Origin of the sequence: Pandoraea sputorum, from assembly GCF_000814845.2 — a bacterium.
Taxonomy (GTDB): Bacteria; Pseudomonadota; Gammaproteobacteria; order Burkholderiales; family Burkholderiaceae; genus Pandoraea; species Pandoraea sputorum.
Window position 1 is genome coordinate 1,842,129 of record NZ_CP010431.2, and the last position, 57,671, is coordinate 1,899,799.

Consider the following 57,671-nt stretch of genomic DNA (forward strand, 5'->3'; position numbering starts at 1 on the left):
CACATGCCGAACCTGCGTCCCGCCTGGATGATCCGCGCGGGGCTGTTTCTTTACGATCATCTGGCGCGTCGTGAAATCCTGCCCGGCTCGCGCGGCATCGACCTGCGCCAGCATCCGGCGGGCGCGCCGTTGCGTGACGATCTGACGCGCGGTTTCGTCTACTCGGACGGCTGGGTGCAAGACGCGCGACTGGTCGTGCTCAACGCGCAGGACGCCGCCGAGCGAGGCGCGACCATTCTTACGCGCACGCGTCTGGTGGGCGCGGAGCGTGGCGAGCACTCATGGACAGCGCAAGTGGAGTCGACCACCGGCGAACGCCAGACCGTGCGTGCGCGAGCGATCGTCAATGCAGCGGGGCCGTGGGTCGGTCATCTGCTGGGCGACGTGCTGCGTCAACCGGCAACGCATCGCATCCGCAACGTCAAGGGCAGTCACATCGTGACGCGCAAACTGTTCGATCACGACCACGCCTACATCTTCCAGAACCCCGACAAGCGCATCATCTTCGCCATTCCGTACGAGCGCGATTTCACGCTGATCGGCACGACCGATCTGGAGTACCTCGGCGATCCGGCGAAGGTCGAGATCAATGACGACGAGATTGCTTACCTCTGCAAGTCCGCCAGCGAGTACTTCACCAAGCCGATCGTGCCCGCCGACGTTGTGTGGACGTATGCGGGCGTGCGTCCGCTGATGGAAGAGGATGTGTCGAATCCGTCGGCCGTCACGCGCGATTACAAGCTCGAACTCGACGCCCCCGGCACGCGCGCGCCGCTGCTTTCCGTGTTTGGCGGCAAGATCACCACATACCGGCGTCTTGCGGAAGAGGCGATGTCGCATCTGCATGGCGCGCTGGGCTTCACGCATGGCGACTGGACGGCAGGCGCACCGCTGCCGGGCGGCGATATGGCCGAGCCCGACGCAGGCGTTTTCGAGACCTCGCTGCGCGCGCAGATGCCCTGGCTCCCGTCGTCGCTGGCTCAGCGCTACGCGCATACGTACGGCACGCGCACGCATGTGCTGGTGGGCGACGCGAACTCGCTCGACGGTCTCGGCGCCCGCATCTGCGGCGATCTCTATGAAGCCGAATTGCGCTATCTGGTGCAATACGAGTGGGCGCGCACCGCGCAGGACGTCCTGTGGCGTCGCACGAAACTCGGTCTGCACGTCGGCAAGGAAGGTGCGGCCAGCGTCGAGCAATGGTTTGCCCGGCATCTGGAAATGGCTGCCTGAGTTCGTCGGGAAGTCGTCGCAACATCGCAACATCGCACCAGCAAGACTAAAAAAGCTGCATCAAGGAGACGAATGCAATGGCAGGAGGCGCCTACATCCTCGCGTTCGATCAGGGCACGACCAGTTCGCGAGCGCTGCTGTTCGATCGCGACGGTCACGTCGTCGCGACCGCGCAGAAAGAGTTCCGTCAGATCTACCCGCATCCGGGCTGGGTCGAGCACGATCCACGTGAGATCTGGGCGACGCAGGCCGGTGTTGCCGCCGAAGCGCTCACGCACGCGGGCGTCGGTGGCAGCGACATCGCGGCCATCGGCATCACGAACCAGCGCGAGACGACCGTCGTATGGGATCGGCGCACGGGTGAGCCGGTGTACAACGCCATCGTCTGGCAGGATCGCCGCACGGCCGATTTCTGCGACACGTTGCGTGCGCAGGGCAATGAGGCGCTCGTCGCGCAACGCACTGGTCTGCGCATCGATTCCTACTTCTCCGGCACCAAGATTCGCTGGATTCTCGAAAACGTCGACGGGGCACGTGAGGCAGCCGAAGCGGGGCATCTCGCGTTCGGTACCGTCGATAGCTGGCTGGTGTGGCACCTGACCGGCGGCAAGCTGCACGTGACCGACGTGTCGAATGCGTCGCGCACGATGCTCTTCAACATCCACACGCTCGAATGGGACGACGAACTGCTGGCGCTGCTCGACGTGCCGCGCAGCATGCTGCCCGAAGTCCGTTCGTCGAGCGAAGTCTATGGGCACACGGCCACACCGTTGTTCTCCGCCCCCGTGCCGATTGCGGGCATCGCGGGCGATCAGCAAGCCGCGCTGTTCGGGCAGATGTGTCTGTCGCCGGGCATGGTGAAAAACACCTACGGCACCGGCTGCTTCATGGTGATGAACACCGGCGACAAGCCGCAGGCGTCGAGTCATAACCTGCTGACGACGGTCGCGTGGAAGATCGGCAACCGGGTGGACTACGCGTTGGAGGGCAGCATCTTCATCGGCGGCGCGGTCGTGCAATGGCTGCGCGACGGGCTGGGCATCATCCGTCATTCGCGCGATGTCGAAGCGCTCGCCACCAGCGTGCCCGATGCCGACGGCGTGGTGCTGGTGCCCGCGTTCGCCGGACTCGGCGCTCCCCACTGGCAGCCGCGCGCACGCGGCACGTTGTTCGGCGCGACGCGAGGCACGACTGCCGCACACGTGGCGCGTGCCGCGCTGGACAGCATCGCGTTCCAGACGCTCGACGTGCTGCGCGCCATGGAAGCCGACGCCGGTCTGCACGTCTCGGAATTGCGCGTGGACGGCGGCGCGGCGGCCAACGATCTGCTGATGCAATGGCAAGCCGATCTGCTCGGCGCGGACGTGGTGCGTCCCAAAGTGATCGAGACGACGGCCGCAGGCGCGGCGTACCTCGCGGGACTGGCGGTGGGGTATTGGCCGGACATCGACACGCTGCAGCGTCAATGGCAATTGCAGCGCCGCTTTTCGCGCAAGCTGTCCGAGGAGGACGTCAACCGCGCGGTCGCTGGCTGGCAGCGAGCAGTGCGCGCGGCGAAGGTCTGGGCGGAAGCGTCTTAGCGCAAGGCCCGCCCGGGCGCGACATGACGGCGGTCTCCGGCGGCGTCGTGCCGACGGTGCCGCCAACTCGCACATCGTTCGCGGGGATGACGTCGGGCCGACTTGGCCGGACTCGCAGGCGCGAGCGACCTGACGCAGGGACTTAGGGCGCAAGGCCCGGTGCGGCGCATTTGCATGATCCTCTCCCCGAATGTTCCCAACGCACGATTCGTCTTTTCACACGACGGTCACTGGTGCAATCCGTCCGCACCCGGGGCGCTCCCGGCGAGGGGATAGGCATCGGGCGTGCCGGGGCCATGTGGCGTGCATGGCTTGATTCCCGAGGCGGTCGGCCTGGCGAAGAGACTTCCCCGAGTGCGGACGGCTTGCATCTTCCTTAATGCGAGAACCGTGCCAAAGCACGCAACCCATTGAATCGACAGGGGAGTTCGACGAATGAAACGGGAGATTCGCCGCTGTGCAGCGGAAAACGTTTCAGGAATGAACGAAGACGAACGAGGGGCCGCGAAAGAAAATTCGTGATGCGTCTGACGGCAATTTAGGCAATGCACTTGACAGCCAATGCCGACGGGCGATTGCGCCGTCGGCATGGCACTTATGCAAAGGGTTATCAACAGTTGTTGTGGATATCCTTGCCGTCAGAGGTAAGGTTCGTTGCGAACTCAGACCGCTGGCTTCTGGCCGACGGTGAACGCGATTTCACCGACACCGGCGACACCGGCGCTCACCTTGTCGCCCGGCTCCAGCGGGCCGACGCCAGCGGGCGTGCCGGTGAAGATCAGATCGCCGGCGGCGAGCTTCACGCTGCGCGAGATCTCGGCGATCAGGTCGGGCACCGACCAGATCAGTTCGTTCAGATCGCCGGTCTGACGGTTTTCACCGTTCACGTCGAGCCACACACGGCCTTCGTTCGGATGGCCGACATCGTCCACGGCGTGCAGCGGGCCGCACGGCGCCGAGGCGTCGAATGCTTTGCCCCAGTCCCACGGACGGCGCGTGTCTTTCGCCTGCTGTTGCAGATCGCGACGCGTCAGATCCACACCCACGCCATAACCCCACACCAGCGACAGCGCGTCGCCGGCATCCACGTTCTCTCCGTCTGCGCCGATGGCGACCACCAGTTCGATCTCGTGATGCAGCTCACTGGTGAGCGGCGGGTAGGGCAGCGTGCCCTCGGCGGCGACCACGGCGTCAGCGGGCTTCATGAAGAAGAACGGCGGCTCGCGGTCCGGATTGCTGCCCATTTCGCGGGCATGGGCGGCGTAGTTACGGCCCACGCAGAACACGCGGCGTACGGGAAAACGGGCATCGCTGCCAGCGACGGCGACCGACGCCTGGGGCGGGGCCGAAATAACGAATTGGCTCATGAGAAGACTCTCGACTGATATGAGACGAATACCGACGACAAACACAAAACAATAAACGCCGTCCGGCAATCGAGTGCCGGACGACGTGGGAAATTCGAATGCTGCGCGCCGTGCGCCGACTACTTGGCGAACACCTGCGACATATCCGCGAACGCCTTGAACTCCAGTGCGTTGCCCGACGGGTCGTAGAAGAACAACGTCGCCTGTTCGCCGACCTGTCCCGCGAAGCGGATATGCGGCTCGATCACGAAGCGGGTGCCGGCGGCGCGCAGGCGCTCGGCCAGTGCGTGCCATGCAGGCATGTCAAGGATAACGCCGAAATGCGGAACGGGAACGTCGTCGCCGTCGACCGGGTTCGTGATGCGCTTGCCCGCCTCGTCCGGCGAAAGGTGCGCGACCAGTTGATGGCCGAAGAAATCGAAGTCGATCCAGTGATCCGAGCTACGGCCTTCGGCACAGCCCATCACGTTGCCGTAGAACTGGCGGGCGGCGTCGAGATTGTGGACGGGGAAGGCGAGGTGGAACAGCGGCGTTGCCATGAGAGTCTCCGGTGCAATGTGGGGTTGAATTCGAGGGGCGGTTTTTCGGTGCGACGCCCCGCGTTATGACGCGTCACCTGCACGCGTCGATTTCCGGTAAATTCTATCCATCGATAAAAATAATAAGAAACGAATAATTCGACCGCTCAGTAACAAAATTTTCGATTCATGATCCGTTACCTCAAAACCTTTGTCACGGCAGCCGAAACGGCGTCGTTCTCGGCAGCGGGCGCACGTCTCGGACTGACCCAGTCGGCGGTCAGCGCGCAGATCCAGCGTCTGGAGGACGACCTCGGCGTGCAGCTCTTCGAGCGCACCGGACGCGCCGTATCGCTCTCCGACGATGGTCGTCGCCTGCTGTCGCAGGCGCAGGGCGTGATCGCGGGCTACCAGTCCATGCGCGGCGAAGCGGGCGCGTTTGGCGGTCAGGCGGCGCTCGCGCCGATCAACGTCGGCGCGATTCTGACCGTGCAATTGGGGCTACTGCCGGGCGCAGTGCAACGCTGGACGGCGCTGGGCGCGATGCCCCATCTGAACATCGTGCCGGGCATGTCGGTGCAACTGCTGGCTCAACTCGATGCACGGGAACTGGATCTGGCCGTCATGATTCGTCCGCGCATCGGCGTGCCCGTCGACATGAAGTGGCTCACGCTGATGCACGAGCCGTATGTCGCCATCGCGCCGAAAGGTGCCAAAGGAGGCACTAAAAGCACGGGCGGGACGGTCGCCGACTGGAGCGCGACGCTGCCGTTCGTGCGCTATAACCGGCGGTCGTACGGCGGCGATCTCGTCGAGCGGTACCTGCGTCGGCATCGGCTCTGGGTGCGCGAGGGCGTGGAGCTCGACGAGCCGGAAGTCATCCTGCGCATGGTGCGCGCGGGGCTGGGCTGGTCCATCGTGCCCGCGACGCTCATCGGTTTGCCGGTCGACGTCGACATGACTCGCACGTCGCCGAAGCAGGGGAAGTCTGGGGGCGCGGGCGTTCAGGTATTGCCGCTGTCGGGTGCGCCGCTTACGCGTGAGCTTGGGGTGCTGGCGCGTCAGTCGGCGCTCAAGCGCGCGCCGGTCAATGCGTTGATGAAATGCCTTAGCGAGGAGGCGGCGTCGCGGGGGTAACCGGTGCGTGGGGCATGTCGCCCGCACCGGCGTCGCCATCGTCATTGGCAGACGGCACGATGGTCGCACCTCCCAGTGCTTGCCAAAGCGCCGCAGTATCGGACAGCCGTGCGCCCTGCGTTTCCAACTGTGCACGGGTGGCGTCAAGCGCCTGACGTTGCGCGTCGAGCAGGGCGAGATGGCTGATACCGCCAGCACGATAGCGAGCCTCGGCGATGCGGTAGGCAGTCTCGGTGCGTTGCGCGGCGTCGGCCTGTGCGACCAGCTTTTCGGCATCGGCGTCGAGCGCACGCATCGCATCGGCGACTTGCGCGAGGCCGAGCAGCACCGTGTCCTGATAGGACGCCAGCGCTGCGTCATACGCGGCCACAGCCGAGCGACGTTGCGCGCGCAACTCACCGCCACGCAAGAGCGGTTGCAGCAGGTTCATCCCGATATTCCAGATGTTGATGCCGTTGCCCAGATCGGCGGTACGCATGCGTTGCGTGCCGAAACTCCCGGTCAAGGTGAATTGCGGATACAGATTCGCGGTTGCGACGCCCACGTCGGCACTGGCCTTGTGCAATAACGCCTGCGCGGCGCGGATGTCGGGGCGTCGGCTGGCCAGCGTCGAGGGCAGCGATACCGGCACCGTTTGCGGCAGTTGCAATGCCGTCAAGTCGATAGTCGGCGATGTGAACGCCCCCGGCGGCTGACCGACCCAGCGTGCCAACTGATGGTCGTACTGTGCGATTTGCTGACGAAGCGGCGGCAATTGCGCCGACGTTTGTGCGACCAGCGCGGCCTGATTCTGGACGTCGAGCGTGGCAACACCGCCAGCACGTTCCCGCGCGCGCGTGATGTCGAGCTGCTGGCGCTGTGCGCTCAGCACGCCCTCCAGCGCGGCGAGTTGGGCGCGGGCGCTGGCCTGTCGCAACGCGGCCGTCACCACATTGCCTGCGAGTGAGAGGCGAGCGGCGTCGCGTTCGAAGCGTTGATAGTCGATCTGCGCGGCAAGCCCTTCGAGCGCACGACGGTTGCCGCCGAAGACGTCGAGCGTGTACGACACATCGACGCTCGCGTTGTACAGCGTAAATGGGCCGGGACTCGGCACGCTGGTGATACCGAACGATGCGAGATCGACCTGCTCGCGCGTGCCGGAGAGCTTCAGATCGGCCGACGGCAGCAGGCGCGCCCCCGCCTGCGCGCGATAGTCCTCCTGCGCTTGCCGCAGTTTCGCCTCGGCCTGCCGCAATGTCGGACTGTCGGCCAGCGCCCGCGCGACCAATGCGTTCAGCGCGGGCGAACCGAAGCGCGTCCACCATTCGGCGGGCACCTCGTCGCCGGAGGTCAGCGTCTGGGGGCCGCTCTGATGAGCGACGTCTCCCGACGTCCCCGCCGTCGTGACCGGTTGCGTGCCACTCGTGTACTGCGCGACGGCCGGGCTATCGGGCGTGCGAAAGTCGGGGCCGACGGCACAGGCCGACAACACAGCGGTCAGCCCAATCAACAGACCGAGCCTGGGCGGTGCGAGGTGAGGGAGCGGAGGGCGCATGGCGCTAGTCGAGCGTGCGTTTATAGAACTTGACGGCCACCGTCATCAGCACGGCGCAGAAGACGAGCAGCGGCCACAGGTCGTGCCAGGCGTCGGCCCAGCCGTTGCCCTTGAGCAAAATGCCACGAATGAGCCGGTTGAAATACGTGAGCGGCAGCACATTGCCGATCGCCTGTGCCCATGCGGGCATGCCGCGAAACGGAAACATGAAACCGGAGAGCAGCATGTTCGGCAGGAAGTAGAAGACCGTGAGTTGCATTGCCTGCAACTGATTCTGCGCGAAGGACGACAGCGCGATGCCGACCGTCAGATTGGCGGCGATGAAGACGAGCGCCGACAGATAGATCGCGATCACGCTGCCTTCGAACGGCACGTGAAACACGAAGCGCGCCGCGATCAGGATGATGCTCGCCTGAATCAGGCCGATGGCGATGTACGGGACGATCTTGCCCGTCATGACCTCGATGGGCAGCACCGGTGTGGCGAGCAGATTCTCCATCGTGCCGCGCTCGCGTTCGCGCACGATGGCCAGCCCGGTCATCATCGCGAGCGTCATCGTGAGGATCACACCCATCAGCCCGGGAATGATGTTGTATTGCGTGATGCCCTCTGCGTTGTACAGCCGGTGGACCTGAACGTCGAAGGGCGCATTACCGGATGAAGCGGATGAAGCGGACGACGAGCCAGACCCGCCCAGCGACGCCAGCGGCCCCGTCAGATCCTTCTGTGCGACGGACTGGGCGATGGCGGGCAGCGCGCCGAGCGCCGAGGCCATGGCCATCGGGTCGGTGGCATCGGCTTCGACGAGTAGCGCCGGGCGCTCGCCGCGCAGCAGGCGGCGTGTGAAGTCGGTCGGAATGTTGAGCACGAACTGCACACGGCCTTGCGCGAGCGCGGCGCGGCCGGCCTCTTCGCTGGTGAGTGTTTCGGTAAAGCGAAAGTAGCCCGAGTGCTGCATGGCGGCGGTGAAGCTGCGTGTGAACTCGCTGTCGTCGTGCATCAGCACTGCGGTGGGCATGTGCTTCGGGTCGGTGTTGATGGCGAAGCCGAAGAGTGTCAGTTGCACGAGCGGCACGGCGACGATCATGGCGAACGTCACCCGGTCGCGGCGTAACTGGAGGAACTCCTTGCACACGATGCTCCACCAGCGCGCGACGGAGAAGCCCAGCGGTGCGCTCATGAGCCGTCTCCGAAGTTGTCTTTCGCGTGACTCATCAGATAGATGAAGACGTCTTCGAGACTTGTCTCGATGGGCGTCGCACGCAGCCCGCGCTCGGTTTCCAGACGGCGCAGGAGCTTCTCCAGTGCGTCGGCGTCGGTGCCGCTCACATGCAAGGTACTGCCGAACGCGACCGTTTGTGCGACGGCCGGTTGTTCGCGCAACGCCCGTGCGAGATCGACGAGGTTGTCGCCGTGCACCGTCCATGTCGACAGATGCTGGCTCTGGATGACCTCGTCCGCCGAGCCTTGCGCGAGCAGTTCGCCGTACGAGATGTAGGCCAGCTTGTGGCAGCGTTCCGCCTCGTCCATGTAGTGTGTGCTGACGAGCACCGAAATACCCTGGGCTGCCAGTTCGTGCAGTTCTTCCCAGAAGTCGCGCCGCGCCGTTGGGTCGACACCGGCGGTCGGTTCGTCGAGCAGCAGCACTTGTGGCTCGTGCAGCATGCACGCCGCCAGCGCGAGCCGTTGCTTCCATCCCCCTGAAAGCGACCCGGTCAGTTGCTTCGCGCGCGCTTTGAGGCCGAGGCGCTCGATGGCGTGTTCGACGGCCTCGCGCCGATTGGGCATGCCGTAGACACGGGCGACGAAATCGAGGTTCTCGCGGATCGTCAGGTCTTCCCAGTACGAGAAGCGCTGCGTCATGTAGCCGACGTGCCGCTTGATCTGTGCGGACTCGCGCACGATGTCGAAGCCGAGGCATGTACCGCTGCCCGAGTCGGGTGTGAGCAGGCCGCACATCATGCGAATGCAGGTCGTCTTGCCGCTGCCGTTCGGTCCGAGAAAGCCGAAGATCTCACCGCGTCGCACTTGCATCGACAGATCCTTCACGACGTGCTTGTCGCCGAAGTGCTTGTTCAGGCCGCGCACGTCGATGGCGAGTGTGTCGTCGTCCTGCCGGACGTTTTGCCGTCCGCGCTCGGACGCCGCCGCGTTTCGCTGCGCGGCGGTGTGATCCGAGCGATCAGCGTGACGAGGGGTGGTCATCGGCGCGTCACCTGCACGGGCTGGCCGGGGTTCAGCTTGATGGCGTCTGCTGCTGCCGGATGCGCCTCGATCATGTACACGAGCTTGTCGCGCGTGTCGTTGCTGTAGATGACGGGCGGCGTGTATTCCGCCTGATTGGCGACGTAGGTCACACGCGCATCCACGCCCGCACCGCAGCCGTCGCAGGCAATGTGTACGGTCTGCCCGGCGCGCAGTTCGCCGAGTGCGGCTTCGGGCACGAAGAACCGCACCTTGATGTTCGCGGGCGGCAGCAGACGCACGACAGGACTGCCCGCCGCCACCCATTCGCCGACCCGGTACATCGTGTCGTAGACGCGACCGGCGGCGCTCGCGACGGCGTGCTTCTGCGAGAGTTGCCAGTCGGCCTGCGCGAGCGACGCGCGTGCTACGTCGACCTGTGCCGCTTGCGACTGGCGTTGTGCCTCGCGGCCGGGCAGACGGGCAACGGCCAGACTGGCCTGCAATTCTTGCACGCGTGCGTCCGTGGTGCGGGCGTCGGCCCGGCTGGCTTCGAGTTGTTCGCGGGAGATGCCGCCAGCGGCGTATTGCGCCTGATCGCGGTCGAACTGGCTGCGCGCTTTGTCGCGAGCGGCGATGGCCTGCGTGAGCTGGGCCTTTGATACGTCGATTTCGTCGGGACGTTTGCCTGTGCCGAGATCGCGCAGTTGGGCCTCGGCGCTTGCAAGGGTCTCGCGTGCGTGGGCCTGCGCGGCACGCTCGAAGGTGGATTCGAGATCGAAGAGGACATCGCCCGCTTTCACCTCCTGGCCGCGTGTGACGGCAAGCGACTGCAAGGTGCCTGCCTGCGAGGAGGCGACGTAGACGAACTCACCTTCGACATAGCCTTGCCACGGCTCGGGGCCACGGTTGCCGCAACCGGCCAACAGCGCGAGCGCAGCGATGGCGGCAAGCGCTGCGGGCGTGGCAGAGGTCATCGCTTTGTTGCACATGCGTGGGAGTGCCGACATGGCGCGCCTCGTGCGTTGCGGTTGTCCGTCGCCACCTTATCGCAAAAGCGAGCGCTGCGGCAATCGGGGCGTGCCGTGTCGGGGCAGGGCTCAGGACCGGCCTCACAAGCGGGCTTACATTCCGACCTGCAACCGGGCGGCTGCATGCGTGCGATGTGACTCTCTGTTATTGTGCGCACATGTCCGAAAGCGCGGGGATGCGCAAGATGCAGCGGCGCAGCGCTCCGGACCCAATGCATGGGAGCTTGATTGATATGTCTCACGACACTTTCGACGAAAACGACTGGAAGCGATTCCTGAAACACATCGGCGAAGATCCGGAACGTTCCGGTTTACATGAAACACCGGCGCGGGTGCAAAAGGCGTGGCGCCAGTGGACGGCAGGTTACGGTCAGGATCCGGCCGAAGTGCTCAAGGTCTTCGAAGACGGGGCTGAGCAATACAACGAACTGATCGTGGTGCGCGGCATTCCGGTGTACAGCCACTGCGAGCACCATCTCGCACCGTTTTTCGGCAAGGCGACCATCGGCTATCTGCCCAACGGCAAGATCGTCGGCCTGTCGAAGCTCACGCGTCTGGTCGATTGCTTTGCGCGTCGCCTGCAAGTGCAGGAGCGCCTGACGACGCAAGTCGCCGAAGCGCTGATGACGCACCTTCAACCGAAGGCCGTCGGTGTCGTGGTGTCGTGCCGTCACATGTGCATGGAGAGCCGTGGCATTCGCACTGCAGGCGAAGAGACGGTGACGTCGTCGATGCTCGGCGAATTGCAACCCAACCTGGCGCTGCGCACGGAATTCCTCGCGCTCGCCCGTGAGCGGTAATCGTATGTAAGGCGGTGCCGAGCGAACATTATTCGCACCGTGAAATAGAAAATGCCAGCGGGCGATCCCGCTGGCATTTTTTTATCGTCGCAATGAAGCGAGCGCCGAATCTGTGGCCGATCAGCGGCCGTATCGCGCAACGATGGTCGACCCGTTCAGCGTGTGACCGGCAAGCGCGACCGTCAGTCCGGCGGCGTCAAGGCCCGGCGGCAGGCTGCCTGGCGCAATGTCGGTCGCCGTCACCGTGATGATGTAGTGATGCGGCGTATCGCCCACCGGCGGGCACGCGCCACGATAGGCTTCGGCACCGGAAATGTTCTTCCCGACGGTGATGTTGTCGCCCGACTTGTTGCCCGCACCGGCGGCCAGTGACGTCACCGAAGCCGGAATGTTGTAAGCGATCCAGTGGACCACGCCGCCGCCCTTGGCACCGTCAGGGTCCGTCATCCGGATCACGACGCTGTGCGTGGCCTGCGGCAGATTCTTCCATTCCAGCGGCGGGCTGGTGTTCTTGCCGCCGCATTCGTTGGCGCCGGCGTACTCCGCAGGTAGCAAACCGCCGTCCTTGAATGCACTGGATGAAACGCTCATGCCTTCGGCATGCGCCGTCCCGGCAAATCCTGCCAATCCGACGAGGCCGCACAGCAGCGCCGTGGCGACAGCCGTCGTGCCTGCCATGCGTTTGACGCCGTTTGTGCGGGTTGCGTCCTGAGATGAAAGCCGATTCATAAGCTGTCTCCTATTTGGCCGTGGCGATGATCAGTTTGAACGGGAGTGCGAGGAGTGCGGTGCCTGCCACACCCGCACACCATAACGCAATAAACCATCCCCAGCCGGTCAGCCGTTGTTGCCAAGACGTGCGGACGTTCGGCAACCTCGGCGACAACGCCGCCGAGGTTTCGCGTCGACGGCGTACACCGGGCCTGACCAGATCAGTGATAGTGCGCATCGTGGGCCACCTTGCCGCGAAAGACCCAGTACGCCAGCATCGTGTAGGCGAGGATCACAGGAATGATGAACGCCGCGCCCCACATCGTGAACGACAGGCTGGAGTGAGGGGCTGCGGCGTCCCACAGCGTAATACCCGGCAGAATCGCGTACGGGTAGGCGCTGATGAGCAGGCCGCTGTAGCCGAGAAACACCAGACCGATGGCGAGCCAGAAGGGCGTGGCGTCGTGCGCGCGCTGCAACACGCGGCGCATCGCGAACGTCGCCCCCGCCACCACGAACGGCACCGGCAGACAGCGCCAGAACCATTCGCCGTCGAACCAGCGCTCGGCCACGAGCGGCACGCGCAGCGGCGTCCAGAGCGAGACGACCGCCATCGTGGCGACGAGCGCAAGCGTCAGCGGCCACGCAACCACGCGCAAACGACGTTGCAGGTCGCCCTCGGTCTTGCCGATCAGCCAGCATGCGCCGAGCAACGCATATGTCACGAGCAGGCCCAGACCGGTGAACAGATTGAAGGCGGTGACCCAGGCGAAAGCGTCGCCCGCGAACTGGCCGTTCTCGACGGGAATCCCCGACAGGTAAGCGCCGAGTGCGACGCCCTGAAAGAACGTTGCGCCTGCCGAACCGCCGATGAATGCCAGATCCCACCATTGGCGCGTGCGGCGCGACTTGCCGCGAATCTCGAACGCAACGCCACGGAAGATCAGGCACACGAGCATGAGCACGAGCGGCAGATAGAGTGCCGAGAGCAGCACCGAATAAACCATCGGAAACGCGGCGAGCAGCCCGGCACCGCCGAGCACGAGCCACGTTTCGTTGCCGTCCCACACCGGGGCGACGGAGTTCATCATCGTGTCGCGCTCACGGGCGTCGGGGAAGAACGGAAAGAGAATGCCGATGCCGAGGTCGAAGCCGTCGAGCACGACGTAAAGAAACAGGCCGAGCGCGATGATGGCGGCCCAGGCTAAGGTCAGATCCATGAGAGTTCTCGCTTGGGTTGAGGTGCGTCGTCGTTCGATTGCCCCGGCAGTACCGGGCCGCCGCGCAGAATCTTGAGCAGGTAGTAGACGCCGGTGCCGAACACGAGGAAGTAGGCGAGCACCAGCACCAGCAGGGAGACCTGCACCTGCTGCGCGCTGACCGGCGACATGGCGTGCGCCGTGCGCATCACGCCGTAGACCACCCACGGCTGGCGTCCGGCTTCGGTTGTCACCCACCCGGCGAGCAGGGCGATGAAGCCGGTCGGCGAAAGCAGCAACATCACACGGGCGAAGTTGCGCGACGCGAACAACGTGCCGCGACGGCGCAGCCACAGCGCAGTGAGCGCTGCACCGATCATCGCCAGACCGAGACCGACCATGATGCGGAAGCTCCAGAACACCAGCGGCACGTTGGGACGCTCGTCTTTCGGAAACTCCTTCAGGCCGCGCACTTCGCCGTCCCAGCTATGCGTGAGGATCAGGCTGCCCAGATGCGGGATTTCGAGCGCATAACGTGTGGTCTCCGACGCCATGTCGGGCCAGCCGAACAGGTTGAGCGGTGTGCCCCCCGTCTTCGTCTCCCACAGACCCTCCATGGCGGCGAGCTTCGCGGGTTGGTGTTCACGCGTGTTCAGGCCGTGAAGATCCCCCACGAACGCTTGCAGCGGCGCGAAGATCAGCAGCAGCCACATGGCCATCGAGAACATGGTCTTGACGGCAGGATCGCGGCGTCCGCGCAGCAAGTGCCATGCGCCCGTGCCAGCCACGACAAGCGCGGCGACCACGAATGCGGCAATGCTCATGTGCGCGAGACGATACGGGAAGGACGGGTTGAAGATCACGTCCCACCACGACAACACGACCACGCGACCGTCAACGATTTCGTAGCCCTGAGGCGTTTGCATCCAGCTGTTCGACGCGAGAATCCAGAACGTCGAGATCAGCGTGCCGATGGCGACGCACAGCGTGGCGGCGAAGTGCGCGCGAGGGCTTACGCGGTTCCAGCCGAACAGCATGATGCCGAGGAAGCCCGCCTCAAGGAAGAACGCGGTCATGACCTCGTAGGTCAGCAAAGGCCCGGTGACAGCGCCCGCGAAACTGGAGAAGCCCGACCAGTTCGTGCCGAACTGATAGGCCATCACAACGCCGGACACGACGCCCATGCCGAAGCACACGGCAAACGCCTTCGACCAGAAGCGGCACAGATCCAGATAGTGTTGCTGACGGGTCTTGAGCCAGAGACCTTCAAGGACGGCGATGAAACTCGCCAGACCGATGGAGACGGCGGGGAAAACGATGTGAAACGAGACCGTGAACGCGAATTGCAGGCGTGCGAGGTCGAGGGCATCCGGAACGGCAGTCATGTTGCGCTCTATGTATGCAATTAAACCCTGTCTTGTATGGTGACATTGGCGAAATATCACCGCTTGTTTGCATGCATATTAGGCGTTGCTGCGGCGCAGCATGCGTGACAAGTCGTCACATGTGGCGCATTGACGCGGGATATGGGCCGTCGACGACGCGGTCTACTTGTATGTTTTTAAAGGTATTTATGTCAGCAGGTGGTGCGGCGTCATGCCACAGGGCGACGCACCCGTCGTGAGCGGTGCGCGCGTGCAAACGTTCAGTTGAGCAGCCCGGCGCCGATGTTGATCGACAGGCCGAGGACGGCCAGATTGAAGAAGAAAGAGAGGATGGCTTGCGCGAGGGTCGCGCGTCGCATACGTCGTGACTTCAGACCGATGTCGGCGGTTTGCGACGCGACCGCGATGGTGAACGAGAAATACAGGAAGTCCCAGTAATCCGGATCGCAGTCCTTGTCGGGCCAGGCGAGAGCGTACGGGGTTTCGGTGTCTGTGAAGTAGAGCCGGGCGTAGTGGAGCGTGTAAATCGTCGGTACGAGAAACCAGCCGCCGATCAGCGTGACGGCGGCGAATAGCACATGCTCCGACGCGTGATGCGAGCCGCCCGCCTTGGCGCTTGCCAGCACATGAATGATGGCGGCCACACTCGCGATGGCCGACAGGCTGACCACCGAGAGCACGAGGGCAGCGCTCTGATCTTCCTGTTCGGCAAAGCGTTCGATGCTGCGCTTCGGGGCGGTGACCATCATCAACCAGATCATCGCGAGATACGACCACGCGCCCGCGTTCCAGCCGATCAGGATTCGGGTGACGGTGCTGAACTCGCCGCTCACGACCACGTGCACGAACAGCCCGGCGAGCAAGCCGAGGGCAATGGCGATGAGCAGTCGCGGGTGAAAGCGAACGAGATGCGGGAAGAACTTCGTGTTCATGGGCGATGTCCGTGCCGCAGCCGAGCGGCAATGCAAGCGAGTGTGACGATTATCGCCCACGCCGCATTGCCACGGTACGGGGCCGTGCTTCGGCCCCGCCTGCTCAGCGCGACATCACCACCAGCACAAAGATCGCGTTGTTGAGCATATGCATGGCGATCGGCACGGCCAGACCGTTAGTCTTCTTGGCGAGCCAGCCGGTTGTGAGGCCGAACATCACGAGGAACGGGAAGTGTTTGGGGTCGAAGTGAACGCTGGCGAAGATCACGGCTTGCCAGAGGTTGGCGGCGATGAAACTCATGTGCCGGGTCAGGCCGCCGAGCAAGCATCCCCGGAACACGAACTCCTCGACGAACGGCACGACAACGGCGACCAGCAGGAGCGCCAGACCGGTGCCGCCCACTTGCATCGCGCCCTTCACGACGTACTCGTTCCACGCCTGCACTTCAGCGCTGCGCGCTGACGAGTGATGCGCCAGATACCACGCGGCGAGCGTTGACGTCAGGAGCAGCACGGTGGGCCAGATGAACCAGCGCGCTTTCCACTCGCCGTAGCCGGTCCACTGACGTCTGCCCAGCCGCCACATCGTGCGCGACAGCAGCAGGACGACGATGCCGAGCGTCACGAAGTGTGTCACCGCTAGCTTGGGCAGCAGCGTTTCCATGACGGGGGCCGTGCCTGAATGTGTCTGCGTCGACTGGTTGACGACGAACGCGTCGATAGCCCATGTGGTGAGACACAGCACCGCCAGCCCATACCACGCGTGCCGCAAGCCAATGCGTTCGAAGAGCGGCGTCGTCGGACGCCCCTTGCGTGCGCGTACCGTGCCCACATAATGCACCGGGAACATCAGCAGACCGGGGAACAGCACGATGCAAAGTCCGGCGCTCAGCAGCGTGATCATCAACCCGACGAAGGCGAAGCGCATCCCGGCGGCCGGGTCGATGCTCATCAGCACCGCATACGACTGTGCCAGTGGCCAGCGGTTGCCCTTGTCGTGTTCGAGTGACGACTGGATCGCGGAGGCGGCGGCTTTCCCGTCGCGCGCGGCGAGCGCGACCGAGAGTCGCAACGCGCGGTTCTGCGCCGACTCCGGTGCGTCGGACTTCGTCTCGGAGAGCGCCCGTTGTGCGCCGGCGGCGTCCCCCGCCTGAAGGAGGGCGCGAGCGCTGGTGTACGGATCGATCTTTAGCCCGGCCTTTTGCATGCGCAACAGCAGATCGCGTGCCGTGGGGCCCGGCAGTACATCGAGCGCAGTGTTGATGCGGCCCGTCGCTTGCCAGGGAAATTTCGGCGTGGGGGCATCCATCAGCAGACGCCGTGCCTCCGTCTTCTCGCCCGTCGTGGCGAGATGGCGCACGGCGGTGAGCAATACGGGGGTGTCGGGCGACAGTTCCGCGGCTTCCACGGCCTGAACACCAGCGTTGCGTTTGTCCTGGGTAGCCTGATAAGCATTGGAGAGCGCAGCGTGCAGACGCGCACGATACTCCGCTGGCCAGTTTCTGGCCTTGGGCAGCAGCGCTTCGCCTTGCGTCACGGCGTCTTTGCCGTAGACGTTCTCCATCAGCGAGACCGACACTTCCGGGTTGTCGGCGAATGTCGCCTTCAGATTTTGCAGACAGGCGGTCAGGTCCGACTGCGCCTTCTCGGCCCATTGCAGATCTTCGGCCCACGCGTAGTTGCGCATGAACTGGCAGCGTGCGAGCGCGAGTGCTGCGTCGCGCGGTTGCGCACGGACGGCAGCGTCGAACGTGGCGACTATCTCCCGGTACTTGGCGTAAGAGGCGTCGTCGACGCGTTTCATCATCCCTTGCTGATTGAGCAGGGGGTTGCTTACCGGGGCGGAGGGGGTGACTGTCGACGGCGCAGAGAAGGCGGGGGAGAGGGGCAGGAGGCCGAGCACCGCCAACGTCAGATGAAGAAAGAAGCGAGACACGCGAGATTTTCCGGAATGTTGTTGTTCTTGCGGGTCACCGCAGCACAGGCAGCCCGCCTCTTTGGCTTAACGGCCGGAGAGTGCCTGAACTGTAGCGGGTCTGCTGTTCGAAAGCGGCCACGCGCTTGGAGGAAGTCCTCGGTATTGACCATGCCGGGGCGCTTGTCGGTACCTCAGGCGCGGCGCATGATAGGCGTCGCCTGACGGCGCAGTCGCAGGCTGGGGAGATGGACCGATAAGTGGGTTGATAACAACGAGGTCGATCGGGATGGGCGTGTTGCGGGAAACGCTGACGGACTGGTGGCGACGCCGTGCGGACAACGGCGTGAGCGACTATCTCTTTTACGCGGCAGTCATTGGAATCGCGTTGATCGTCGGCCTGTTTGTCCTGTCCGGTAAGGGGATGGAGACGCAAGCGTTTCTCGTCGCCCTCGCGAAGGTCGGTATCGTGGGCGCCGCCGTGGCATTACTTCTGAGGTGGGTGGTGCCACCCGCGCTGATGGAGGTCATCAAGGTCGCGGTGATCGTCGCCGTTTCGGTTGCCGTTCCCGTCGGGCTTATGTGGCTACTGCCGAAGCCGGTGATTCCCCCGCCGCCGCCCGCTCCGGCACTGGTGCATCTGAGCGCCAACAGCGCCGAACTTCTCGGATACCGGCTCGGCGATCCGCTCACGGTGCCCGAGTGCAAATTCGTTCAGGACACATTGCAACTCAGCTATCTCGGTCCGGACGGCGCGCCTTGTTTCCGTCACCGCACTAACGATCTGATCGGCACGCCGATGGGGCCCAACGAGATCGTAGTTGTCGACCGGCTGGATCTGGAACGCTTTCAGGTCTTCAGCACCGCGATGCCGGTGTGCATTGCACTGCGCGAAGGTCGAATTGAGGCGGTGTCGATGTATGTCCTGACGAAGCCGGTCACCGAAGATAAGCGCGACGTGGTCAAGCGCTCGTTGACTGCGACGTTTGCGCAGCCATCGGCGAATAAGCGATGGATTCTCGTCGAGTATTGGGACCCGACCAAGGACTCGTATTACGAGCGCGAAGTGTGGACGTCAACGGGCGTCGTTAGCCGACTCTATTCAATGGTGGTGCCTTCGGTTGGCCGCCGCCACGGTCATATCCACGGCGTGCTCGTGGTGGAGGCAACGCACGGAACTCACCCCTTCTTCGGAAAAGAGATGGACTTCCGATTCGACTGCCCGGTGATCGGCCCGGATCAGCAGGACGACGCACGCTAATGGTGCGCCGCCGCATCGCGATGCGGCATTGTGCCCGTTGCGATGTCATCCGGTGTGCTCGGGTTTTTCCATCTCATCGCTTGTCTTGCTGAAATCGACGTCCCTGTTGATATCCCCGAAAGCCTCGTCACACGGCCCTTCGCGCCGATCTCCTCCGTACATGACCCCCACTTGGCACGCCAATTGCTAGTGAATGCATAAGGCCAATGACGGCTGAGTGGAAGACAAGCGAATTTTCTGCACCGCATGCAGGGCCCCGCGAACGCGGGGTTTTCGGGGCAACGGCGTCCCGAAGCCACGCGTCCGTTCATGGGCGCACGGCTTCGGGACGCCTTTTTTTTTCGGCACACGAACACGAGGGTATCCATGAGCACGCTCACGCAATCATTGAAAAGTGGCAACTGGCGCGCGCTGGTTGCGTGCTTTCTCTACTTCGACACCGGTTTTACCGTCTGGGTGATGCTCGGACCGCTGGCCCCGTTCATCGGCAAGGACATTGCGATGACGCCTGCGCAGACCGGTTTCCTCGTCGCGGTGCCGGTGCTGGGCGCGGCCATTCTGCGCGTCACGCTGGGCAACCTCTATCAAGCCTACGACGGTCGCAAGATCGCATTGATGGGCCTGACGCTCTCGGCCATTCCGTCGGTCGTCTTGTTGCTGATGCCGGGCACGCCGTCGTACACGCTGCTGCTCGTACTCGGTGTGTTCCTCGGTGTCGGCGGCGCAAGCTTCGCCGTGGCCCTGCCGATGGCAGGCAGCAACTATCCGCCGAAGGTGCAGGGCCTCGTGCTCGGTCTTGCTGCGGCGGGCAACGTCGGCGCAGTGCTCGACGGTTTCATGTTCCCCGGACTCGCCGAGCATTACGGCTGGGCGCATGCGGCCGGTGCGGCGCTCCCGCTGCTGGCGCTCGCGGCGTTGGCGCTGGTGTTCTGGGCGAAGGATCAGGGCGTGAAGACGGGAAGTGCGCCGCGCGCGTTCTCGAGTTTCTTCATCACGGTGTTCGGTCTGGTGGCACTCGTGTTGTGCGTTCACGCGGGGGCTTTCGGCGAAGGCAAGGCGGGGGTGCTGTTGTTGCCGGTGCTGGGTGCGTTGCTCGCCATCGCCGTGCTGCCGCGTCACTATCGTGGCGTGCTGGGTGAGCGTGACACGTGGGTCATCATGCTCGTCTACAGCATCACCTTCGGTGGGTTTGTGGGCATGTCGTCCTATGTCACGACGCTGCTGATTTCGCTCTACGGCATGCCGCGTCTGGAAGCGGGTCTGTTCATGTCGCTGCTCGCGTTCCTCGGTGCGCTGGTGCGTCCTATCGGCGGACTGGTGGCCGATCGTATTTCCGGCGTGCGCGCCCTCGTGCTGTTGCTCGCAGCGATCTCCGTCATCGACTTCGTGTTTGCCGCATGGATGCCGCCGCAAGGGGCTGGCATCGCGTTGCTTGTCCTCGTCTACCTGTGCTTCGGTCTCGGCAACGGAGCGACGTTCCAGCTCGTGCCGCAACGCTGGCAAGGCAAGACGGGCCTGATGTCGGGCATCATCGGCGCAGCGGGCGGTATCGGCGGTTTCTATCTGCCGGTCATCATGGGCATCGCGAAGGAATCGACAGGCAGCTATCAGATGGGGTTCGCCACCTTCGGTGCGCTGGCTGCGCTCGCGTTCGTGCTGGTGGTCGCGCTGCGCACGCACTGGATGTCGTGGGCGCTGCCCAAGGAGGTGCCGGGCGGCGCAGTCCTCGCGGCCGGTGTGGCGCACGTGGAGTAAGGGCAGTCAGGACAATAGACGCTGACGAAACTTATTCGGCCCGTCGATGCCTCGGCTCGACGGGCCGTTTTGTTTAGGCGCGACGCTTCGCATAGACTGTCGGGCAACATCGTTTTCCCGCAGGAGTCGTCATGCGTCTGGGCGTTCCCAGCCTCTCGGCGTTGCAGGCCTTCGAGGCCAGCGCCCGTCATCAGAACTTCGCCACCGCGGCGCAAGAGCTTGCGCTCACGCACGGTGCCGTGTGCAAGCGGGTGGGGGAGTTGGAGAAGCATCTGGGCGTGGCGCTGTTCGAGCGTGTGAAGCAACGGCTCGTGCTCACGCCTGCCGGGGCCGAATACGCCAAGCGCATACGCGTGCACCTCGATCAGATTCGTCGCGATACGCTGGACGTCGTGCAGCAGGGGCGCGAGACCGAACTGGAAATCGCCGTCGGGGTGACGTTCGCAGCACAGTGGCTCATTCCGCGACTGGACGACTTCTACGCGAACACACGCGATGTCCGTCTGCATATTCTCGGGCGTGATCAGCCCGTCTTCTTCGACGACTCCGCGTTCGACGCCGCGATCTATTTCAGCACGCGCCTATGGCCCGGCATGCCCGGTACGGCGCTCGTCACCGACGACTCGCTCATGCTGGTGGCCGCGCCGCGTTTGCTGGAGGGGAGAGCGTCGTTGTCGCTCGAACAGATCGCCGGGTACTCGTGGATTTGCCCTCGCGATCTGCCGCGCGCGTGGGACGACTGGTTTGCCTCGCAAGGCCTGCAAGGCGGCGCGAACGCGGCCGAGATCAAGCCGCAGCGCAGTGCCCAGCGCTACGACATGTTCGTGATGGCGATCAACGCGGCGGTGGCCGGTCTGGGCGTGGCCTTGCTGCCGCGCGTGCTGATCGAGCGCGAACTGGCGAGCGGCGCGCTGGTGCAAGCGCACGCGCACACACTCGCCAACCCGCAGACCATCTACTTCTCCTACCCCGCGCAGCGCAGCGACTGGGCACCGCTGCGTCAGTTCGATGCGTGGCTGCGCAACGCCGTCGACCGATATCTCTCGCAACGCGGGTAGACCGTCGTCTTCAACGCGCCGACGTCAGTTCCGGATGCTCGCGCAACACCTGCTCGTAGAGGCCCTGATACCCGAGCCATGCGACGTAGTCCGAACCGAGCAGACGGAAGACCTCGCGGGCTTCGGCGTCGGAGAGGACTTCCAGCGGACCGGCCGCTTCTGCGAGCAACTGGACCTGTGCGCAACGCTCCATCGCGAGAAAGCGATAAGCGGCGGCGTCGACCGACGAGCCGACCGTCAGCAAGCCATGATTGAGTAGCACGGCCGCGCGTTTGTGGCCCATCGACTGCGCGATGCGGCGTCCCTCCTCGGCACCGAGGACCAGCACGTCACCGCGAAACAGGACATGGTCGTCGTAGAACAGGCACGCTTCCTGATTAATGGGCGCGAGTTCGCGCGTGCGTGCGGAGAAGGCGCGCCCATGCGTGGTGTGCGTGTGCGCGGCGGCCGTCACATGGGGCAGCGTGGCATGGATGCCCGCGTGGATCGCCATGGCGGCGGCGTTCACCGGGCCTTCGCCGTGATGCAGGCCACCGGCCTCGTCGACCAGAATCAGGTCGTCTGGGTGGATCGACGAAAAGTGCTGTGCGTAGCGATTGACCCAGAAGCGGTCGTGGAACTCGGGGTCGCGCACGGTGATGTGCCCGGCTATGCCTTCGGCAAGCCCGAAGCGCGCGAAGATACGGAACGCGACCGCCAGTCGCAGCTTCCGGTCGGCGCGCTCGAGCGCGACATTGTCAAACACCTGCGGCTTGGGTAGCGGTGCGCCGAGCGGTGTCGGGATGGCAAAAGCGGCAAAGCTATCGTGCGGGGAATTCATGGGCGCTCCGTCGAAGGGGGACGCCGTGCCCGCTGTCGTCGGCGCGCCATGAACGGCGTCGCGCGGTGGGGCATCGGCTGACGAAGCATTGTCCCCGGGCGCACGCGGCAACGTCTATCGACGAAAAGTCACTGGATAGGGACTTGCCGCGCCATTGCACCCTTCATCGTGCTCATTCGCCCTGACGAAACAAGCCGTTGAGCGTTGCCCCGCTGGCCGCACCGTCGAAGCCATCGAAGCGGCCTTCGGCCAGCGCCTGCGCCGCGTGCATGAAACCGCCCCACGCCGAACGGGCGAGCGCGCCGCCCACGCTCACGCGTCGTACGCCGAGACTCGCCAGCGCCTGCAACGTGAAAGGCGACGTCGCACCGATCAGCACGTTGACGGGTTTGGGCGCGACTGCGGCCACCACGGCGCGAATCTGTGCTTCGGACTCGATCCCTGGCGCATACAGGCAATCGGCCCCCGCTTCGGCATAGGCTTGCAGTCGCCGGATGGCGTCGTCCAGATCGGGCACGCCTGCGAAGAAGTTCTCTGCACGACCGACGAGCAAGGTATCGCCGCCGGTTTCGTCGATGGCGCGACGCGCGGCCTTCATACGCGCGACCGCCTCGTCGAGCGGGAAAAGCGGTTCGTTGGCGTCGCCCGTGGTGTCTTCGATGGACAGACCGGCCACGCCCGTCGCCACCGCCAGCTTGACGCTCTGCGCCACGTCCTCCGGCGTCTCGCCGAAGCCGCTTTCGAAGTCGGCATTCACCGGCAGATCGGTCGCCTCGACCAGCGTGCGCAGATGCGCCAGCACGAGCTCGCGTGTCACGCCGTTGTCGGGGCGCGCGGTGGACCACGCGAAGCCCGAACTGGTCGACGCAACGGCCTGGAATCCGGCGTGTTCGAGATACCGTGCGCTGCCCGCGTCCCACGGGTTCGGGATCACAAAGCACCCGGCAAGGTGAAGTTCGCGAAACGCGGCGCGTTTTTCGGCGGTGCTGCGTGGCATGGGATTGTCTCCTGGGGGCGGCACAGTCGATCGCTCGCTGCGCACGGAATGCCCGATCATCGCGGTTTTACGACGGCCTAGCAAGACAGGCGATGGCACGCGAAACACAAATGACGACTCACAGACGTTTTTCGCCGGATGCATGCCATGCACGCTGCGAAAAGCCGCGGTAATGTCCGGTAACGGTATTTTTTGCGGCAATGCGGGAATAAGCGCGCTTCAACTGGCGTTATGCAATCATCTTCCAGTGCATTTTCAGGACTTCAAACGTGAATTCTCTGCCCCCTTCGCCACGATCCATGTCATCCACGTCGGCTGACAAGCCTCGCGTCGCCCTGTACGAGGACCCCAAGTACACGCGCGTCGCCATGCTGCTGCACTGGGCGGTGGCGTTGCTGATGCTTGGCAACGTTGCCATCGGCCAGACGATTGCCTTGCTTCCGGACGCCACCCTGGAGAAGATCGACGTGCGCTTCTGGATCGATTTGCACAAGTCGGTAGGCATCACGGTGCTGGGTCTCGCGATCCTGCGCATTCTGTGGCGCGTGACACACCGCCCGCCCGAACTCTCGCATGTCTTTGCCTCGTGGGAGCGTGCTGCGGCCCATCTGGCGCACTGGCTGCTTTATGTGCTGATTTTCGCGATGCCGCTCTCGGGCTGGGCGCATGACTCGGCGTGGGTGGCGGCGTCGACGCATCCGCTGGTGTTGTTCGGCGTCGTGCCGTTTCCGCGCATGGGCTTTTTGATGGCGATGAGCGACGCGAGCAAGGACTACTGGCACGAGGTGCTGGGCAACGTCCACACCTATTGCGCGTACGCGCTCTACGCGCTGCTGGCGTTGCACATCGGCGGTGCGCTCAAGCATCAGTGGATCGACCGTCACCCGGTCATCGGCCGGATGCTACCGTGAGTGACGGGATGAACACCGACGTGAACCCGGCCATGAATCCCGATATCCAGACACGCGTAGCGCAGCTCGAAGCGTCGCGAGAACAGCATTCGCCGCGCTTCACCTTACCGCCGACGCCGCTTGCCAGCTGGCTCGTGCACACCGGCGTGGCCGTGCTGTGGTGCCTGCTTTTTGCACAGGCGTTTTTCCTCAAAGGTGTTTTCGCGTGGGGCACGGGCGTGGCCTATGTCGTCTACGACACCTTGTTGCTGACGTTCGTGTTCTGGCAGGCGTGGCGTCTGATGCGTCCCGATCCGGAAGAGACGTGGGGCGGCACTGCCGACGCCGCGTCGAACCGTCTCACGCTCGGCGTGGTGGTCGCGGCCCATAACGAAGCGGCAGCGCTGCCGGTGACACTGCGCGCGCTGATGGCCGGACGCCATGTGCCCGACGCCATCGTCATCGCCGACGACGGTTCGCACGACGGCACGGTCGCCTTGCTCACCGGCGAGTACGGGCTGGTGGACCCGGGCGTCGGCAGCCTGAGCGCACCGAGCGCCCGCTATCCGAACCTGCGATGGCTGCGTGTGCCGCACGGCGGCAAGGCGAAGGCGCTCAATGCGGCCCTCGTCGGCATGGATGCCGACATCGTGATGACGGTCGATGCCGACACGTTGCTCGATGCCGGTGCGTGCGCCGCCATGCACGACGCCTTCGCGCGTCGCCCGCGTCTGGTCGCCGCCACCGGCGTGCTGACGCCAGTGTGTGGCGACACCATGAGCGCACGCGTCTTGCAGTTCTTCCAGACGTACGAGTACATCCGCAACTTCATCTCCCGCTTCGCATGGATGCGCGCCGACGGGCTGTTGCTGATCTCGGGCGCGTTCGCGTGCTTCCGTCGCGAGGCGGTGCTGGCCGTGGGCGGTTTCGATCCCGCGTGTCTGGTCGAGGACTACGAACTGATTCACCGTCTGCGTCGCTATTCGGTCACGCATTCGCTCGACTGGGAAGTGCGCGTCGTGGGCGGCGCGCAGGCGATCACCGATGCACCGGGCACGCTGACGAGCTTCTTGCGTCAACGCCGTCGCTGGTTCGCGGGCTTCCTCCAGACGCAGTACTGGTATCGCGATATGGTCGGCAACCGACGCTACGGCAACCTCGGTCGCTGGATGCTGCCGGTCAAGGCGTTCGATACGCTCCAGCCGATCTATGGTCTGACGGCCTTTGCGTTGCTGGTGACGTTCGTCTGCGAAGGTCATTACGGCGTCGTGCTGCCGGTCTCCGGGATCATTCTGAGCAAGATCGTCATCGATCTTGGCTTCCATCTGTGGTCGGTGCACGCCTATCGTCGCTGGACCGGTCACCGCACCGGCACGAGCCTTGGGCTGGCATTCGTTGCCGCCGTGCTGGAGCCCTTTTCGTTCCAGTTGATGCGTCACACGGGGGCGGCGATGGGGTGGGGGCACTTCCTCACGGGGCGTCAGCGTTGGGGTGTTCAGGTGCGACGAGGTATCCTGTCGGGCGAACGCGGGGCGGAGGTGTCCCGCGACAGATGATTTCCCGGCAGTTTCCTTTCCCTGATGATTCGATCTTTGACGTGGTTGGCGATGGTGTGCGCACTGGGCGGCGTGTTGGGTGCGCTGGGGTGCAGCACGCCCGCACCGAAGGCGCCCGGCCCTGATTACGCTGCGCAAGGCGGTGCGGCCGAGGTGCGTGGCGACTGGGACGGCGCGCGCCGTGCCTTCGGGCAAGCGGTGCTCGTGGCGGACCAGTCGGGCTGGCCTGCATCGCAACGCGCCGCCATGCACTTCGACTACGGGCGCGCGCTGGGCGTGACCTGCTACTACGCCGAAGCGGAACGCGAGCTTAGCCAGGCGTACGACCTTGACATCCTCACGGCGCGATACCGCTATCCGGCACTGGTAGAACTGGCCCGTCTCGCGCTCGCGCAACGTCAGTTCGCGGCTTCCGCAAAATACTTCGGCCGGGCACTCGGCACGCTCGACCGGCTGGAAGCGGCGCGCAAAGTGCCGTTCGCCTACGCCGAATTGCTCGACGATTACGCGCTGGCGCTGGGCGGCGCGGGCGATGCGGAAGCGGCCACGCGCATCATCGACCGTGCAGCCAAAGTGCGTGCGAGTTTCGATGGTGATACGAGCGTCCAGCCGACGACGCGCACGCCCTACGGCAAGCATTGCGGGCAACTGGCAGCGGGGGCGCGATGAACCATCTCCGTGTGCCGCTCGCGAGTGTCGCCGAGTTCGATGAAATCATCGACGTCCGCACACCGCTCGAATTCGCCGACGACCATATCCCGGGCGCGATCAACGCCCCGGTACTCAGCAACGAAGAACGTGTCATCGTCGGCACGATGTACAAGCAGGTCTCGCCGTTCGACGCCTCGCGTGAAGGTGCAGCCATGGTCGCGCGCAATATCGCAAAGCATCTCGACACGCTGTTTGCCGATCGGCCGCGCAACTGGCGTCCGCTTGTGTATTGCTGGCGTGGGGGCATGCGCTCGGCGTCCATGACCTTGATGATGAACATGATCGGCTGGCGCGCGCGTCAGCTCGAAGGCGGTTACAAGACCTACCGCAGCGACGTCGTGGCGGCGCTGGCGACCTTGCCGCCTACGCTCGACTACATCGTCCTCGCCGGTCATACCGGTAGCGGCAAGACTCGTCTGCTTCACGCGCTCGCGGACGCTGGCGCACAGACCCTCGATCTCGAAGGCCTCGCCGTGCATCGCGGGTCCCTCCTGGGCGCGATGCCGAACGCTGCGCAACCCTCGCAGAAGTCGTTCGACACGTCGCTCATCGGGGTGCTGCGCAGCTTCGACGCGACACGTCCCGTGTTTGTCGAGGCGGAAAGTCGCCGGATCGGACTGATCACTTTGCCGGAGTCGCTGATGACGTCCCTGCGCGGCACGATGCGATGCGTCGAAGTGAATGTGAGTGTGGACGAGCGCGTTGAACTGCTGACGCAGGAGTATGGCCACCTGCTGGCTCAGCCTGAGCACTTCCGTGCGCAGCTGCTGCGCCTCGTCGAGCTGCATGGCAAGGCCGTGGTCGATCAATGGCTGACGTTGCTCGACAACGGGCAGCAGCGCGAGTTGTCCGAAGCGCTGATCACGCGCCACTACGACCCGGCCTACACGCGCAGCTCACGCAAGCTGCTGCAAGGCCTCTCGAAGGCGATACCGTTCGAATTCCATCCGACGGCGCAAGACCTGCACGCACAGGCGCAGGCCTTGCTCGCACTTACTTCACAGGCAGACAGATGCGGGTCTGAAGCTGCGCCGCAGGTGTCGAGCGAGGATCGTTGAGGTACTGCTCGAACATCGGGAAGTCGGCGGGCTCCAGTCCGCTGGCTGGCAGCCACTGCGCGAACAGCCACTGATAGGGCTTGTTCATCTCGTTGTACGGCCCGGTATAGGTCAGCATGGCGCACTTTCCTGCCGGAATTTCGAAGCGTTCCAGATCGCCGCCTATCTCGGCATCTGCGGGCACCGACATGCCTGCGAGCGAGCGCAATTGCGCGACGGGGACCTGCTCCGGATCGTCGAAGTAGACGCCGAAGCCAGTGGCGTCCGGGCGGGCGAGGCCCTGCGCGGCCGCGAGCATGAACGCGCGTGTGAAGACGGGGCCGATGCCCTGATAGTCGCCTTGGTGACGGAGGACGGCGAGGGTCGTGGCGGGAAACGATTCGACTGAGATCGGGTACATGGCTAGCTCCTGAGGATCGACGGGTCCGGAACGGGCGTCGCGGTAACGTCCCGGCGGGATGCCGAAGAACGCGCCGAAGGCCCGGTTGAACGCAGCGTCCGACGCATAGCCGGCGCGCGACGCCACAACACGCATCGAATCCTCGGACCCCGACAGGGCAATCGCCGCACGGTGCATGCGAATGCGCTGCACCGAATTGTTCACCGTCTCCCCGAGCAATGCGCGGTAGACACGATGAAAGTGGTACGGGGACAGACACGCCAGCTCGGCCAGGTGGTGCAGGTCGGGATCGCTCTCCGGGTGGGCAGCGAGCCAGCGGAGCACGGGCTCCATGCGTTCGGCGTATCTCAGTCGGGTCTGGGGTTTCATTTGCGCTCCTTGGACGCCCAATGTATCCACAGGCAATTTGCCGATTTTGCGGTTTTCTTCAGTCGTTGAACATCCCCTTTCGAATGATGGCGTGCACGCCCCAGTTGCCGTTGACGACCTGCGTCACGCCGAAATCGACGGAGACCGAAAGAATTGCGGTCGCTTCGTCCTCTGTTAGCCGCTTGACCTGCATAAGAAAGCGGCGCGCCTTGAGGAAGGCGTCGCGCAGGGCGCTGTCGAGCGTCGATTTCATGTAGATCTGGCTCTGCGCCTTCTGCCCCAGCTCGGCCAGATGGTTCGGCGAGCTGAAGCCGTGGATGATCCACTCCGTCGGCGTCTCGACGAGCGGATAGGTCAGATCGGCGTACGGTGCCTGTGCCTCGATGGCGGCCTTCTTGTGCAGCACCAGTTGGATGTTGCCCGTGAGCGAGCATTCGATGGCAGTGCCGCCGAGTTCGGCGTCGCCCTGCGAGGCGTGCGGGTCGCCGATGGAGAGCAGCGCGCCCGGCACGGCGACTTTCAGAAAGACGCTCGCACCACGCGTCACGCGCCAGTTGTCGAGGTTGCCCGCGTAGCTTGACGGCGGAATCGAATCGATCAGACCGTCTTGCGCAGGCGCGACGGCCAGCACGCCGAAGTGTGGACGTAGCGGAATCTCGACGTTCTTCAGCGTCCGGAAATTCTTGGTGATGCGGGTGTGATCGACCGGCACGCCGGGATAGTCGATGGTCGGATGGACCACGCCGAACGGGTCTTGCTGCGGCGTCCAGCGAAAGCTGTAGATGGCGCGCGCGACGTCAGTGCCTTCCTCCGTCCCATCGTGGCAATCGATCTCGAACACCGTCACGACCTCGCGCTCGCGCGGCAACGTGAGCATGTCCTGATAGTGAAAGCCCCACCACGTCGACGCGTGGCTGCCGAACGCCTTGCCAGCGAATTCGGGGTTCGCGCTCGGCCGGGGATGCAGATCGAGAATGCGGACTTCGAGCACGTCGCCGGGCATGGCGTCTTCGATGGCGATGGGGCCGGTGCAGATATGCACGCCGAAACCTTCGCCCGCACCGCGTCCGTAGACGGACGCGTCCATCGGTCCTGCGCCGCGCCGGTCCACGTTCTTCTGTGTCGCCGTCCAGTGAAATACGCTCTCCGCGCCCGGATCGCCCTGAATCATGCGCGCCCAGTCGTCGGTCGCGTGCTGCGTCAGCGTTTCGACGGTCACGGTGTCGCCCGACGCGACAGTGAGCACTGGCGCGAGATCGTGACTGAGATACCCCCAATGCACCGAGTCGCATGTCGCGCGCAGATAGTGGTGCTGTCCGGCGTCATGCGGCAGCGGGGGACGCGCGGCGCTGCCGGGCATTGCGTCGCGTTCCGTCGGGGCCATTGCCGCCGCCGGACCGATGTTCGTTCGATGCGCCAGTCCGGCAGGCACATCGGGGTGTCCACGCGAGATTCGCGCGCGCTCCGGCAGCGCACGGGAGCGCAGTGCCTGATCGCGGCTTGCCTTGGGCGACACGCCGAACCGCTCGCGAAAGGCCTGACTGAAGTAAGACGGATCGTTGAAACCCCAGCGATAACAGATATCCGACACCGACAACTGGTCGTACGCGGGATTGTGCAAATCTGCGTGACAACGCTGCAATCGACTATTGCGTAGGTAGGACGAGAAGCTTTGACCGGCGTCTTCGAAAAGCTTGCGCAGATAGCGGTCCGACACGTGCTCGTCTTTCGCGATGGCGCACAGCGACAGATCAGGCTCGGCCAGACGCGCCTGAATGCGGTGACAGATGCGCGTGAACACAATGCCGCGCGACGTCGACAGATTCGTCGACGCCGGTGGTTTGGCTGCCGCGAGCGCCGAGGCGAGGCATTCGAGAATCACGTTTTCGACGGGTTCGAACGCGTGAGGATCGGCGTCCTGCATCGCGTCGAGTTGCATGGCGAGTCCGCCAAGCAGCGCGCCGAACAGACGCGACACGCTGTCAGGTAACTTGCACGTCTGCACCGGCGGCGCACTGCCCAGACGCGGCGCGATCAGCGTGTGCCGTACGTGCACCGAGATCAGCCGGAACGGCGTGCGGGCGATAAGGTCGGCGCTCTGTGCGCCCGGAATGCACGCGATGTCGCCTGCGGCTAGCGTCTCGCCTTCGAGTGCGCCTGCCGTGGCCAGCATCATCTGACCGTCGAGCAGCATGACGAGCAGGAAGCCACGCTCACCGCCCGCGCGCGCCGATACGGTTTGCGGCGTGGACGAGATCACCGAGAGTTCGATACCGGCGGGCGTGCGATGCGTGAGCAACGTGCCGTGCAGCGGTTCTCCGGCCGGTGGCGGACGAAAGTGCAGACGGGCGTCGAGCAGGCGCGCCTGCCATGCTGGCCCGCGCTGGTCCTGGGCATAGGACTCCGTTGAGAAGTGCGCACGATCCAAGTCCGGCCTCCATCAGAAATGACAACGACGACACCCCTGCGCAGCGCTTGGGCGCCGCTGCGCAGGGGCAGACGTCAATAGTGCAAGCGCGTCAGCCGAAGTGCAACTGCCCGCGCATCGCCGCTACGAAGGCAAAGCCGACGAACGTGCCCACGATGGCGAAGATACCGCCGAGGACGTTAGGGGCCGGAATCGGCGCGCGTACGCCGGTGTACAGCACTCCGGTCACCAGTCCGACAGCGGCGGCCTGCAACTCCGTCGCGCCAAGCGTGATTTCTACCATGACAACCTCCTCAGGACCGGCCGGACGAGTTGGCGGGACGGGCGTTGTGCGACGTATCCAGGCCCTCGGCGGGCGGACGTCCGAACGTGACCGAGCGACGCCACACATTCACGATCAGATAGCCGAGGTACGTGAAGATGATGGCGAAGATGCCGCCGAGCACATTCGGGGCGGGAATCGGTAGGTTGAGCCACGAGTACAGCGTGCCCGTGACCAGACCGACGATCAGGGCGACAAGCTCGTTGCGCCCGACATAGACGTATTGCATGAAAGCGTCTCCCGATGAAGAGACAACATGAAATGCCGTGCACCGCACGGCGCACCCATGACGACCGGGCGCACCGGGCAGGCAGCCGGAGCGCTCAGGTCTTGGTCGACTTGGGCGGGAACATGCCGCGCGGCATGGTGCAGTGCACCCCTTGCGTGCCGTCGACGACCTGCGTCACGCCGAAGTCGGCCGCCACGCTCATGAGCGAGTAGGCGTCGTCGCGCGAGAGGCCCTGTTGCTCGGTGAGCAGCTTGATCATGTCGCGCGCGGCGTTCTTGCCCGCTTCGTCCAGATCCTGATGGAAGCCGTGCACGATCCAGCAGTCGGGCGTCTCCAGCAGCGGCGACGGGAATTCAAAGTCCTTGCGCAGCACCACCTGGAACAACACGTTGAGCGACGCCTCGATCGCCGTGCCGCTGATTTCGCCGTCGCCCTGCGAGATGTGCGGGTCGCCAATGGAGAAGAGCCCGCCGTCGACCTGGACCTTGTAGTACATCGTCGCCCCGGCGCCGATACGCCAGTTGTCGATGTTGCCGCCGTGCAGCCCCGGCTCGACCGTGCTCACGCGGCCTTGTGCGTCAGGCGCGACGCCCGCCGTGCCGAGGTGCGGACGCACCGGCACGCGCACACCGGCAAGCGCGGGCTGCTTGCAGCATTCGCGATGATCGACAACCTTGCCCGGTGTGGTCAGCTTGCCCGGATAGTCGAACGCGAACAGGGCATGCGCGGTGTTCGAACTGTTGTCGAGTTCGTAGATGGTCACGCGCTCTTTCTGGAAGTCGTCATAGAGCTGACCCCAGTGGGCGGCGACGTTCGCGCCGAAGCGAAAGCGCGGAATCATCTGGAGATAGCGCACTTCGAGCATGTCGCCCGGCTTCGCGCCTTCCACGTAGATCGGGCCTGTCATGATGTGCACGCCCGGGTTGCGGTCTTCGTGCGGAATCTTGTCGTAGATGGCGCGCACGGCGTCGTCCATCATCAGGTCGGGCGCGTCGCCCGCATGATGGGTGACGGCTTCGGCGCGAATGAAATCGCCGCTCTTGATGGTCAGGGCCGGTGTTTGTGCGGCGTTGAAATAGCCCCAGTGCACCGTGTCGGGCCGTGCGGGAAGGTCGTGAAGCATGCCATGTCTCCTAGAGTTTTTGTCTGACTGCCCGCAAACACAGTTCACGGTGAAGTCATGGTAGTGCCCGACAAAAACGCACGATTAGGAGCGTTTGCCACCTTCTCTATTGCTGGGAGGAACTAACGTTTACCCGTCCCATGCGCCTCCAGTGCGGCGTAGACGTCCTGCGACAGGTCCGTTAGCGTTGCGCGGTCGATGCCGCCCGAGATCGCATAGCCGAACGTCTTGTCGACCCAGTAGAAAACCCTGACCGGACCGTCCTCGTAAAACCGGAACGCGGCGGGCTGCCCTTCAACACCGGCAGGTGATATGCAGACGGTGATGCGCTCGCCTGCGTCATTGCGATACATGTACTGCACGACGTGTTCGTCGCTGTCGGGCAGCACGCGTGCGCCGCTCAGGTGAAAGCCCCGCGAGGACAGGTCCGGCGCTTGCGCAGCGGTTTCCAGACGGCTCGCGATCCATCGGGAGAAACGGGCTTCGGACTCCCCATCCATGCCCGGCGGTCGCTGAATCTCGGGCATGTAGACGACGTGCGCAATGGCGGCGCGTCGGGCGAAGCGCGCTGGGCCATCGGCGGCGGTGGCAAGCGATGGCGCTGCTTCGCGCATGGCGATGGCGGACGTCGTCGTTTCCCGCGCCGACCAGAGCGACCATAGGCGATTGCCCTGAATGCCAATACCGATGCCGACGACCAGCACGGCCGCCAGCCCGGCGAACCGAGGCCAGTTCGCGGCGGCTTTGCCGCGCGTCATCGGCGCCTGCACGTCTGACGGACGTTGCAACCGGGGCGGAATCGGTTCATCCAGCACATCGTCATAGCGCGCGTGCAGCGCGCGTCGCAACGCGACGAGTTCGCTCACGGCCGCCGCGAGCACCGGGTCGGTGGCGAGGGCGTTGTCCAGTTCTGCACGACGTTGCGGGGGCAATTCCCCGTCGACGTACGCGTGCAGTTCGGTGTCGTCGATCGGGCGGTTGGGTTCGTTCATCGCACCACCTTGAGCCTGGCTGACGGTCCCGTCTGGACCGACTGGGCGGGCGGTGTCCCACCTGCCATGAGATCGCGCAGCCGTTGCCGAGCCCGCGACAACCGCGACATCACCGTGCCGATCGGCACGCGCAACGTGGCGGCGACATCCGCATAGCTCATGTCTTCCAGCCCCACGAGCAGGACGATGGCTCGCTGCTCGTCGGGGAGGTGCCGCAGCGCTTCGTCGAGATCTCGGATTTCGAGACGGCGGGCGGGGTCGGAAGTCGGCATCTGAGCCGATGCGTGACTGACGTCGCGCTCGATGAGATCGCGCTTGATGAGTTCGGTTTCGTCCAGTGAGACGTGAGTCGCCTGCGCGGGCGCACGGCGCTGCTGATTGAGAAACAGGTTATGCATGATGGTGAAGAGCCATGCGCGGGCGTCTGTGCCCGCTTCGAACATCGTGTGGCGGGACAGGGCGCGCTCCAATGTGTCCTGTACCAGGTCGTCGGCCAGCTCGGTATTGCCCGTGAGCGCGCGGGCATACCGCCGCAGACGCGGGACGTGGTGATAGAGCTGGTCGCGAATATCCATGCCGTCAGAGATCGAATGCGGTGAGCCATGCCATAACGGGTCAACACGCGTGGCCGCTCGCTTATTCCATGAAAACGAAAATAAAACCGGCGACGAGGGAATAAGGGCCGCGCGGATGTGTTTTACCGTGAAGACGCCCGTGTTTCCACGATCTGCTCATCCGGCAACCTGCCCACGGGACGTCATCACAAGGAGCCCCATTCGTGACCGAACCTTCTTCGTCCGATCCTCGCGCCATTTGCGTGCCTTGCCGGGCGGCGGCTATCGTCGCCGTCGTCGGCCTGCTCGCGGGCGGCTTTGCTTACGCTGCCGGGTGGCTCACGCCGCAGCGTCTGAGCGCCAATACCGTCATCGATACGTTCGAGTCGAACGGCGGCATTCACGAAGGTTTCCGTCGCAATCACGCGAAGGGCCTGTGCGTGGACGGTTATTTCGAGAGTAATGGAGGCGCGGCGTGGCTGTCGAAGGCGCTCGTCTTCGCCCCCGGACGCACCCCCGTGACCGGCCGTTTCGCGATTCCCGGGCCGAACCCGACCGCCTCGGACAATAGCGTGCCGATTCGCAGTATGGCGCTGATGTTCACGTTGGCCGACGGCGAGCAGTGGCGCACCGGCATGAACACGACACCGCTGTTCGCCGTGCGCACACCCGAGGAGTTTTACGCGCAGCTCGATGCGTCGCGCCCCGATCCGTCGACCGGCAAGCCCGATCCGGCGAAGTTGCAGGCGTTCTTTGCCGCGCATCCCGACACGCAGCCGTTCCGCGACTGGGTCAAGGGACACCCACCGTCGTCGAGCTACGCCAATGCGGCGTACTACGGCATCAACGCGTTCTACTTCGTCGATGCTAACGGGCAGCGCTCGGCCGTGCGCTGGTCGATGCAGCCGGAGTTGCCCTTCGACACCGTGACCGACAAGGAGAAGGGCGACGCCAATTACCTCGCAGGCGAGTTGTATGAGCGTCTGAAGCAGGGGCCGGTGCGCTGGCATCTGGTGGTGAGCGTGGCCGATCCGGGCGATCCGACCGACGATGCCACACGCCAGTGGCCAGCCACGCGCAAGCAGATCGATGCGGGCACGCTGGTGCTGTCGCGGGCGGCGTCGCAAGACGATGGCGCATGCCGCGACGTCAATTTCGATCCGACGATTCTGCCCGCCGGGATCGAGCCGTCCGACGATCCGCTGCTCGCCGCACGCTCGGCCGCGTACGCGCTGTCGTACAAGCGTCGCACGCGCGAAGAAGCGTTGAACGGTGCCCCCGATGCACCACAAGGCAACACGACTCAGGAGGCCCGCTCGCGATGAATCGTCCCCATCTTCACTTCAGTCCCGTTCAGCGCTGGCTGCACTGGGGTATGGCGATCGCCATGGTCGCGATGCTGTTCATCGGCGTCATCATGGTCAGCACGCTGACGCAGGCCCACACCACGCTGATCGCGCTGCACCGGCCGCTGGGTATCGTGATTCTCGCGCTGGTCGTGCTGCGCATCATCGTGCGCATCAAGCGTGGCAGCCCGCCGTTGCCCGACAGTGTGCCGTCAACGCAGCAGACGATTGCCAAAGCGTCGCATCTGCTGCTGTATGCCCTGATGCTCGCGATGCCGCTGATCGGTTGGGCAATGGTGTCAGCCGGTGGCTATCCGGTGACGTTGTTCGGCGCTTATCATCTGCCGCCGCTGGTGTCGGCGGATGCGCGTCTGTTCGCGGTGTTGCGCGCGATGCACACGTGGCTGGCGTTCGCGCTGTTTGCGCTCGTGATCGGGCATCTCGCGGCGGCGCTGATGCACGGTCTCATCAAGCGCGACGGTGTGTTCTCCAGTATGGCGCGGGGGCATCGGCGCTGATTGGCATGCGGTGCGAGGAGGCAAGGGGGACGGGGAGCACCTCGTCGACACAGGATCAACGTCGGCTTTGCTTTGCCTCGCGAGCGTCCTTGAGCGCATTGAGTTTGACGGCGATGCGCGAGGCGTACGCGTCGCGCAGGGCGGGTGTGGCGGAGTGATAAGCACCAATGGCTGCCCATGTGTTGCCGTACTTCGCCATCTGACGTTGCAGATGCCACGCCGCGATATACACGCTCTTGCACGCCACCATCAGGTCCTCGGTGCCGATGCCGAAGCGTGCCAACGTGTCCAGATGCACCGAGTTGATCTGCATGAGACCGTAGTCGACCGACCCGTTGGTGTTGGTGCGACGGGCATCGGCACGGTTGTTCGACTCTTCCCATGCGATGGCGCGCAGCACGTCGGCATTCACGTGGTGATAGGTCGCGGCATCGTCGAAGCAGTCGGCAAATGCTGGCGCATTCGTGGTGACGGCTGCGGCAGTCAGACTGGCGACTACGGTCGCTCGGAGGCTCGGGCGCATGAATCGTCAAAAGGGTGTGGGGGATGGAGGCGTCGCGCCGGGGCCAGAGGCCGGGTCGGGGGTGGGTATCGACGGCATGACGTCCGGCGTCGCCGTTGCCGCAGAGAAGCGCCAGTCGTAGTAATGGGTCGTGCCGGAGAATGTGCCGAACTGCTCGTCGAAGTGCGCCGTCTTGAGCGGCGTGGCGGACGAGCGGCTATACACCTCAAGCACGCCCTTGCCGGTCGTCACATAGGTGATGCCCCAGTCCGTGCTGCCGGTTATCGGGTCCGCGAAGATCTTGCGCAAGTACCGGTGCGGCGTCGGGAAGCGCGGGTCGAGTAGCAATGCCGCCAGATTCGGCGGTTGCCGCAACTGCCCGGCGGGCGTGGCGTCGGCGTAGGCGCGCAGGGCGTCGCTGAACTGCGCACCGATCTCCATCAGTTGCACTTCACGGGCGGCGCGCTGCCGTAGCGCGCCGACACGGATCGTCATCGCGCCGACGAGTCCCAGTACTGCGACGAGAATCAGCAGTCCCACGTATGTGAAACCGCGTTGGCCCTGGAGGCTTTGGCCTCCGTGGCGTCCATGACGCTTGCGCGGAGGACGATCAATAGTCCGCATACGCCTTGCCCGCCGAGTCGGTCCCGGACGCACCGCTTTTCACACAGCAAATGCCCTTGTCCTCGATGACCGGAATGGCCCCGGTGGGCGGCGTCGGCGTAGAGGCGCCGAAGCGCAACGCATCCTGCGCCGACCGGCTTAGCGCGAGGATCTGCGCGCTCGGGTCCTGCGCCGCGTTCTCGGCGGATGTCATCGTGATCCACGTGGTGTCGCTTCCCGTCACGGGATCGATAGGCACCGCCCGCAGATACTTGCGCTCGACCAGCTCGGCGAGATTGACGGGATAGTGGCCCGTGTCGTCGTAAAACTGATCGATGACGCCGCGCAACGTGCGCAGATTCTCGGCAAGGACGGTGTTCTTCGCCTTCGTGATCGCGGGCACGTAGTTCGGGATCATGAGCGTGGCCAATGTCGCGATGATGCCCAGCACGACCAGCAGCTCGATCAGCGTGAAGCCGCGCGCGCGACGCGGGAGCCGACGGTGAGTTTTCGCAAGCAGATGCATGGCCGGGATCACCAGAGACGGTAAGGCACGCCGTTCAGGCTAACGCCCTGCGACAGCGTGTAGACGTCGTAGATGTCGTCGCCTTCGGCGGGCGCGTCGGGCGGACTGGCGTAGCTGCGTTTGCCCCAGGTCTGCGCGTCGGTGAGCGAGTCGTCGTTGTTGAACGGATCGCGCGGAATGCGGCGCAGGAAGTACTGCCGCTTGCGCTTGGGATCGCGCATATCCGGCACGCCCTGCACGAGCACTTCGAGCGACGGCGGATAGCCCGTCTGCGTCGCCTTTTTTTCCATGTGACCGGTGTCCCACGCGCGTTTGTAAGCGTCGATGGCGTGACGGATTTCGCGCAGATCGCGCGCGAGTTCCTGCTCCTGACGACGCTGCACCGCCAGTTGCGACACGGGCACGGCGAGCGTCGCCAGCATGGCCATGATGGCGAGCGTGACCAGCAGCTCGATCATCGTGAAGCCGCGCTGCGACGAGGCAGGCTCGCCAGACTTACACCGTGCGGTGAGTCTGGCGAAGCTGGCGAATCTCGCGCGAGGGGGCGTCCGCATCATGGGCATCAACGCGGGGCCGGTGCGCCGCCCACAGGCACAGGCTGTTGCGACGAGAGCGGCACTGGGTCGCTGGTCGGGCCGAGCACCGTGGAGGCGGGCGGTGTGGGGGAAGGCACCGGGTTGCCCGGCGGCGGGGCCGAGGCCGGAGGCGTTGCCGCTGGCGGCAGCGGCGCAACCGGTGCCGGTGCGGCGGACGGCGCAGGGGCGGGAGGTGTTCCCGCAGGCGCGCCGTGCGACGCCTCGTACAACGAGAGGCCATTCGCTGAAACGGCGGCACTGCCAGCACCGGAGGTCGTCATCACCACACCCGGCACCGTCGCGGTGTGCGGACGTGGTGTCGCATCCGGGAGCGCTGCGGCCGGACGTCGCCGGAAGTTGCCCTGGGTGCCCGACAGGAATTCGGTGGCGCTCTCCGCCGGACGCGTCACGTTACGCACGATGTGCGGCGTGATCGACAGCACGATCTCTGTCTTCTTGTCGTTGTTGGTCGTATTGCCGAACAGTCGGCCGAGGATGGGGAAGTCGCCAAGGCCAGGAATCTTGTTGCCCGACGTTTGTTCCTGCGTGTTGAGCAGACCGGCGAGCACCTGATTCTCGCCGTCCTTCAACTGGAGGACGGTGGATGCTTGCCGCGTGCCGATCTGGAACACCGTGCTGCCCGACTTCGTGATCGTCTGCTGCCCGCGGCTGCTGACTTCCATCGCGATACGAATGCCGACCTGATCGTTCATGTAGACGGTCGGCTCGACGTTAAGCGTCAGCCCCACGTCGATATAGCTCACCGATTCGGACGCAAACGTGCCCACACCGCCACTGATCGTCGTCGAGATGACGGGCACCTTGTCGCCGATCAGGATCTTGGCCTTTTCCTTGTTGCGCACGCGAATGCGCGGGTTGGCGAGGATGTTGGTGTCGCCATCGTTGACGTTGAGGTTGACCGTCGCCGAGGGGTTGCCCACGCTCACCGAGTTGCGCGTGGGCGAGAGCAGGTCGGCCAGCGTGAGTGCGGCCCCGTTGCCAGCGGACGCCAGCGGTGAGAGCACCACTTTGTCGGGCCATTGAATGCCGAGGTTTTGCAACCGCGTGCGGGCAATTTCCAGCACTTCCACGTCGAGCACGACCTCCGGCTCGGCGCGATCCTGAAGCGCCACGACCTGCTCGGCGACGCGGATCGCCTCGGGCGTGTCGCGCACGATCACGGCATTGAGCTTTTCGTCCACGACGATGTCCGTCGACTTGGTCAGCGTTTTAAGAGAGGCGGCGACCAGCTTCGCGTCGGCATTGTTCAGGAAGAACGTGCGCACCACCATTTCCTTGTACTCGCGCACCTTGGCGGGCAGGTTCGGGTAGATGAGCAGCGTGTTGTTGTCCATCACCTGCTGCTCTAATTGGTTGGTTACGAGCAGGAAGTACAGCGCCTGTTCTACCGTGCTGTTACGGAGTGCAATCGAGACCTTGGTGTCGGTCTTCAGATCCTTGTCGAAGACGAAGTTCAGGCCCGAGCGCTGCGCAATGACCTGAAAGACTTGCCGCAGCGGGGCGTCGCGAAACTCGATGGAGATCGGCTGACGATATGCGTCGGATAGCTCGGCGCTCAGTACCGGCTGTGCGGCGCGCGACTCCACTTCGGCGAGCATGGCGCGTGCCGCGTCATTCTCCGGGCGCTCACGCAGAATCTGTTCGAGCGTCTTGCGTGCGGCGTCGTAACGGCGTTCATCCATCGAGATGGAGGCCTGCTTGATCATGTTCTGGTGACGCAGCAGAGCATCGAGCGTGCGCAGATCGGACTTCGCTTTCTCACTGTTCGGGTCGAGATCGAGCGCACGCCTGAACCACGGTCGCGCGGCCTGAAACTTGCCCGCCGCCATCTCCTTTTCACCGCTGGCGAGGAAATCCTGCAACGTCTTGTCGCGTGCGTTGAGATAGATCAGGCGGTATTCACCGTTATCGGGCGCGCGGTTGCTCGCTTCCTGCAACTTCTTCAGACCGGCCTCGGGCTGGTCGTGGGCCATCAGATCGCGACCGTCGCGCAGCGCCATCTGCGCGGCGCACCCGGACAGCACGACAAGTGCGAGTGTGGCCGCGCCATGCAGCAGCAGCGTGCGCGACTTCCGGAGGGCAATGGGTGAAGGGCGTGGCAACTTCACTGCGTGCCTCCGATATCCAACTCTTGTTGCTGGTTCATGGGAATGTAGATGAGCGACAGGCGCGGCGGCTTGATCGACGCGACGCGATACACGTCGTCAACGACCGAGTTCTCATGCACGATGAAAGTCTTCTCGCCGCGCGCCAGATAGACCTCCCACGCACCGGCGGCAAGCGCCTTGCCGAGATACGTGAACGGTAATGGGGGCGCTGTCGGTGGCAGGGGCGTGGCAGGCACCGGCGCGGACGACGGTGCGGGCGGGGGCGGCCCCCAGTTCTGACTGACGAACAGGCGCTGCGGCGCAGGCGCGCCATCTGCGTCGGCCAGCATCTCGCGTGGCACCGGCGCGACGATGGACGACGCGCCGACGCTCGGCCCGCTACCCGACACGAACGCGCGAACTTGCCGGAGCAATTCGCGACGTTCCGCCGCGAGGCTGTCGTCGCTCTCGTCACGCTTGTCGCGCTCATCGCTGCCGCCGGTGGTCCTGGCAGATGCAGGAGATGCAAGCGTCGCCATCGTCTGACTTGCCGTCGATGCCCTCGACCTATGCGCATGCGTGACGGGCGCGGCCACCGGCGGGGTGGATGCCGACGACGGGAAAAACGGCAGAAACGAGGGATCCGCGAGCGCGGCCGCAATGCTCGCCGCGAGCGATCCCCAGAGCAGCAGGCGACGCGGTGTCATGGTGCGCTTGCCGGGACATCCCGGAGATAGAGCGTGAACCGGACTTGTGCGCTTACCGCTGCATCGCCGATGGCGTCGCGCTTGAAATTAATGTCCTGCAAAGCGGCGAACGGCATTGTCCGGAGCACTTCCAGGACGAAGCGCCAGATCGCATCGTAGTTGCCTTTGAGCGGCAGCACGACCTGACACGTTGCGACGCGCGCGGCGTTGTCATCGCTGTACTGGTATTCGCCCTGCCGGAGCGTCAGGCCGTTCTGCTTCGCCAGATCGAACAGCAGCTTGATGTGCAGGTCATTCTGCCGACGGTTGCCGAGCGTCGCAAAGAACGCGAGCAGGTGCGCATCGACCGGGTCCGTTGAGGCGACAGGTGCGCGGCGCTGTGCCGCGACGGCGGCCAGCACTGTTCTGGCCGACGACGTATCGTCGCGCGAGAACGACACGCCGAGCACGCCGAGCGCTACGAGTGCGACCAGCAACAGCGCCAGCACGGCGGCACGTGCAGCCCCCAGGCGACCGACGGCGAGTCGCGCGCGCAGCAGCGACGCAGCCGGTCTCCCGGGGCGACGTATTTTCAACGCGAGGCCCATGCGGCCTCCAGCTGAAAGCGAATGGGGCGGTTGATGTCCTGATCGTTGATCTCGTGATGCGTCAATTGCACAGCGACAAAGAAGGGCTGCTCACGCAGCACCCGCAGGTAGACGATCATGTCATCCGGATTCGTCGTCTCCGCCGTGATACGCACCGAGTGACGGTTCAGATCGGGGGTGAGCGACAGCAGCGCGACGTTCGGCATGGCGGCGTTGTCGAGCGTGTCGCGCAGCCTGCGCCACGGCAGATTCAGCGTCCGGGCGATGGCGTTGATCGCGTTCGCTTGCGGCACCGGTACGACGATGGGGGCGACGGGCGGATTCGCGCGCGCGTGCGCCGCCTCACGCTGCGCGATCCGATTCACCAGCGCCTGCCGTGCCTGGTCCCGCACGTACACGCGGTAGCCGAGCGCTGAAGCGGCGATAGCGATGACGACGGCCAGCGCCAGCACGACGTACCAGACCGGGGACAGTGGCCCGAGTGTGCGTCGCCAACTACGCGGCGCGAAGTCGATGGCGATGCGTGTCATACCAGCGCACCTCCCGTCGCAAGAAGGTCGGAAGGCTGCCAGTCGTACACGGCAAGGTCGACGCTGGCGGCCAGTGAGTGGAGATTCAGTGCTGCGAGCGTGACGCGACCTTCGTTCGGCACGGCGCCGCACAGATGCAGGGTCGTCGGCGGCTCGGTCCCCGTCAGCATGGCGGTGCGCGAAAGCGTTTGCGCCAACCAGTAGACGTCGGCGTCGGGCGGCATCGGCACTTCGTGCAGCGCGTCAAGACGCGTGGGCGCGCCCCCACTGATGCCGAGGCGCAGCAGACCGTCGTGCATCAGGGCGAACCAGCCGGGTGTAAGGCACTGCCGTTGCCACCGGTTCCACGCGCGCACGAAATGCGGTGCGATGCCCAGAACGGGGATACGGCAAGCGTGGGCCGTCACCGCTAACGTGTCGACGAGCGCACGGGGTAGGGCGGCGGTGCAAAACGGATGCGTCACCTGCCAGTCCCCTGCGATCTGCCAGTGCTCGGGCATTTCGCCAAAAAGATGGGCGAAGCGCATCGAAGCCGCACCCTCGATGTCGGAAAGTCGTGTCGCCCCGATGGGAGGCGTGGTCATCCACAGGCGAGCGAGACGGTCGTCGATCACGATGTCGAGCGTGGCGCGACGCGGTGCATGCGTGACGAGCAACGCATGCGCCGCTTCCTGCAGCGCGGGTACGAAGGCGTCGCTTGTCTGCTGCGAAAGCGACGTCGTACCGAGCACGCGCCACGTCCGCGTTTTCCGTTCGTGCAATACCAGGCTCACCGCGCTACGCGATACGCCCAGATGCAGAGATTGCGCGCGCCATTCAAGCATTCGTCGTCACCCGGCGCACTTCCTCAAGGGTGCTGTCGCCCGCGCGCACGAGCATCAGCGCGGCGTGGCGCAGGCTGCGCGTGCCGTTCGCGTGCGCGGCGGCCTTGATCTGTCGAATGGGACGCTTGTCCACCACCAGTTCGCGAAGCTCGTCGTTGAGCATGAGGATCTCGGCGATCGAACGACGTCCCTTGTAGCCTGAGCCACGGCAATGCGAACACCCTCTGCCGCGCATGAAGCGGAAGTCGGTGACATCGGCGCGCGTCAGTCCGATGCTGGCGAGTTCAGCGTCGTCTGGCGTGGAATCATTTTCCCGGCAGTGCGGGCAATTCACGCGCATGAGCCGTTGCGCCCAGATGCCGTTGAGCGCCGAGACGAACGCGTACGGATCGATGCCCATGTGATTGAAGCGCCCGAAGACGTCGAACACATTGTTCGCGTGGACGGTCGTGAGCACGAGGTGGCCGGTCAGCGCCGATTGCACGGCGATCTCGGCCGTCTCCCGGTCGCGGATTTCCCCGACCATGATCTTGTCCGGGTCATGACGCAGGATCGAGCGCAGCCCCTTGGCGAACGTCAGGCCCTTCTTCTCGTTCACAGGAATTTGCAAAATACCGGGTAGTTGGTATTCCACCGGATCTTCGATGGTGATGATCTTTTCGCGGCCGTCGTGGATTTCGGTGAGCGCTGCGTAGAGCGTGGTTGTCTTGCCCGAGCCGGTCGGGCCGGTCACGAGCAGCATGCCGTAGGCTTCGCGGGCCAGCGCACGCAGACTCACGAGCGATGTCGGGTCGAAGCCGAGCGCTTCGAGCGTGAGCGCACCGTAGGCTTCGATCATGGCGCGCTTGTCGAGAATACGGATCACGGCGTCTTCACCGTGAATGCTCGGCATAATCGAGACGCGCAGATCGATGTCGCGACCGGCGGCTTCCACGCGGAAACTGCCGTCTTGCGGAATGCGTCGCTCGGCAATGTCGAGCTCGGCGAGCACCTTCAGACGCGATATCGCCTGCTCGGCCAGATCGGTGCCACGCGCCGATGCCGCGTGATCGAGCACACCGTCGACGCGATATTTGATCGCCAGTCCCGTCGCCGTGCTTTCAAGGTGGATGTCCGAGGCTCCGGCCTTGAGGGCGTCGTACAACGTCGAGTTGACGAGCTTGACGGCGGGACTCGCCCCTTCGGCCACACTCGCGAACGACAGACGTGTCGACGTGCGGTCGTTGCCTGCGCCACCGGCGTCGCCCGACACCACGTGATCGATTGCCCGCGCGGTCTCCTCCTGTTTGGCGAGGAAGGTGCGCAGGTCATCGTGCAACGCCAGCGCGAACGGCAGCGGTGTCGGCGTGTTGGCGCGCGCGCCCAGCCAAATGCGCAGATCGAGATCGAAGGGATCGCTCACCACGCCGACGAGGGCGCCGTCGACACCGTGGAGCAGGGTGCAATGGCGCTGCAACGATTGCGAGAGCGAAACGACGTCGAACGCAGGCCGGGCAGCGAGCATCGCGTCGAGATCCATCACCGGCAAGCCCAGTTGCGCGCCAAGGGCGAGGACGACGTCGCGTAAGTCGCCGCCCGTGAGCGAGTGCAGCGCGCTCACAAGGTCGTGACTGGCCTGCCCGTTGCCCTGACGTTGAATCTCACGTGCGCGGGCGAGCACAGAGGCGTCGATGAGGGCGTTGGCCGGGGAGAGGTCATGTGGACTCACGAGAGGTCTCCCGCCAGATCGAAGATCGGCATGTACAGCAAAATCACGATGGCTCCGACGACAAGGCCGATAGCGGCCATGAGCACAGGCTCGAACGAACGCGTGAAGCGATCGATCCATCGGTCGATCTCGCCGTCGTAGAACGCCGCCGACTGTGTAAGCATCGGTCCCATTTCACCGGTGCGCTCGCCGACGCGCAGCATGCGCAGGGAGATCGGCGTGGTGAGACCTGCGGCTTCGAATGCGCTCGACAACGGCGCGCCCGCGTCGACACTCGCCGACGCCGCACCGAGGGCCGCACGCAGATTCACGGAGACCATCGGCTGCACGGTCGCGAGCGCCCGCAGGATCGTGATGCCCCCTTCGAGCAGCATGCCCAGCGTCAGATAGACGCGAGCCAGTTCGTAGATGCGAACACGTTCGCGCAGCACCGGAATGCGTGAGAGCAGCAGCACGACACCGCCCCGGCGTTGCAAGCGTCGCCACAGCGTGACGAGGGCGAACGCGAACGCGCACTGCGCTGCAAGAAAGAGCGTCGTGTGGGCACTGACGAGTTGTCCGAAGTCGAGCATCAGTTGCGACGCGAAGGGCAGTTGGCGTCCCGCGCCCTGATACACCTCGGCAAAGCGCGGCACCACGTACATCATCAGGAAGAAACTCACTGCCCCGCCGACCGACATGAGGATGCACGGATAAATGGCCGCGCTCACAACCTTGTTGCGCACGCTGTCCACGCGCTGTTGATAGTCGACATAGCGTGCGAGCGAACGCGGCAGATCGCTTGTGCCTTCGGCCGCTTGCACGATGCCGACGTATAGCGGCGGGAAGAGGCGCGGCTGTTCGGCGAGTGCGGCGGAGAAGCGCTTGCCCGATGAGAGGCTTTCCAGAAGACGGTGCAGGCATTCGCGAATGCCCGGGTTGCTCTCCTTCTCGTGGAGCGCCTGCAACGACTCGACGACACCCAGTCCGGCGTTAATGAGCGCGAGCAATTCCTGACTGAAGAGCACCAGTGAAAGCTTCTTCGCGCCACCGAGGGGTTTGCCGCCGCCGAGGCCGAGGCGTTGTGGCAACACAGACGCCGTGCGCACAATGCGCACTTCGCTCACGAAGCGGCCGTCGTGCTGGGCACGGCGACGTGCGTCCTCGAGGCTGTCAGCCTCGATGCGGAGTGTTTCAATCGTGCCCTTTGGCCCGATCGTGCGAACGTCGAAATGCATGCGTCGGTCGGCGTTGCGACGTCGGCTTATTGCGACGCGATATCGGCGTCGTCGCCCGAGCCGCCGGGCTGTCCGTCGCGGCCATAAGAGATCACTTCGTATTCGCCCTTCGCGCCGGGCGAGTGGTATTGGTACGCGTGCCCCCAAGGGTCGAGCGGAATGGCCTTTTGGAGATACGGGCCGTTCCACGCCTGTCCCGCGGAAGTCGGCGCAACCATCAGCGCATTGAGGCCTTCGGCGGTGGTGGGGTAGCGACCGACGTCAAGGCGATACGCGTCGAGCGACTTGGTGAACGCGTCGATCTGCGCCTTTGCCACCGTGACTTCGGACTTGCGCAACTGCGCGAAGTACTTCGGCCCGACGTATGCCGCGAGCAGGCCAATGATCACCACGACCACGAGCAGTTCGAGCAGCGTGAAGCCCCGCTGTGCGCGACGAAAGCAGGCGGGGGAGGAGCGGCGACGGGCGGGCAGACGAAGTTTCATGACGCGTTGGCTCGTAGTGAATGAGTCATCGAACCGTAAGCCGACGCGCTTCCAGGGAAGACGACGGGCGTGCAAGTCCGAGCCGCAAAGCCTGCGGCCGCACGCATCATCGACGAATTGCAAAGGGGCGGGAAGATGTGAATCGCTCAGCAGTGAATTGCAAAAAATTCAGTGCCGACGTGCGCGAACAAGACAGGAATCCGAATGTCTGTGCGCATTTACCAGCGCGCGGGTGGTTTGTCCTACAGCGGGAATTTGAGGATTGTCGTGCCGCACTCGAACGCGCCTTGTCAGCGCTGCGGCCGCCGGAATTTCCCGGTTCTGGTGCATGGCGTCTGCGCGTTACACGAGGTCGTTCAAATGAAAATGACTAAAGACGCTCGTGAAAATTACGCGGAACAAAGCCAACTTAGTATTTCGCCCGAAGTGGGTCAGACCACGGAAACTCGTTCGGAGTTCAATCTAACCGTCGGCATTTCGCAAAGTCATCCCGGAGTCCTTCCGGACGCGCGGCGCGAATGTTGCACAGGTTCAATCGGAACCACAATGACGAAATGAGAAAACGACACTCATTAGCGTGGACATGCACGGGGCTATTGCTCGCGTGGATGTTCCTGATGGCGGGCACAGCCACGCCTCAGACGAACGCGGGAGCGACGCCGTTACCCATCCCGGCGTCGGGACGCGTAAAGATCAACCTCGGGGCCACGCCCTGGAAATTCCTGGGCGACACAGAACCGGACGGCGTCTCGCAAGCCGGTTTCGACGACTCCGGTTGGAAGAACGTCGGCATTCCGCACTCGATGAACGAGGACAACATGTTCTCGAACACGCAGAGCGGGGGCGACGTGCCGCACGGTCGCGGCTGGTATCGCAAGCACTTCAAGCTCGATAAGTCCTACGCCGGTCGCAAGATCGTCGTGGAATTCGAAGGCGCGCACATGGGCGCGCAGGTCTACGTGAACGGCACGCTGGTCAAGGGCAGCAGCGTGCGCAGCCCGAACGCCACGCACGTGGTCGGCTTCCTGCCATTCGCCATCGATATCACCAACATGGTGAAGGCAGACGGCGTGACGGATAACGTGATTGCCGTGCGCGTTGCCGCCAACGGCGACTGGTTCGAAGATCCGGACTTCTCGGGCGCGTTCCGCTTCGGTCAGGGCGACACGGGCATTTTCCGTCCCGTGTATCTGTACATTACCGATCCGGTTCACATTCCGCTGAACGACTATCCCGTCATGCAGACGTGGGGGACGCACGTCTCCACCGTGAGCATTGACAGTCCGGCCGTCGACGGTTCGGGTACGGCTGCCTCGGCCAACATCCAGATCGAGACAAACGTGCTCAACGAGTCGGGCACGGCACAGACTGCGCAGGTCACCACGCAGATCGTCGACGCGACGGGGCAGATCGTGCAGCAGGCGAAGGACGACGTGGTCCTGCCGCCGAATGCCGGTCCGGGCTACCACCCGACGCTCGTGCGCCAGAACCTGACGGTCGATCATCCGACGCTCTGGTACCCGAACAACGTGCCGCGCGGCCGCCCTTACATGTACCGTGTGTTCCATTTGGTCAGCGTGGGTGGTGTGGTGGTCGATGCGACGGAAAGCCCGTTGGGTATCCGCACGATCACCTGGGACGCCAACTTCCCGAGCATCAACGGCTACGCGACGCACCTCTGGGGCGCTTCGGGCCGCTATGACTATCCGGGCCTCGGCACGGCCGTGCCGGAAGAGCAGCAATGGCGCGATCTGCGCCTGCTCGCCGATGCGGGCGGTAATCTCTATCGCCCGGGGCACTCGTCGTCGAGCACGGAATTCCTCAACGCAGCCGACGCACTGGGGATTTTCGTTGTCCAGCCGAGTGGCGACGGGGAGAACGGCTTCAACGATTGCTATCAACTCTCCGCACCGACAACCGACTGTCCGCAAAACAAGATCGACAAGTACGCGTTGAAGCTTGAGCTGCATCGCGACATGATCGTGCGCGACCGCAACAACCCGTCCGTGCTGGCGTGGGAGGCGAACAACGGCATCATGAACACGGCATTCGCGCCGCTGCTCGCCGCTATTGGCCGCCAGTGGGACCCGGTCAATACGCGCGCACAGGCCGACCGTACGCCGAAGGACGTCAACGGCGACATCCTGAGCTGCTCGCGTCAGGGTTGCGAAGTGGGCGTGAAGAACCAGTTCCCGAACAAGCCTGCATGGTCGGCCGAGTATTGGGGCCGTGGCGAGTTCCGTGCGAATTACGCATACGAGATGGATCAGGTCGCGTCGTTCATGAATGACTGGCGCAATGGCGTGCTGGCGAACACGTTCGGCATCGCGCATTGGTATCTGGCCGATACGCCGGGCGAAGACAGCTTCTACTGGAGCGGCACCACTTACGACCCGAAGCTCAACCCGAACGGTCCGTATGTTCGTTCGCTGGGTGACTCGATGGCCGACGGCAATCGCTTCCCGCGTCTGCTTTACTACGCGTATCAGTCCGCGTGGACGCCGTTCGCGATCAAGCCGGTGGTCCATCTCGCGAACACCTGGAACCGCAAGGGGCCGGTGCGCGTGAACGTGTTCAGCAACTGCCCGGCCGTGCGTCTCGTCGTCAACGACGTGGTGCAGGGCGGTGACGTGAAGCCAAACACGCTCTCGACCTCGACCGACAACTCGCTCGGCACGACCACGGGTCTCGTCGGGCAGGCGCACTGGGACGACGTGCAAGCCAACGGCGGCCACATCCAGGCGCTGTGCGTGGACGGTTTCGGCGCGCAAGTCATGGCAAACGGCAAGCCGGTGATCGACGAGCAGGTGACGGCCGGGACCCCCGACCACATCGTGCTGTCGGTGGTGCCGGAAGTCATTCGTCCGAGCGGTCAGTCGTTCCAGGTCACGGCCAACGGTTCCGACGCCGTGTTCGTGACGGCGCAGGTCGTCGATGCCAAGGGCGTCGTCGTGCCGGATGCCACGAACCTCATCACGTTCTCGGTCGACAACCCGGCCGTGGCCAACTATCGCGGCGGCTGGAATCACATCGTCACGATGGACAAGCCGCAGGGTTATCACTCGCCGGGCGATCATGAACTCGCCGCCGAAGGCGGTCTGACCCGTATCGCGATTCGCAGTACCTTCCAGACGGGCCACGTGACGGTCAGCGCAACGTCGCCGGGTCTGGGCAGCGGTTCGACGTCATACGACGTGCAGCCCGCTATCGTCGTGCCGGTACAGGCCGCCACCTCTGCGCCGCAAATCGTGGTGCAGCCCGCCAGCCAGCAGGTCAGCGTGGGCCAGCCCGCTCACTTCGACGTGACGGTCTCGGGCGCGTCGCCGATGCAGTTCCAATGGCAACGCGATCACCAGGACATCCCCGGTGCGACGGGCAGCAGCCTCGATACGGCGGCGGCCACGGGCGACGACAACGGTCATGTCTTCGGCGTGCGGGTTCGCAACGGCGTGGGCACGATCACGTCGAACGACGCCGTGCTGTCGGTGATCCCGGCACTCGCCGTAAGCATCGATACGCCGCCGGCCGCGCAAACCGTGTTCGTCGGTCAGACGGCTACGTTCAGCGTGGCGGTCAAGGGCTCGCCGGTGATCGAGTATCAGTGGTTCCGTAACGACGTCGCCATCGATGGCGCGAAGTCGGCGACCTACACCACGCCGGTGGTGACGGCCGACGACGACGGCGCGCTGTTCAAGGTGAGCGTCAAGAATCCGCTCGCACAGGTCACGTCGACGCCGGTGGCCCTCAAGGTCAACGCTGCGACGGTGCCGACCATCACCACGCCGCCAGCCAACACGGTGGCGATGTTGAATGAGAGCGCCACCTTCACGGTGGTCGCTGACGGCTCAAAGCCGCTGCACTACCAGTGGAACGGCCCGTCGGGCACGGTGGGCAGCGACGCACCGGCTTTCACGATCAACGCCGTCACGCCTAAGGATCTGGGCAAGTACACGGTGACGGTCTCGAACGCCTCCGGCAAGTCGGTGACGAGCGATCCGGCCACGCTAAGTCAGGCGGCGCCGGGTGTGAACCTCGCACAGGGCAAGTACGCATTCGCCAGCAGCTATCAGGACCCGCAGGGCATGCCCGCTGGCAACGTGACCGACGGCAACGTCAGCACGCGCTGGAGTTCGGATCAGAAGGACGGCAACAACGCGTCGATCACGGTGGACCTCGGTGCGCCGATGCCGGTCAACCGCATGATTCTGCGTTGGGAGAACGCTTACGCCAGCTCGTATCGCATCGAAGTGTCGAACGACAACGTTCAATACACGAAGGCTTACGAGTCGCCCGCCGGTTTCGCCGGTGGCGTGGACGACTTCACGTTCCCGACGGTCACCGCGCGCTATGTCCGCATGGTCGGCCAGACGCGTGCGACCGAGTACGGTTACTCGCTGTACGAAATCGAGGTCTACAACGTCCCCAACTGTAACGATGGCGTGCTCTTCACGAACGAGCGTTACACGGTGCTGAACCCGGGCGAAGCGCAGGACAAGTCCAGCACGCTGGTCTGGAACCGCAAGCAGTACGCGACGACGGACCCGAACCACCAGTTCACCCAACTGGCGGCGGCCGACTACTGCGCAGCACAGGGTAAGCGCCTGCCGACGCGCGAAGAAGCACTCTCCATTGCAGCCAACAACAGCGCAGCGTGCGCATTCCCGGAGAAGTGGACGACGTGGACGTCGACGCTGCTCGCGACCGACCCGCGTCAGGCCTACCTGATCACGTCGGCGGGCGAAGATCGCCAGGGCCTTGTCGATAACGCGCCGGGCTGGGTGCTGTGCGTGTCCGGAACGGCGCAAGTCACGCCGCCTACGGTGACGGTGCAGCCGGGTGACGTGAGCGTCACGCAGGGCAAGTCGGCGCACTTCAGCCTCGGCATCAACGGCTCGGCCCCGCTCACGTTCAAGTGGTATCGCGTGGCAAAGGCCGGTGAGACGTCAGACACGCTGCTCTATACGTCGTCGACCCCGGTCTACGACACCCCGGCCGTCAAGCTGGAAGACAACGGCACGCAGTATTACGTGGTGGTCAGCAACGCCGCGAACAGCGTCACAAGCCAGAAGTTCACGCTTACGGTGACGCCGCCCCAGCAGGATCCGGGCAACGGTAACAACCCGCAGGTTCCGCCGCCGGTGATCGTCACGCCGCCGGTGAGCCAGTCGGCCGCCATCGGCAAGACGGCCACGTTTACGGTCAGCGCGACCGGCAACGGCACGCTGTCGTACCAGTGGTATCGCGACGGTGCGCAGATCGCAGGCGCAGTGGCCGCGAGCTACACCACGCCCGCAGTCAAGCTCGAAGACAACGGCGCGCAGTTCACCGTGCTCGTGAGCGCAGGCGGGGCAAGCAAGCTGAGCGACGGTGCAACGCTCAATGTCGTGGATGGCGTGCCGTCCAACGACACGAACCTCGCACTGGGCAAGACGGTGACGTCCACGCCGGTGGAAAACCCGGGCTTCGGCGCGGCAGCCAACGTGAACGATGGCGACATCACCACGCGCTGGTCGTCGCTGTTCGTCGACAACCCGGATGCCGACAAGGCGAGCATCACCATCGACCTGGGCAAGTCGCAGGCCGTCAATCTGGTGCGCCTGAAGTGGGAAGCCGCCTACGGTAAGCAGTACCTGATTCAGGTCTCGGATACCGGTAACGATGGTGATTGGAAGACCGTCTACACCCAGAACACGGGCCGTGGCGGTACGGAAAACCTGTCGTTCCAGACGGTCGCCGCACGCTACGTTCGCATGCAGGGCGTGAAGCGTCAGACGCAGTACGGCTTCTCGCTGTTCGAGTTCGAAGTCTATGGTCCGAAGCTGAGTTTCGATCAGCAACCGCAGCCGCAATCCGTGCAGGTGGGCCAGTCGGCGCACTTCACGGTGTCGGTGATCGGCGCGTCGAACCTGTCGTACACGTGGTTCCGTAACGGCCAGCAGGTGGCGGTGACGACCAGCCCGTCGTACGACACGCCAGCTACGACGATGGACGACAACGGCGCGCAGTACGGCGTGGTCGCCGATGACGGCAACTCGAACATCACCAGCACGCCTGCCTTGCTCACGGTGACCCCGGCCCCGACCGGCGGCAACAACGGTAACGGCAACACGGGCAACCCGCCGCAAGGCGGGAACGGTGAGAACGGCACCGGTGGTAATGGTGGTAATGGTGGTAATGGCAACAACGGCGCCACGCCGGTGAACCTCGCCCTTGGCAAGCTTGCGCTGGCCAGCGGCGTGGAGAATCCGCAGGGCACGCCGGCGTCCAACGCACTTGATGGCAACGTCGATTCGCGCTGGTCGTCGGACTTCAACGACAACGCGTGGTTTGCCGTCGATCTGGGTGCCCCCACCCAGATTTCGGAAGTGCAGTTGCGTTGGGAACGTGCTTACGGCGCGGCGTACGAGATTCAGATCTCGGACGACGGCAACACGTGGCGCAAGGTCGGCGGCCAGTCTGCCGGCCAGGGTGGCACGGAGCAGGTTTCGTTCGCCCCGGTCACCACGCGCTTCGTGCGCATGGCCGGTATCCAGCGGTCGTCGCCGTACGGCTACTCGCTGTACGAGTTCGAGGTCTATGGACCTGCGGGCGGCACGGTTCCTGTGACGAACCCGGCGACCGACAACTCGGGTAATAGCGGCAACGGCAATCTCGCGAAGGGCAAGCCCGCCTTTGCGAGCGGTACCGAAAGCGACGGCACGCCCGCCCGCTTCGCAGTGGACGGCAACCCGGCAACGCGCTGGTCGTCGGACTTCAACGACAACGCGTGGCTCGCCGTCGATCTGGGCACCTCGGTGCCGGTGTCGAAGGTGGTGCTGAACTGGGAGCGTGCTTACGGTGCGGCTTACGAGATTCAGGTGTCGAACGACAACCAGAACTGGACGCGTGTGGCTTCGCAGCCCAACGGCCAGGGCGGCGTCGAAACCGTTACGTTCGCCACGACGTCGGCGCGCTACGTGCGCATGGCAGGCATCAAACGCTCGTCGCAGTACGGTTACTCGCTGTTCGAGTTCGAAGTGTACGGCCCCACGGATGGCAGCACGCCGCCGCCCCCGCCGTTGCCCGTTATCAGTGGTCAGCCGGCCAGTGTCTCGGTGCAGCAGGGACAACCGGCGCACTTCGCGGTCGCACTCGCCAACGCGGACGGGATGACGTACCAATGGCGTCGCGGCGGCACCCCGATCCCGGGCGCCAACGCTTCGACGTACGACACGCAACCGACGACGGCCGCCGACAACGGCGCGACGTTCACGGTCGACGTGAGCAATTCGGCCGGTAACACGGTGACGTCGTCGGCGGCCACGCTGACGGTGACGCCGCCGCCGGTCACCGGCAACCCGCCGGATGACGGCACCATCCCGAACTATCCGATCTATCCGAACCAGATCGGCGTCGAACTGCGTAACAACACGAACGGCGCTTATACGGACGATCAGATTTTCGTGGCGGTGATCGCGCACGACCCGGCAAAGGACGGCCAGTTCGTCTACGTGAAGCCGGACGGCACCACGGTGCTGATGTCGGACGCGGACAACGACGGCCCCGGCCACCTGACGAAGAACGGGCAGAACTACGCCAACTACTTCTTCACGCTGGCGCAGGCAAAGCAGTTGAAGTTCCCGAAGCTCTTCGGCGCACGTGCCTACGTGGGGCTGGGGTCGCCGCTGTACATCAAGGTCAACCGGGACGTGAACGGTCAGATCGGCTTCGCCGGTCCGGACGTGCGCAACCCGACCGACCCGAACATCAACGTCTACTTCGACTGGTATGAGTTCACCTATGGCGACAACGGCCTGTGGCTGAACAACACGCAGGTCGATCAGTTCGGCTTCCCGCTGACGGAAGACGTGTACGGCAGCAACCGCACGACGCACGTGCGCTCAGGCATCACCGAGTCGCGCGCGTCGATCTTCGCGGCGTATCAGAAGGAAGTGCCGTCGGCGTTCCTGCCGGCCAACCCGTCTCAGTACCGCATCATGGCGCCGAGCAAGGGTGGGTTCGACGAGGGACAACCGAATGGCAAATACTTCGACGCGTACATCGACAGCATGTGGGAGTACTACCGTACGCACTCGTTGACGCTGCTGATGTGGGGTAACGCACGCAAGTTTGTCGGTCAGACGGTGGGCGACCAGCTCGTGTTCACGGAAGTGGATCAGGGCAACGGCGCATTCGTCGGCGGCAAGTACTACGTGAATCACCCGAACACGCAGGACATGCTCGAAGCGAAGGGTCCGCTGGCCTCCGGTAACGCGACGGAACTGGCGATCGAGGCGCAGGTGGCGGCGGCGCTCAACCGCCACATCATGGAAGACGACACGCAGTGGGCAGCACCGTCGTCGGCCTGGTACGCCAAGGGCCCGTACAACGCTTACGCGAAGTTCTGGCACGACCACAGCATCGACCGCAAGGCTTACGGCTTCTCGTACGACGACGTTGCGGACCAGAGTTCCACCCTGGTTTCGCCTACGCCTGAGCACGTCGTTCTGGGTATCGGCTTCTGACAGCTTGAGGTTGTGTAGCGAAATGACGACGGGATGCGCAGTTTCGGCATCCCGTCGTTTTTTCATGACACGCCCGCAGGCCGCATGATCCGGTCATCGAGATGTCGATGAGTCGAATTGAGACCTTTATTGAGAAGGATTCGCAGAGATTTTTATGTTTTCGCGATATCGACTTGGGAATAATGCGAATCTTTCGGCCCGTCGCCGTAGTGGTGAGTGAACATGATGCAGTTCGAGCACGATTCGGGGTTTGCGCGGTTGCTGCTCCCCATGTTGCCGAAGCTGTGGACGTTCGCGTTGCGGCTCACCGGCGACCGTCACGACGCCGAAGACCTCGTGCAGCGCGCCTGCGTGCGCGCACTTGAGCGTGCCGACGCCCAGTTGCGGCCCGACAGTGCGCCGCTGAACTGGCTCTATTCCATCGTCCATTCCCTGTGGCTCAACGAATTGCGGGCGCGTAACGTGCGCAACCGTGGCGGTGTCGCATGGGACGACGCGTTGCTCGAGAACATTGCCGACTCTGTGTCGGGATTGCCGGACGAGCATGTCGGACATCGCCAGATCGTCGATGCCGTCGAGCGTCTGCCTGCACCGCAACGCGTAGCGCTGCTCCTGGTCGCGGTCGAAGGCTTCAGCTATCGCGAGGCGGCGCAGATTCTCGACGTGCCGGTGGCCACGGTCATGGGGCGCCTGTCGGCCGCACGTCAGCGTCTGGGCGTGCAGTTCGACGTGACGCCGCGTCGACGCGGCACTTCCGCCGTTGGCGAAACGCCGACGTGAGGGTGACGACCCGATGGTGATCACCGACCAGATTCTTCTCTCCTACGTCGACGGTAGCCTGACCGAGGATGCCGCGTCCAAGGTCGAAGCCGCGATAGCGAGTTCGCCGGACGTGGCGGCGCGTGTGGAGGCGTTGTACGCGTCCGATCTGCCGTTTCAGGCCGCGTACGAGACCTGTTTCACTGCGCCAGTCCCGCCTGAGCTGGTGTCGACGGTGCGCACGCTGGTGCGAGGGCGCACGACGCTGGATGTGCCGTCGCACGTCGCCAGCGCCAACGACGCGCGCTTCGTCCGGGCGGGGCGCGACGGTAGAGAAGGGCGACGCGTGCACGTCCGCAGCCCGGGCACTGTGGCGCGCCGTAGCGCGCTGGATCGCGAGTTCGATGAAGCGACGTCGCCCGACAGCAAGTCGCCGGGCGTCATCTGGTGGCAGATCGGAGGTTTCGCCGCGGGCGCGGCGGCGTTCGCCGTGCTGGTCGCCAGTGCCGGTGCACGCTTTCTGACCGAAGGCCCCGCGCCGACGCCCTTGCCCCAGATGCCCATCTCGCGCGGCATGTCCGTTGCGGGCAATCCGGATATCGACAGTGTGGCGGTGTCGCCGCCGGAGGCCGCCAACGCGTGGCATGGTTCTTACGAGCCCTGGGTGCGCGCATTTGTTTCGTATCAATCGCTCTTTGCCAGAGCGACCCTCGATCCGCTCGACGACGAAGCGGCCGAGGCCATCGCCACGGTGCGCGCCATCCGCCACCGCGACGACATTCCACTGGTGGTGCCCGATCTGCGCCGTGCCGGTATGGAGTTCAAGCGCTTGCAGCGCTTACAGTTCGACGGCCGCGCCGTCGTTCAGATGGCTTATCTGCCCCGCGAAGGGCCGCCCGTGGCGATCTACGTCGTGAAAGACACGCGTCTGGCGCACGGCCCCTCTGCACAGACCATTCCCCCCATGGATACGGTGACGTGGCGCCGCGACGGGCAAATGTTTGCGCTGGTTGCGCCTTCCGGCGCGAGCGATCTGCTGCCGATTGCCCGCGCGCTCGCCAACGACGTCGTGCCGGTGCTCTACGACGGCGGCACCACACCGCCGGGCCTGCAGGCCAACGGAGTCTTGCAGCCGTTCACCGATACGATGGCGGACGCCCCCCTTTCAAAGACTTATGAATCTCGCTGATTTTTCGTCCCCTGCATTTTTCGATAACCCTTATCCGATCTACGAACGTTTGCGCCAGGCGGGCGATCTGGTGCCTATCGGCCCGTCGCTGATGATGACGGGGCGCTACGACCTCATCGAAGCGCTGCTGCACGATCGACGCATGGGCAAGGCGTACATGCCGAGCGTGATCGCGCGCTACGGCCCGCTGGCTGTCGAGCAGCCGGTGTTTCGCGCGATCAGCCGCATGTTCCTGATGGCCAATCCGCCGGAACATACGCGTCTTCGCACGCTGTTGATGCACTCGTTCAACGCGCGGCGCATCGAAGACCTCTCCGGCGATATGCATCGGCAGGCCGCCAGCCTCATCGAAGCGATGCCCGCGAGCGGGCCGGTCGATCTGATGGCGGCTTACTGCACGCCGCTGCCGCTGCGCATCATCTGCCGTTTGCTCGACGTGCCGCTGGCGGACGGGCAGGTGCTCGGGGAGAGTGCCGCCGCGCTGGTAAGGGCGTTCGATCTCGCGCCGCTCGACGAAGCGGGGCTGGCCGACGCCAACAAGGGCGCGGTGACGCTCGAATCGTATTTCGATCGGCTGCTGCGCGCGCGCCGCCGTCAGCCGGGCGACGATCTCCTTTCTGCGCTGATCGTGGCCACGAGCGGGGAGGGCGGTCTGTCGGACGAGGAAATCGTGGCGAACATGCTGCTGCTGTTCGTGGCAGGGCACGAGACGACGTCGAACATGCTGGGCAATGCGCTGATCCATCTGTATCGCGATCCGACGCAATGGCAGCAGCTTCGCAGCGATCCGTCGCTCACGCAGGGGGCTGTTGTCGAGGCGATGCGCTTCGACAGTTCGGTGCAGATGGTCGCACGCACGGCGCTCTCGCCGGTGCGCGTAGGCGATATTGCTGTCGAGACCGGCACGACGGTGTTCATGTTGCTGGGCGCGGCC

General features: G+C 64.5%; 49 protein-coding genes (2 of these 49 cut by a window edge). 17 read left to right on the forward strand and 32 right to left on the reverse strand.

All coding sequences use genetic code 11. From position 1 onward, the window contains the following. Together glpD and glpK are read left to right on the forward strand one after the other, a co-directional pair. A protein-coding gene (gene glpD / locus NA29_RS08215) for a glycerol-3-phosphate dehydrogenase (protein WP_052252628.1) crosses the window boundary here: on the forward strand, nt 1–1,233 show its 3' portion. Its footprint begins 309 nt before the window's first position; the window shows 1,233 of its 1,542 coding nt (coding positions 310–1,542); its start codon lies off the left edge, out of view; its stop codon occupies nt 1,231–1,233. A 77-nt stretch (nt 1,234–1,310) separates the two neighbouring features. After that, complete coding sequence (glpK, locus tag NA29_RS08220) at nt 1,311–2,813, forward strand: glycerol kinase GlpK (protein ID WP_039397423.1); 1,503 nt, start codon at nt 1,311–1,313, stop codon at nt 2,811–2,813. Between the two features lie 662 nt (nt 2,814–3,475). On the opposite strand, the gene NA29_RS08225 is transcribed toward glpK, so the two are convergent. Both NA29_RS08225 and NA29_RS08230 read right to left on the reverse strand, forming a co-directional pair. Further along, on the reverse strand, nt 3,476–4,180 hold the full coding sequence (locus tag NA29_RS08225; RefSeq protein ID WP_039397425.1) for a fumarylacetoacetate hydrolase family protein: 705 nt from the start codon (nt 4,178–4,180) through the stop codon (nt 3,476–3,478). 119 nt (nt 4,181–4,299) lie between these two features. After that, nucleotides 4,300–4,719: a VOC family protein gene (locus tag NA29_RS08230; RefSeq protein WP_039397427.1), complete on the reverse strand. Its 420-nt coding sequence runs from the start codon at nt 4,717–4,719 to the stop codon at nt 4,300–4,302. A gap of 168 nt (nt 4,720–4,887) precedes the next feature. On the opposite strand from NA29_RS08230, the gene NA29_RS08235 reads away from it, so the two are divergent. Next, nucleotides 4,888–5,835, forward strand: coding sequence for a LysR family transcriptional regulator (locus NA29_RS08235; RefSeq protein WP_039397429.1), 948 nt, complete (start codon nt 4,888–4,890; stop codon nt 5,833–5,835). Here the strand turns inward: NA29_RS08235 and NA29_RS08240 are convergent. The 4 genes from NA29_RS08240 to NA29_RS08255 are packed head-to-tail and all read right to left on the reverse strand — an operon-like array spanning nt 5,807 to nt 10,563. Next, the gene (locus NA29_RS08240) at nt 5,807–7,369 is read right to left on the reverse strand and encodes an efflux transporter outer membrane subunit (protein ID WP_072633231.1); all 1,563 of its coding nucleotides are present in this window, start codon (nt 7,367–7,369) and stop codon (nt 5,807–5,809) included. The two genes, NA29_RS08235 and NA29_RS08240, sit on opposite strands and share 29 nt — an antisense overlap. A 4-nt stretch (nt 7,370–7,373) precedes the next feature. Next, a complete protein-coding gene (locus tag NA29_RS08245) occupies nt 7,374–8,549 on the reverse strand; it encodes an ABC transporter permease (protein WP_039397431.1) in 1,176 nt (391 codons plus the stop codon). Then, a complete protein-coding gene (locus NA29_RS08250; RefSeq protein WP_084103557.1) occupies nt 8,546–9,574 on the reverse strand; it encodes an ABC transporter ATP-binding protein in 1,029 nt (342 codons plus the stop codon). Before NA29_RS08250 ends, NA29_RS08245 begins: the two co-directional genes overlap by 4 nt. Further along, nucleotides 9,571–10,563 carry an HlyD family secretion protein gene (locus tag NA29_RS08255; protein ID WP_224786819.1) on the reverse strand — a complete coding sequence of 331 codons (993 nt, stop codon included), beginning with the start codon at nt 10,561–10,563 and terminating at the stop codon, nt 9,571–9,573. The genes NA29_RS08250 and NA29_RS08255 overlap by 4 nt, the downstream gene beginning before the upstream one ends. A gap of 254 nt (nt 10,564–10,817) precedes the next feature. Between NA29_RS08255 and folE the strand changes: the two genes are divergently transcribed. Beyond that, the gene (folE, locus tag NA29_RS08260; RefSeq protein ID WP_039402766.1) at nt 10,818–11,384 is read left to right on the forward strand and encodes a GTP cyclohydrolase I FolE; all 567 of its coding nucleotides are present in this window, start codon (nt 10,818–10,820) and stop codon (nt 11,382–11,384) included. 120 nt (nt 11,385–11,504) lie between these two features. Here the strand turns inward: folE and NA29_RS08265 are convergent, their stop codons facing one another. The 5 genes from NA29_RS08265 to NA29_RS08285 form a co-directional block, all read right to left on the reverse strand. Next, on the reverse strand, nt 11,505–12,113 hold the full coding sequence (locus NA29_RS08265) for a YbhB/YbcL family Raf kinase inhibitor-like protein (RefSeq protein WP_084103559.1): 609 nt from the start codon (nt 12,111–12,113) through the stop codon (nt 11,505–11,507). A 203-nt stretch (nt 12,114–12,316) separates the two neighbouring features. Further along, a complete protein-coding gene (cydB, locus tag NA29_RS08270; protein ID WP_039397434.1) occupies nt 12,317–13,315 on the reverse strand; it encodes a cytochrome d ubiquinol oxidase subunit II in 999 nt (332 codons plus the stop codon). Further along, nucleotides 13,306–14,679 carry a cytochrome ubiquinol oxidase subunit I gene (locus NA29_RS08275; RefSeq protein ID WP_052252631.1) on the reverse strand — a complete coding sequence of 458 codons (1,374 nt, stop codon included), beginning with the start codon at nt 14,677–14,679 and terminating at the stop codon, nt 13,306–13,308. Before NA29_RS08275 ends, cydB begins: the two co-directional genes overlap by 10 nt. 260 nt (nt 14,680–14,939) lie before the next feature. Then, nucleotides 14,940–15,611: a DUF1345 domain-containing protein gene (locus NA29_RS08280; RefSeq protein WP_039397436.1), complete on the reverse strand. Its 672-nt coding sequence runs from the start codon at nt 15,609–15,611 to the stop codon at nt 14,940–14,942. Nucleotides 15,612–15,714: 103 nt separating this feature from the next. After that, nucleotides 15,715–17,547 (reverse strand): CPBP family intramembrane glutamic endopeptidase, encoded by a 1,833-nt coding sequence (locus NA29_RS08285; protein ID WP_150777338.1) that lies wholly within the window; start codon nt 17,545–17,547, stop codon nt 15,715–15,717. Between the two features lie 268 nt (nt 17,548–17,815). Here NA29_RS08285 and NA29_RS08290 point away from each other — a divergent pair, with 268 nt between their 5' ends. From NA29_RS08290 to NA29_RS08300, 3 genes are all read left to right on the forward strand, one after another. Next, nucleotides 17,816–18,787, forward strand: a complete 972-nt coding sequence (locus tag NA29_RS08290; RefSeq protein ID WP_039397439.1) for a hypothetical protein — start codon at nt 17,816–17,818, stop codon at nt 18,785–18,787. 366 nt (nt 18,788–19,153) lie between these two features. Further along, nucleotides 19,154–20,542 carry an MFS transporter gene (locus NA29_RS08295; protein WP_039402770.1) on the forward strand — a complete coding sequence of 463 codons (1,389 nt, stop codon included), beginning with the start codon at nt 19,154–19,156 and terminating at the stop codon, nt 20,540–20,542. Nucleotides 20,543–20,673: 131 nt separating this feature from the next. After that, nucleotides 20,674–21,600 carry a LysR substrate-binding domain-containing protein gene (locus NA29_RS08300; RefSeq protein WP_039397441.1) on the forward strand — a complete coding sequence of 309 codons (927 nt, stop codon included), beginning with the start codon at nt 20,674–20,676 and terminating at the stop codon, nt 21,598–21,600. A 10-nt stretch (nt 21,601–21,610) separates the two neighbouring features. On the opposite strand, the gene NA29_RS08305 is transcribed toward NA29_RS08300, so the two are convergent. Further along, on the reverse strand, nt 21,611–22,420 hold the full coding sequence (locus NA29_RS08305; protein ID WP_039397443.1) for a class II aldolase/adducin family protein: 810 nt from the start codon (nt 22,418–22,420) through the stop codon (nt 21,611–21,613). Between the two features lie 172 nt (nt 22,421–22,592). Next, nucleotides 22,593–23,417, reverse strand: a complete 825-nt coding sequence (locus tag NA29_RS08310; RefSeq protein WP_039397445.1) for an isocitrate lyase/PEP mutase family protein — start codon at nt 23,415–23,417, stop codon at nt 22,593–22,595. A gap of 299 nt (nt 23,418–23,716) precedes the next feature. On the opposite strand from NA29_RS08310, the gene NA29_RS08315 reads away from it, so the two are divergent. From NA29_RS08315 to mnmH, 4 genes are read left to right on the forward strand one after another with little or no spacing between them, the layout of a single operon-like run. Continuing rightward, nucleotides 23,717–24,328 carry a cytochrome b gene (locus NA29_RS08315; protein WP_039397447.1) on the forward strand — a complete coding sequence of 204 codons (612 nt, stop codon included), beginning with the start codon at nt 23,717–23,719 and terminating at the stop codon, nt 24,326–24,328. A gap of 8 nt (nt 24,329–24,336) precedes the next feature. After that, the gene (locus NA29_RS08320; protein ID WP_224786818.1) at nt 24,337–25,863 is read left to right on the forward strand and encodes a glycosyltransferase family 2 protein; all 1,527 of its coding nucleotides are present in this window, start codon (nt 24,337–24,339) and stop codon (nt 25,861–25,863) included. Between the two features lie 24 nt (nt 25,864–25,887). Next, the gene (locus NA29_RS08325) at nt 25,888–26,532 is read left to right on the forward strand and encodes a tetratricopeptide repeat protein (protein ID WP_052252634.1); all 645 of its coding nucleotides are present in this window, start codon (nt 25,888–25,890) and stop codon (nt 26,530–26,532) included. Beyond that, the gene (mnmH, locus tag NA29_RS08330; protein WP_039397450.1) at nt 26,529–27,632 is read left to right on the forward strand and encodes a tRNA 2-selenouridine(34) synthase MnmH; all 1,104 of its coding nucleotides are present in this window, start codon (nt 26,529–26,531) and stop codon (nt 27,630–27,632) included. Before NA29_RS08325 ends, mnmH begins: the two co-directional genes overlap by 4 nt. Here mnmH and NA29_RS08335 read toward each other — a convergent pair. The 7 genes from NA29_RS08335 to NA29_RS08365 form a co-directional block, all read right to left on the reverse strand. After that, a complete protein-coding gene (locus NA29_RS08335) occupies nt 27,568–28,401 on the reverse strand; it encodes an AraC family transcriptional regulator (protein ID WP_039397452.1) in 834 nt (277 codons plus the stop codon). The genes mnmH and NA29_RS08335 overlap by 65 nt on opposite strands. A 58-nt stretch (nt 28,402–28,459) precedes the next feature. Next, nucleotides 28,460–30,829 carry an acetamidase/formamidase family protein gene (locus NA29_RS08340; RefSeq protein ID WP_039397454.1) on the reverse strand — a complete coding sequence of 790 codons (2,370 nt, stop codon included), beginning with the start codon at nt 30,827–30,829 and terminating at the stop codon, nt 28,460–28,462. 91 nt (nt 30,830–30,920) lie between these two features. After that, a complete protein-coding gene (locus NA29_RS08345) occupies nt 30,921–31,112 on the reverse strand; it encodes a XapX domain-containing protein (RefSeq protein WP_039397456.1) in 192 nt (63 codons plus the stop codon). A gap of 10 nt (nt 31,113–31,122) precedes the next feature. Continuing rightward, nucleotides 31,123–31,380, reverse strand: coding sequence for a XapX domain-containing protein (locus tag NA29_RS08350; RefSeq protein WP_052252636.1), 258 nt, complete (start codon nt 31,378–31,380; stop codon nt 31,123–31,125). 94 nt (nt 31,381–31,474) lie between these two features. Continuing rightward, nucleotides 31,475–32,503, reverse strand: coding sequence for an acetamidase/formamidase family protein (locus NA29_RS08355; protein WP_039397458.1), 1,029 nt, complete (start codon nt 32,501–32,503; stop codon nt 31,475–31,477). Between the two features lie 122 nt (nt 32,504–32,625). Next, nucleotides 32,626–33,495, reverse strand: coding sequence for an anti-sigma factor family protein (locus NA29_RS08360; protein WP_039397460.1), 870 nt, complete (start codon nt 33,493–33,495; stop codon nt 32,626–32,628). Continuing rightward, the gene (locus tag NA29_RS08365) at nt 33,492–34,070 is read right to left on the reverse strand and encodes an RNA polymerase sigma factor (RefSeq protein ID WP_039397462.1); all 579 of its coding nucleotides are present in this window, start codon (nt 34,068–34,070) and stop codon (nt 33,492–33,494) included. The genes NA29_RS08360 and NA29_RS08365 overlap by 4 nt, the downstream gene beginning before the upstream one ends. A gap of 203 nt (nt 34,071–34,273) precedes the next feature. Between NA29_RS08365 and NA29_RS08370 the strand changes: the two genes are divergently transcribed. Both NA29_RS08370 and NA29_RS08375 read left to right on the forward strand, forming a co-directional pair. Then, nucleotides 34,274–35,374 (forward strand): catalase family peroxidase, encoded by a 1,101-nt coding sequence (locus NA29_RS08370; RefSeq protein ID WP_052252638.1) that lies wholly within the window; start codon nt 34,274–34,276, stop codon nt 35,372–35,374. Continuing rightward, nucleotides 35,371–35,913: a cytochrome b gene (locus NA29_RS08375; protein ID WP_039397464.1), complete on the forward strand. Its 543-nt coding sequence runs from the start codon at nt 35,371–35,373 to the stop codon at nt 35,911–35,913. The genes NA29_RS08370 and NA29_RS08375 overlap by 4 nt, the downstream gene beginning before the upstream one ends. A 55-nt stretch (nt 35,914–35,968) precedes the next feature. Here the strand turns inward: NA29_RS08375 and NA29_RS08380 are convergent, their stop codons facing one another. The 12 genes from NA29_RS08380 to gspG form a co-directional block, all read right to left on the reverse strand. Then, nucleotides 35,969–36,436 carry a lytic transglycosylase domain-containing protein gene (locus NA29_RS08380; protein ID WP_039397466.1) on the reverse strand — a complete coding sequence of 156 codons (468 nt, stop codon included), beginning with the start codon at nt 36,434–36,436 and terminating at the stop codon, nt 35,969–35,971. A gap of 6 nt (nt 36,437–36,442) precedes the next feature. Continuing rightward, nucleotides 36,443–36,955, reverse strand: coding sequence for a hypothetical protein (locus NA29_RS08385; protein WP_052252641.1), 513 nt, complete (start codon nt 36,953–36,955; stop codon nt 36,443–36,445). Nucleotides 36,956–37,025: 70 nt separating this feature from the next. After that, the gene (locus NA29_RS08390) at nt 37,026–37,544 is read right to left on the reverse strand and encodes a competence type IV pilus major pilin ComGC (RefSeq protein ID WP_039402778.1); all 519 of its coding nucleotides are present in this window, start codon (nt 37,542–37,544) and stop codon (nt 37,026–37,028) included. A gap of 8 nt (nt 37,545–37,552) precedes the next feature. After that, the gene (locus NA29_RS08395) at nt 37,553–38,002 is read right to left on the reverse strand and encodes a type II secretion system protein (RefSeq protein ID WP_039397468.1); all 450 of its coding nucleotides are present in this window, start codon (nt 38,000–38,002) and stop codon (nt 37,553–37,555) included. A gap of 104 nt (nt 38,003–38,106) precedes the next feature. Further along, a complete protein-coding gene (locus tag NA29_RS08400) occupies nt 38,107–40,248 on the reverse strand; it encodes a secretin GspD/PilQ domain-containing protein (RefSeq protein ID WP_231965140.1) in 2,142 nt (713 codons plus the stop codon). Then, nucleotides 40,245–40,934: a hypothetical protein gene (locus NA29_RS08405; protein WP_052252643.1), complete on the reverse strand. Its 690-nt coding sequence runs from the start codon at nt 40,932–40,934 to the stop codon at nt 40,245–40,247. Before NA29_RS08405 ends, NA29_RS08400 begins: the two co-directional genes overlap by 4 nt. After that, on the reverse strand, nt 40,931–41,521 hold the full coding sequence (locus NA29_RS08410) for a hypothetical protein (protein WP_052252645.1): 591 nt from the start codon (nt 41,519–41,521) through the stop codon (nt 40,931–40,933). The genes NA29_RS08405 and NA29_RS08410 overlap by 4 nt, the downstream gene beginning before the upstream one ends. Next, nucleotides 41,506–42,051 (reverse strand): hypothetical protein, encoded by a 546-nt coding sequence (locus NA29_RS08415; RefSeq protein WP_039397470.1) that lies wholly within the window; start codon nt 42,049–42,051, stop codon nt 41,506–41,508. The genes NA29_RS08410 and NA29_RS08415 overlap by 16 nt, the downstream gene beginning before the upstream one ends. After that, the gene (locus NA29_RS08420; RefSeq protein WP_052252647.1) at nt 42,048–42,875 is read right to left on the reverse strand and encodes a hypothetical protein; all 828 of its coding nucleotides are present in this window, start codon (nt 42,873–42,875) and stop codon (nt 42,048–42,050) included. Before NA29_RS08420 ends, NA29_RS08415 begins: the two co-directional genes overlap by 4 nt. Next, nucleotides 42,868–44,583, reverse strand: coding sequence for a GspE/PulE family protein (locus NA29_RS08425; protein WP_039397472.1), 1,716 nt, complete (start codon nt 44,581–44,583; stop codon nt 42,868–42,870). Before NA29_RS08425 ends, NA29_RS08420 begins: the two co-directional genes overlap by 8 nt. Further along, nucleotides 44,580–45,800: a type II secretion system F family protein gene (locus NA29_RS08430; RefSeq protein WP_039397474.1), complete on the reverse strand. Its 1,221-nt coding sequence runs from the start codon at nt 45,798–45,800 to the stop codon at nt 44,580–44,582. Before NA29_RS08430 ends, NA29_RS08425 begins: the two co-directional genes overlap by 4 nt. 26 nt (nt 45,801–45,826) lie before the next feature. Continuing rightward, on the reverse strand, nt 45,827–46,285 hold the full coding sequence (gene gspG, locus NA29_RS08435) for a type II secretion system major pseudopilin GspG (RefSeq protein ID WP_039397475.1): 459 nt from the start codon (nt 46,283–46,285) through the stop codon (nt 45,827–45,829). A 554-nt stretch (nt 46,286–46,839) separates the two neighbouring features. Here gspG and NA29_RS08440 point away from each other — a divergent pair. The 4 genes from NA29_RS08440 to NA29_RS08455 form a co-directional block, all read left to right on the forward strand. Next, nucleotides 46,840–54,789 carry a discoidin domain-containing protein gene (locus NA29_RS08440; protein WP_167370890.1) on the forward strand — a complete coding sequence of 2,650 codons (7,950 nt, stop codon included), beginning with the start codon at nt 46,840–46,842 and terminating at the stop codon, nt 54,787–54,789. A gap of 222 nt (nt 54,790–55,011) precedes the next feature. Further along, a complete protein-coding gene (locus tag NA29_RS08445; protein ID WP_224791675.1) occupies nt 55,012–55,569 on the forward strand; it encodes an RNA polymerase sigma factor in 558 nt (185 codons plus the stop codon). Nucleotides 55,570–55,582: 13 nt separating this feature from the next. Further along, the gene (locus NA29_RS08450) at nt 55,583–56,737 is read left to right on the forward strand and encodes an anti-sigma factor family protein (RefSeq protein ID WP_052252651.1); all 1,155 of its coding nucleotides are present in this window, start codon (nt 55,583–55,585) and stop codon (nt 56,735–56,737) included. Next, a protein-coding gene (locus NA29_RS08455) for a cytochrome P450 (protein WP_039397477.1) crosses the window boundary here: on the forward strand, nt 56,724–57,671 show its 5' portion. Its footprint extends 252 nt past the window's final position; the window shows 948 of its 1,200 coding nt (coding positions 1–948); the start codon lies at nt 56,724–56,726; the stop codon falls past the right edge of the window. The genes NA29_RS08450 and NA29_RS08455 overlap by 14 nt, the downstream gene beginning before the upstream one ends.

What these genes read in the sequence shown, in the direction of transcription:
- glpK (WP_039397423.1), top strand. Translation starts at nt 1,311, where the DNA reads ATGGCAGGAGGCGCCTACATCCTCGCGTTCGATCAGGGCACGACCAGT.
- NA29_RS08225 (WP_039397425.1), bottom strand. Translation starts at nt 4,180, where the DNA reads ATGAGCCAATTCGTTATTTCGGCCCCGCCCCAGGCGTCGGTCGCCGTC.
- NA29_RS08230 (WP_039397427.1), bottom strand. Translation starts at nt 4,719, where the DNA reads ATGGCAACGCCGCTGTTCCACCTCGCCTTCCCCGTCCACAATCTCGAC.
- NA29_RS08235 (WP_039397429.1), top strand. Translation starts at nt 4,888, where the DNA reads ATGATCCGTTACCTCAAAACCTTTGTCACGGCAGCCGAAACGGCGTCG.
- NA29_RS08240 (WP_072633231.1), bottom strand. Translation starts at nt 7,369, where the DNA reads ATGCGCCCTCCGCTCCCTCACCTCGCACCGCCCAGGCTCGGTCTGTTG.
- NA29_RS08245 (WP_039397431.1), bottom strand. Translation starts at nt 8,549, where the DNA reads ATGAGCGCACCGCTGGGCTTCTCCGTCGCGCGCTGGTGGAGCATCGTG.
- NA29_RS08250 (WP_084103557.1), bottom strand. Translation starts at nt 9,574, where the DNA reads ATGACCACCCCTCGTCACGCTGATCGCTCGGATCACACCGCCGCGCAG.
- NA29_RS08255 (WP_224786819.1), bottom strand. Translation starts at nt 10,563, where the DNA reads ATGTCGGCACTCCCACGCATGTGCAACAAAGCGATGACCTCTGCCACG.
- folE (WP_039402766.1), top strand. Translation starts at nt 10,818, where the DNA reads ATGTCTCACGACACTTTCGACGAAAACGACTGGAAGCGATTCCTGAAA.
- NA29_RS08265 (WP_084103559.1), bottom strand. Translation starts at nt 12,113, where the DNA reads ATGAATCGGCTTTCATCTCAGGACGCAACCCGCACAAACGGCGTCAAA.
- cydB (WP_039397434.1), bottom strand. Translation starts at nt 13,315, where the DNA reads ATGGATCTGACCTTAGCCTGGGCCGCCATCATCGCGCTCGGCCTGTTT.
- NA29_RS08275 (WP_052252631.1), bottom strand. Translation starts at nt 14,679, where the DNA reads ATGACTGCCGTTCCGGATGCCCTCGACCTCGCACGCCTGCAATTCGCG.
- NA29_RS08280 (WP_039397436.1), bottom strand. Translation starts at nt 15,611, where the DNA reads ATGAACACGAAGTTCTTCCCGCATCTCGTTCGCTTTCACCCGCGACTG.
- NA29_RS08290 (WP_039397439.1), top strand. Translation starts at nt 17,816, where the DNA reads ATGGGCGTGTTGCGGGAAACGCTGACGGACTGGTGGCGACGCCGTGCG.
- NA29_RS08295 (WP_039402770.1), top strand. Translation starts at nt 19,154, where the DNA reads ATGAGCACGCTCACGCAATCATTGAAAAGTGGCAACTGGCGCGCGCTG.
- NA29_RS08300 (WP_039397441.1), top strand. Translation starts at nt 20,674, where the DNA reads ATGCGTCTGGGCGTTCCCAGCCTCTCGGCGTTGCAGGCCTTCGAGGCC.
- NA29_RS08305 (WP_039397443.1), bottom strand. Translation starts at nt 22,420, where the DNA reads ATGAATTCCCCGCACGATAGCTTTGCCGCTTTTGCCATCCCGACACCG.
- NA29_RS08310 (WP_039397445.1), bottom strand. Translation starts at nt 23,417, where the DNA reads ATGCCACGCAGCACCGCCGAAAAACGCGCCGCGTTTCGCGAACTTCAC.
- NA29_RS08315 (WP_039397447.1), top strand. Translation starts at nt 23,717, where the DNA reads ATGTCATCCACGTCGGCTGACAAGCCTCGCGTCGCCCTGTACGAGGAC.
- NA29_RS08320 (WP_224786818.1), top strand. Translation starts at nt 24,337, where the DNA reads ATGAACACCGACGTGAACCCGGCCATGAATCCCGATATCCAGACACGC.
- NA29_RS08325 (WP_052252634.1), top strand. Translation starts at nt 25,888, where the DNA reads ATGATTCGATCTTTGACGTGGTTGGCGATGGTGTGCGCACTGGGCGGC.
- mnmH (WP_039397450.1), top strand. Translation starts at nt 26,529, where the DNA reads ATGAACCATCTCCGTGTGCCGCTCGCGAGTGTCGCCGAGTTCGATGAA.
- NA29_RS08335 (WP_039397452.1), bottom strand. Translation starts at nt 28,401, where the DNA reads ATGAAACCCCAGACCCGACTGAGATACGCCGAACGCATGGAGCCCGTG.
- NA29_RS08345 (WP_039397456.1), bottom strand. Translation starts at nt 31,112, where the DNA reads ATGGTAGAAATCACGCTTGGCGCGACGGAGTTGCAGGCCGCCGCTGTC.
- NA29_RS08350 (WP_052252636.1), bottom strand. Translation starts at nt 31,380, where the DNA reads ATGCAATACGTCTATGTCGGGCGCAACGAGCTTGTCGCCCTGATCGTC.
- NA29_RS08355 (WP_039397458.1), bottom strand. Translation starts at nt 32,503, where the DNA reads ATGCTTCACGACCTTCCCGCACGGCCCGACACGGTGCACTGGGGCTAT.
- NA29_RS08360 (WP_039397460.1), bottom strand. Translation starts at nt 33,495, where the DNA reads ATGAACGAACCCAACCGCCCGATCGACGACACCGAACTGCACGCGTAC.
- NA29_RS08365 (WP_039397462.1), bottom strand. Translation starts at nt 34,070, where the DNA reads ATGGATATTCGCGACCAGCTCTATCACCACGTCCCGCGTCTGCGGCGG.
- NA29_RS08375 (WP_039397464.1), top strand. Translation starts at nt 35,371, where the DNA reads ATGAATCGTCCCCATCTTCACTTCAGTCCCGTTCAGCGCTGGCTGCAC.
- NA29_RS08380 (WP_039397466.1), bottom strand. Translation starts at nt 36,436, where the DNA reads ATGCGCCCGAGCCTCCGAGCGACCGTAGTCGCCAGTCTGACTGCCGCA.
- NA29_RS08390 (WP_039402778.1), bottom strand. Translation starts at nt 37,544, where the DNA reads ATGCATCTGCTTGCGAAAACTCACCGTCGGCTCCCGCGTCGCGCGCGC.
- NA29_RS08395 (WP_039397468.1), bottom strand. Translation starts at nt 38,002, where the DNA reads ATGATCGAGCTGCTGGTCACGCTCGCCATCATGGCCATGCTGGCGACG.
- NA29_RS08405 (WP_052252643.1), bottom strand. Translation starts at nt 40,934, where the DNA reads ATGACACCGCGTCGCCTGCTGCTCTGGGGATCGCTCGCGGCGAGCATT.
- NA29_RS08410 (WP_052252645.1), bottom strand. Translation starts at nt 41,521, where the DNA reads ATGGGCCTCGCGTTGAAAATACGTCGCCCCGGGAGACCGGCTGCGTCG.
- NA29_RS08415 (WP_039397470.1), bottom strand. Translation starts at nt 42,051, where the DNA reads ATGACACGCATCGCCATCGACTTCGCGCCGCGTAGTTGGCGACGCACA.
- NA29_RS08420 (WP_052252647.1), bottom strand. Translation starts at nt 42,875, where the DNA reads ATGCTTGAATGGCGCGCGCAATCTCTGCATCTGGGCGTATCGCGTAGC.
- NA29_RS08430 (WP_039397474.1), bottom strand. Translation starts at nt 45,800, where the DNA reads ATGCATTTCGACGTTCGCACGATCGGGCCAAAGGGCACGATTGAAACA.
- gspG (WP_039397475.1), bottom strand. Translation starts at nt 46,285, where the DNA reads ATGAAACTTCGTCTGCCCGCCCGTCGCCGCTCCTCCCCCGCCTGCTTT.
- NA29_RS08440 (WP_167370890.1), top strand. Translation starts at nt 46,840, where the DNA reads ATGAGAAAACGACACTCATTAGCGTGGACATGCACGGGGCTATTGCTC.
- NA29_RS08445 (WP_224791675.1), top strand. Translation starts at nt 55,012, where the DNA reads ATGATGCAGTTCGAGCACGATTCGGGGTTTGCGCGGTTGCTGCTCCCC.
- NA29_RS08450 (WP_052252651.1), top strand. Translation starts at nt 55,583, where the DNA reads ATGGTGATCACCGACCAGATTCTTCTCTCCTACGTCGACGGTAGCCTG.